This window comes from Pseudomonas sp. NPDC089407 (assembly GCF_044900445.1).
In the GTDB taxonomy this organism is placed as follows: domain Bacteria; phylum Pseudomonadota; class Gammaproteobacteria; order Pseudomonadales; family Pseudomonadaceae; genus Aquipseudomonas.
This window is the reverse complement of record NZ_JBJDNB010000018.1, coordinates 1-54,441: the sequence shown is the minus strand read 5'-3', so window position 1 is coordinate 54,441 and position 54,441 is coordinate 1. Positions and strand designations below refer to the sequence as shown.

Sequence of the window (54,441 nt, the reverse complement as noted above, 5' to 3'; positions counted from 1 at the left end):
GTCAGATTCTTAAACCACATGGTCATGCCTTGTTAGGTGATGTCGGTGATGACAGCGCCCCTATGAGCGCAGTCTTGAGTAATTGAGGTTGAAGCAGCTGAGCGATATCTGCCGGGAAGGTGGGCTGTCGATCAGCCGGCAGCCGCGTAGCGGAGGCAATCGATCTCTTGAGCTGGGTTAGGCCGGTCGAGCCCTGCCCACCATCCTCCCCACTCCTCACAACTGATCGGTCGCGATGTACCAGGTGCCCCTTCTACGCAGAACTTGCCTAAGTCCGACGACCAGGTGACCACCAACAAGGAGGCATCGATGCCCTCCTTCCCGCTCCAGTTCCAAAAATGGCCGGCACTTTCGGGTACCGCCTGTGACCAGATGCGCGGCGTACTGCCCTCAGTAGCCCGCTGGCGCTCAGTAGGCGCATTTTCAAAACGGTTGGATGGTGAGCTGCCGAAAGTCGCGAGAGAGCCTTCAATGGCCGCCTGCTGCAGCCAGGGCATCGGAGAGTTCATGTACGCGATGTAGTTGGCAAAGAGATTCGCGGTGTCACGCACCCCTACCGCGGTCGCGTACTTCAAGAGTTGGGCCGCCTGCGCTGGTTGTGGCGCTGCGAGGAGCTTTCGCAAAAACACCGCTTCTGCCGCTGAGAACTGATGGCTGCCGGCATGGCCGCTGGCTCCTGGTGGAACACTGAGCCCCGCGGCATGCGCCTCGATCATGGCCCGGTCGACCTCAGCATCGAGCGATTCGCCGCTCAGCAGCGCGTCTATGCCGATACGTACCATTGGGGTATTGGCTTTCCCGGTTCGGAGGGCAGGGCCACGCAAGTAGAAATAGCGCTGGGCGGCCTTCAAGAGCAACGCCGCAATGTCGGCAGTGCCGGCGCCAGTTGCGCCAGGAGCTACATCAAGCAGGTTCCCCATGGCGGTCGTCCTTCACTGCGCGCTGGCGATCGACAGTCGCGGCAGCTGCTGCAGACCTGCCTTCGGTGTTTCGTTGCCCTGAGCTGCCTTGATCTGCGCCAGCTCTTGCTCCAGCTCCTCGCAACGCCGAGTTACCTGCGCCAGCGTGCGCACCGTCAGGTCGCCATGCTCATCCTGCTCGATGCTCAAGTCCAGGCGGGCAATGATTTCCGAGTTCATGCTGCGGTGATTGTCTCTCGCGATTTCAGCGATCTTCTCTCGCATGCCGTCAGGCAGGCGCACCACGAACTTATCTGCTGTGCGGGATGTATTGCGGGGCTGGGACTTTGGCATGGGGAATAACCTCAATATGGCGAGCTGGCGATGTCTCAGGTGAAAAGTGATTACGCTGCGCGAAGGTGCCGGGATTTGTTTTCGCGGCTCTCCTTGGCCTCGACAGTCAAGAGAGAGCGCGGTGAGGAGAGTAAGCGACGGAGGCCGATCGGCTCGCCGGTGTCTTCGCACCAGCCGTAGCTACCGTCTGCAATGGCAGACATCGCCTGTTTGATATCGCGCAGACTTTGGTTCTCGCGTTCGATGCTGCCCAGGATGGACTGGCGCTCTTGCTCGATCAGTGCTGCGTCGACTTCATCAGGAGCTTTTTCCAAGCCCGTCAGGTCGATGCGCAGCTGCTCGATCCGCCCCGTGGCGGTAGCGCTTTCGCTCACCAGCAGGTTTTTGAAGAACGCTACTTGCTCAGGGTTCATGTACTGGTCGTCGGGCTGTTGCAACAGTTCCTGAGGGGTCATCGATTGGGCCTCGTGATTGGTTGGGTCAATGTGCCTGGCGCCAGCGTCTCGACGATCGATACGGCAGGTTGATGGCACCATGCTGTCATTTTCACACGCACCGATATTAAGGCCAGTATCCGAAACGCACAACAGTAAAATTACACATACGTGTTATGCATGCAGAAAAATATTTTCTGGCCGAACGTCCGGGTATTCTGCAGGCGTAAAAAAACCCCAGCGCTAGGCGGTGGGGTTTGGGTGAATCGTTATGCCGCTTCCGGCTGAAGGCTTCGTTTGTCCACAAAGATCTCCTGCACGAGCTGAACTCGGTCAGGATTCTGCTGCGCGAATTGAGCAAGAGCGGCGCCCGGGCTACCACCACCACAGCGGAACGTCTGGAGCCCATCTTCGTTTGGCATCGAGTAGACCAGCAAGAACGCGGTGTCCTCGTGATAGCGGTTGGCTGCGTAGTCGACAGCTTTCCCTGTCAGACCGGCCATTTCAACAACCCACTGCAGGGTTTGAGCTCGAACCTCAAGCTCGATCATCGCCTCCTCGCCAGTGCGGGGGAACTGAGCCTGCGACAAATCGCGGCCCATGTAGGCTGTCTTCGCTTTTTCGAACTGACTGAGCACAAGATGTGCGAAATCACCGAACTGGAACGCCAGCTTGGCCCGCAGAAGGTCCAATGGCTGATAGAAGTCAGGAGCTTTCCAATCAGCTGGTACACGGCCTTCAGTGGAGACTGCTACTGCTTGGTTTGGGTTAGTCATGGTGCGGCACCTCATGTGCGTTAAGTTTGTAGGTGGAGATGGCCCACACGGACATGTATGACGTGAGGCCTCTCCCCTGCCGCTGGGTGCATGGTGCCGGCATGCAAAAGGCTCACGCCGCTTGCACGTCCAGGATATGTAGATCTGCAGGGACGCTCACGACATCCCCAAGCCACCGCCGTACGGCGTCCCTCTGAGTGGCGACTGGGCAGCCAGGCTCAGCGCTCATCATGAAACCAAATGCCTTGAAGCTCGCTTCACGCATGGCCCATTCCAAGCATCGTCCGCTCAGATCTTCGACGAACACGGTCTGGTAGGAATGGTCTGTTCTGCAACGACCAAGCAAGCCCGGTGCGGTAGCCCGGGCGAGTAGCGCCGAAGCGCCGGCGGCGAGCTCAACGCCATTCTCATCGGTTACCACCCAATCCCAGTGGTTCGCCGCGACGACGTCACGCAGGCTGAGCTGGGGCTGTGAGAGGTGCGATTTGGCCATGTCGAGCGCATGCTGCGCATTGGCTGCAGCGAACAGTTCGCCGGTGACGACTCGGAATGCTTTCAGGCGGAAAGTGTCCGCGGCATCGGGGTATTGCTGGGTAGGTTCGGTATGACGCATGGTGGGCTCTACGCAAATTGCTTCAGTGGTAATGGGCGCTTTCATAACCGCCACCTCAGCCAACACCTGCTCGCACCATCCGTACCTTCACCCCTCGCTGCTCGAAAGCCTTGGCTACGCGCCCTTGGCGATCGTCTTGGCCATCGCCGAAGACGATGGCGTGAGTCACCCCGCCTGGCAGGGTGTCGGGGGTCGGATGCCTAGTCACCGAGGCCAACGGGACATTCAATTTCTTGCTTATCAGCTGGCGGTAGCGCTCACCCGTGATTGAGCAGTCAATGACGACCTGGTTCACCTGGTGATCAATGATGAGCTTGGCGATCCGGTCAGCTTGAGCAGTGTCGATCGCGGGGCCCGGGGTGCTAATGAACAGCTTTGAGATGACCTGGGCCGCAGCCTTATCAGCCTCTCGGATGAAAGCCAGGAGCTGACCGCAAGCATTGCAGCTGTATAGGGCCGTCCGCCTGACCATGCTGTTGTGCCTTTTGGTCGATAACCGGAATGTTCTACCTTCACACCCGCACTGGTACAGGAACTCCCTCTTCACCGATCTCGATGTGTCAAGCTGGTGACATCTGTCGGCCTGGACCTTGAACACCTCAACCATAATCTGAGTCCATTCGGCCCCGTGCGGATCGACCTCTGCCCCCCATACCAGGTGAGTGACATAGTGGGCGACCTCATGCGGACAGATTTGATCGAGGTACTCTGAGAGATTCTCTCGCGCCAAAATGCGGTTGAACCGGAACTGCAGGTCGTAGCACCGGCCAGTTCCCTTGTCTTTGCGGTACCTGAACATGCCACCGGATTTACCAGTGAGGTTAAACAGGACCGGTATCTCTGGAATGTCACGGGAAAGATGAGACGCCGCCAGCCCCAGGCACTCTGTGACACGGGCCCTGACAGCCTTCAGTTCGTCGACGGGGAGCATCAGGCTTCAGCCTCTGGCAGCACCTGGATACTCAGCTGGGTTTTACGAGCAGAGGAAGGTGTATGCATGGCTGAGGGGGGTGGATTTAGAGAATTAAAACTGTCGCAAAGAGGCCCAGTTTCCGTGGCCTTCAGCCCGATTCGGAGTAAACGCAAAACTGTCGCGAGCCCCCAAAACCGTTGACTCGGACAAATGCGCCAGAGAATAAAAACTGTCTAGCCCAGTAATGACGGGCCTTACAGCCACCTCTGAGATTTCAGGAGTGGATGTCCTGCCCGCTATTCGGGTTGAACCCAGCAGCCCGGGCTCTCACTGTCGAAGAAATCGACGTCAACTGGCCCCAGGTCATCCTGAATGATTTGGTAAGCCATGTTGCAATAAGGCTGATATCCCCGAAAGACTGAGACGGCTACGCGCTCAATGCCCGTCCCCTTCATTCGCTTGAGCAAATGCCTGTCGTGCTCCCCCAAGCCCCAACCGAACAGTGTCAGTGTCTTCCGGGGCGCCGTAAGCACCTCTCGATAGACAGTCGACAGGTAGTAGCTATTTTGAATCGAAGCTACCTTCTGACGCATGGTTCCTTCACTGACAAACAGCGGTACCACACGCTCGTTTTTCCACTCCTGAAGAATGGCTTCCAGCAAGCCGCCGCCCAATGCGCGGATCTTGAACTCTTCCTCTATGTTGTTGCGGCATAAAGCTAAGCTGCCATGGGGGTAGAACACCAACGTATTCACTCGCTCCTTGTACAGCTTCCGGAATCGACGCCAGTCGTCATCGAATACCCCGCCATCGACGAAGCAGTCTTTGAACATATGGCCGTCCGGGATGTTGAGACCATAGGCCACCGTCCAGTAAACCAGCAGGTCATAGTTTAGCGACAAGACCGTGTCGAACTCCTTCAGATACCGGTACATGTTCGGCAGATGATCGGTGATCTGGTGATATTCAGGGTGAACATCCCGCACTGCCTGGATCAGGCAATCCCGGACGCGCACGTAGGCTTCGTGGGTACGCTGATCTGGGATCTCCAACGATTTGTTGACGTTGGATGCTTGCCAGACGACCCGCAGAATTAGCTCAAAATCTTCTGTCTCAAAAAACTCGAACAGACGCGCCACGTCGTTCTGGAGCAGCTCATTTTCCCTGACATGTTCTAGCAGTGAGCGGTACGCAAAACTCTGCGACACAGCGATACTCGCGCCGTTGCCCAACAAGATGGTACCGCGCTGATAATGCTGAGCTATTTCTGCCCATGGCTTTACGGGGTATGGCATAGAGGCCACCTTCGAGTTGTGATCGCAGGATCATATCTCTGATGGTTCCATCGAGTCTTCTAGGCCGCCGACGTGTCTTCGCAACACGCTAGCTCAGATTCAAGCCCTGGTGACGAAACGCTCAGCGGCCGCTCAAATGGACCCTTCAAAATGGACCTCATGTTCTAACGCGGCATCGGGATTTGGGATAAGAAGCTTGTAGGAGCCTCAGGCCGACAACCCTCGCCACCGAAATCAAACCGCCAATATCCCACGTCATGCCACGCACCGAGTTTGAACCCGACCTGCGAAAACGTACCGATGTGCTGAAAGCCGAGTCGCTCATGGAGACCCACGCTTCCTTCGTTCGGTAAAGAAATACCCGCGTATGCAGAACGATATCCTAGCTGCTTCAGAACCGGCAGGAGAACGTCATAAAGCTGCCGGCCAATCCCACTCCGACGCTGCCCCTCTGCAACGTAGACGGTCACATCTACCGCCCACCGATATGCCGCTCGCGCTCGATGCTGGCTAGCATAGGCATAACCGACCACCCGACCTTGCTGCACAGCCACAAAATATGGATAGGTATGAAGCGTCGTCTCGATACGCTGGCGCATTTCTTCCGCGCTCGGCGCTACCTCTTCAAACGAGATGGCAGTGTGGAGCACAATCGGAGCGTAGATAGCCTGTATGGCTGCAGCGTCTTCTGGACCAGCAATACGAATCTCGATTCCGCTATGCATCCGGCTGCTCCAAGCTGTTCAGGTATTCCACTACTTCGTTTACGGTGCTGCGCGCGGTACGGGTGACGCCGATCAGCGTCGCCGAGGCCAGGGCGGTCCAGTCGCCATATCCGACCAGCCAGAGGCGCGGCTCGCGAATAGAGCGCGACCCGTCAACCTCGACCTTACCGCTGTCATCCAGCACGTCCAAGTCCCGCAAGTGATCCAGAGCCGGCCGGAAACCGGTACACCAGATCACCGCATCGACCTGGGTTTTCTCACCATTGGGCCAGACGACCCCGTCAGGCGTGAATGAGACAAAAGGCCTTACAGACCGTAGGGCTCCTCGCTCGCGGGCCCGGACCACCGGGGGCACCATGACTATATCGCCAAGCCCGCCGACCGGTACGTTGATAACACGGCCCTCCTGTTGAGCCTTGAGGCGCTCGGTAGCCCGCTCGAACAGCACCCGGCCATCGACATCATCAGGCAGAAACGCCGGCTCCTCCGTGGTTACCCACGTTGCGTCGGCGACCTCGGACAGCTCCGCATAGATTTGCGCCCCCGAGTTGCCACCACCAACGACCAGCACGCGCTTTCCTTGGAAAGCCTCTGGTGACTGATAATGGGCGGAGTGAATTTGCTGCCCCCCGTACAGCTCTATCCCCGGATAAACCGGAACATAGGGTTTGCTCCAAGTCCCCGTTGCGCTGATGACGGCACGGGCTTCCCAGTCGCGGTCCTTCGAGCGAACACGAAGGCCACGCCCGGTTCGCTCCACCGCCGTAACGCTGACGGGGCGAACGATAGGAAACCCGTAGCGCGCCTCGTACTGCTCCAGATAGCTGACCACGTGATCCCTATCGGGATTACCTTCGGTGACTAGCGGCATCGGCCAGCCCGCGATCGAGCTCCATGCTGAGGGTGAGAATAGCGTCAGCGAGTCCCAGCCATGGCGCCACGCCCCGCCCGCAGCCTCTTCGGCGTCGAGCAGCAGAAACGACAACTTGGCCCGCTTGAGAAAATAGGCCACCGTAAGCGCGGACTGCCCGCCGCCAATCACGATGACATCGAGTAGTTCGCCGTCGGTGGCCATGGTCTCTCCTGTCTGGCTGGAGCGCTCAGTCTTCGCCGAATTGGTTGATGTAGTTGATGTGCGCAGGCTTCTGAATCGCCCGTGGGCGAAGCTCCTGCACCCAAGCGATCGCCTCGCGACGCGGCATTCCGGATTCGATCAGCAGACGGGCAGCGAACAGCCCGGTGCGACCGGAGCCGCCCTTGCAGTGGATGGCCAGGGCCTTGTTGGAAGCGAGCAAATCGTCTAACTGGTGGCGAATCTCCCCCAACCGAGCCTCGAAGGTTTGATCAGGAGCCTGATCATCCTCGATCGGCAACTGGTACCACTCCAACCCATACTGCCTGGCCGCGACGCCAAGCTCACCAACGCCGTTTTCCTGAAGCTCTGTATCCGACATCAGGGTAACCAGCGCCACGGCGCCAGCCTGCTTCAGCGTCTTCAGGCTTTCAGCAAGATCGCTGGCCTGGGTGCCCGGGCAGGGTGTGAAAATTAGCGCTCCTGGGGCATGGGGCAGCGATTTCATCGAGTAGGGATGTGACATGCTCATGACCTCAAATGGACCGCAGATTGACTCGCTTGGACAGCTCTTCCGCCGACTCCTTGCGCTCGGAGTAGCGATCCACCAGGTAATCCTGGCGGTCGCGCAATAGCAGCGTGAACTTGGTCAGTTCTTCCATCACATCAACCAGCCGGTCATAGAAGGAAGAAGGTTTCATGCGCCCGGCATCATCGAACTCCAGGAAGGCTTTTGGAACCGACGACTGGTTAGGGATAGTGAACATGCGCATCCAACGGCCCAGCACGCGCAATTGGTTCACCACGTTGAACGACTGCGAGCCACCACAAACCTGCATCACCGCTAATGTCTTGCCCTGGGTCGGACGTACGGCGCCCATGGCCAAAGGTACCCAGTCGATCTGCGCCTTAAAGACTGCGCTCATAGAACCGTGACGCTCGGGCGAGCACCACACCTGGCCCTCGGACCATTGCATCAGCTCGCGGAGTTCCAGCACCTTCTCGTGGGAGTCCGGAGCGTCATCCGGGAGCGGCAGGCCGGAAGGGTCGAAGATACGGGTTTCGGCGCCGAACTCTTCCAGCAGGCGCGCAGCTTCCTGGACCATCAAGCGGCTGAATGAGCGTTCGCGGGTCGATCCGTACAGCAGCAGGATGCGTGGTTTATGCGTGGAGGGATCCTTCGGCTCCAGACGCTCCAGCGACGGCAGATCGATCAGTTCTGGCTGGATATTTGGCAGGTGGTCGTTCATTTCAGTCTCCATTGATCCAGGGCCTACAGCGCGCCGATGCGAGCAAGTTCGGCTTTCAGTTCGTCCTGGCTCAGTTGCGAGAAGGGCAGCGCAATGAAAGCGCGCACGCGCTCATCGATCTTCGCAAGTGTGGTCTGGAAGGCTTGTTCGATTTCCGCCTCACTGCCGGTAACCGCCGAAGGGTCGGCCAGGCCCCAGTGGGCTTTGAGCGATGGACCGAAGAAGATCGGGCAGGCTTCGCCGGCAGCTCGATCGCACACGGTGACGACTATGTCGGGAGGAGAGCTCTCGAAGACATCCGAGGCCTTGCTTGAAAGACCAGCGGTGGGGATACCGGCGGCTTCCAAGGTCTTCAGCGCCCGCTCATTGACCTTGCCGCTTGGGAAGCTACCCGAGCTCACAGCTTCCATACCCTCGGGGGCCAGATGATTGAACAGCGCCTCGGACAGGATGCTGCGGCAGCTGTTGTGGGTGCACATGAACAAGACTTTCATCAGATATCTCCGGTTCAAAAGCTCAGGCGTATGGCCAATGCGGCCAAGGTGGCAAGCAGGATCGGCAGCGTCAGGACGATACCGGTGCGGAAGTAGTAACCCCAGGTGATAACGATGTTTTTGCGGGCCAGCACGTGCAGCCACAGCAAGGTGGCCAGGCTGCCGATTGGGGTGATTTTCGGACCGAGGTCACAGCCGATGACGTTGGCGTAGATCATGGCCTCACGCACGATGCCAGTGGCCTCGGCGGAATGGATCGACAAAGCTCCTACCAGTACAGTGGGCATGTTGTTCATGACCGACGACAGGCCAGCGGCGAGCAGCCCCGTCCCGAGGGATGCGCCCCAGACCCCGTAGCCGGTGAAGACATTGAGGATCTGCGTCAGGTAGTCGGTGAGGCCGGCATTACGCAGGCCATAGACCACCAGGTACATGCCAAGCGAGAACACCACGACCTGCCAAGGCGCGTCCTTGAGCACCTTGCGGGTTGAGATCACGTGCCCATGCGCAGCGATCAGGTAGAGGATCAGCGCACAGGCAGCAGCGATGGCGCTGATCGGAACGCCCAGCGGCTCGATGGCGAAGAAGCCGACCAGCAACAGCGCAAGCACCCACCAGCCGGCAACGAACGTCGCCTTGTCGCGGATAGCGGCTTCGGGAGCCTTCAGTTGGTCGAGTTCATAGGTTCGCGGCAGGTCCTTGCGGAAGAACCACAGCAGCATTCCCAGCGTGGCGGCGATACTGACCAGGTTCACCGGCACCATGATCGAGGCGTACTCGCTGAAACCGATGCCAAAGTAGTCGGCGGAAACGATGTTCACCAGGTTGGACACCACCAGCGGCAGGCTCGCGGTATCGGCGATAAAACCTGCTGCCATGACAAATGCCAACGTCGCCGCCGGGGAAAAACGCAGGGCAAGCAGCATGGCGATAACGATCGGCGTCAGGATCAGCGCTGCGCCATCATTGGCGAATAACGCCGACACTGCTGCTCCCAGGAGAATGATGAAAGCGAACAGCTTGCGGGTACTGCCGTTGCCCCAGCGGGCCACATGCAACGCTGCCCATTCGAAGAAACCCGCCTCATCCAGCAAAAGGCTGATGATGATGACAGCGATAAACGTTGCGGTGGCGTTCCATACTATCTGCCACACCACTGGGATATCAGACAGATTCACTACGCCCGCCAGTAGCGCCACGACCGCCCCTAGACCAGCGCTCCAGCCCACCCCCAGACCCTTTGGCTGCCAGATCACCAGAACGATCGTTGCGAGAAAAATCAAAAATGCGATGAACATGGCTCAACTCAGTCAGCGAAGTGAAAATCAAGCACAAGCAGCAGGGCTTTGTGGACGCTCGCCCATTTCAGCAAGGCGCACAGCATCGGCGCTTAGCCACTGGGCGTTTGCATCGACAACACTCTTGAGCATCATCTGCACCCATTCTGGCAAGGACGGATTGAGGCGGTAATACACCCATTGTCCCTGCCGCCGGTCCATGAGGATTCCGGCTTCTCGCAATTGAGCAAGATGCCGAGAAATCTTCGGCTGGCTGAGGTCGAGTGCGCAGGTCAACTCACATACGCATAGCTCGCCTTCACTGGCGATCAGCAAGGTCATCCGGGCTCGTGTTTCGTCAGCGAGACATTTAAAAACGATGGGGGGGGTTAGGGTTTCCCGCATTTGACCTCCTGGGGAACGCAGCACGGGCGGCTCATATCTGGAGGCTCGAATATATGACCATTCAGATATACGGTAAAGCAGATATTAATTCACTGACCAGATGACCGAGTCACAGTAGGAGGCAAAATCCAGGGTTCGCGCCCTTATCCGGATATTGATTCCCTTCCCATCGAGTCCACGATGAACCACCCTGAGATGTCTCTCCGATTGCTTGGTGCCGATCAGATCCAGGGGTTGGATGAGTATCTTTCCGCAGCCGGCTTGCCTACCCCGGACCTTCTGCAGCACGACCGCATGTTCTATTCCTTTCACCGTGGAGAAACGGAACTGGGATATGGGGCATCGAAGGATGGCCAGGCTCGTCTAATTCGTTCGCTGGTTGTGGATCCTGGGAAAGAGGATCCGGGGTCGGTACCTTGCTGCTTAGAGCACTTGAACGCATAGCCGAAGCCGACGGGGCTTAAAGCCTCTGCGGACCACAATTGCGCCCGATTTATTCGAGGCTCGGGGATATGAGCGCAGAGAGCGATCCCTAGCCCCTAGGGTGATTTCCAACTCCGCAGAGTTTGAAAAGCTCTGTCCCGTGTCGGCTTTACCTTAGGCACCCGCAAACTGTCTATGAGGGAATAGCGCTGTCAACCCAGCACAGCCTTACAAAGATGTAATGCCTGGATCACATGGATGACAGCTACCGGGCCTTAGGCTGCAGTCATGTTTTCATGGAGTAATTGAAATGATCAAAGCCAAATGCATCGCCGGCCTACTTCTCTTAATCGCCTCCTCATCCGCTTTTTCCGAAGGAGGTTCTGATCGTTTGCACGGAAAAATGATTCAGGCGAATGAGCAGGCTATGCGTGCATACGCAGCGGCCAATGGAAAAAAGCCACCTGAGGTGATCCATTATCGCTATGGAATGAAGCTGGACGTGGCGAGAGTCATCAGCAGGACTTCGACCAACGGCAGCTGCGACGTGATGCCGGCACAGATGAATTACGAGGACTCAACAGGAGAGCTGAAAATCCTTGAATATCGCACTGCCGGAATTAACTGCAGGGGTCAAAACTGACCGAAGCACAGGTTAATTCTTGAAGTCAGCTGATCACCAGTAGCGCCAGCTGATCGGCCGCCAGGGGGCTTGTGATCGACCGACCGAGGTCTTCCCTAAGTACTTTGCAAAAGAACGACGGTCGGTCGAAATTAATTAGGCAGCCATTGCTTCGCAGGATTGTGCGCAGGCCAAACAGGCTTGTGCGCAATGCTGACAGTGGTCTGCCGTGTGCTTACTGCACTCCTCCCCGCAGGCGCGGCAAATCCTGGCGCACAACGCACAAAATTCCTTGGCGAGCATGCTTTCTCGTGCCATCAAGGTAGCCGCCAGCCTGCACATATCTGCGCAATCCCTGTCCAACTTGATGCAGTCAGCCATCATTTTTACGTCCTGCTCTTGCAGGCAGGCTGACGCGCAGCCTTCACAGGCCAGCGCACAGCGCAGGCATTCCGAGATGCATTCATCAAAGCTACTGTTCATGATCATATCTCCGGTATCGGGTCGATGTGATGCCAGTGCACCGTCTCATGACGGTATGTAGCGTTCGACCTGAGGGGTTCCTGAAGATTGATTACATTTCTGTAAGCTTGTCCGAATCATCTCAGTATGAAGGCGTGCCCGATCATTCAAGGCTTTTCAATCACTGCTTCTGGATGCTCACGATTTTCGCGGAGCTTCCCTCCATGCGGAACCCAAATTTCACCTTGTCGCCTACGTTCAAGCCCTTCAGCTGTGCAGGCTCAGATTGGAAGCCCATGGTCATCGCCGGCCATTTGAGCTCTGCTACCGGGCCGTGCGCTAAGGTGATTTTCCCGCTTTGAAGATCCAGCGCCTTTATTGTCCCCTCAGCATGCGCAGTGGGAGCCGCCTGGCTCCCTTGGCCCCCCTCGGCGGAGGCTGGCATTTTCTTCATGTCCATACCATCCATGTCCTGGGCATGCACACTGGTGGCAAAAGCGGTGACCAGGCCTGCGATGACAATTAGCTTTTTCATTGGATTTCTCCTGAGAGGTTGGGGGTAGTTACAGCAAGTTCGCGGCGACGGATCAGCCAGTACGCCGCAGGGATTACAAAAAGGGAAAGCAAGGGGGCGGTGAGCATGCCGCCCACCATGGGAACCGCGATGCGGCTCATGACCTCGCTGCCGGTACCGCTGCTCCAGAGGATGGGCAGCAAGCCTGCAACGATGACCGCCACAGTCATTGCCTTGGGCCTGATGCGTTGCACCGCGCCCTCACGGATCGCGTCGAGCAGCGCTGTTCGTGTGGTTTCGCCTTTGGCTTGACGCTCAGCCCAAGCGTTATTCAGGTAGATGAGCATGATCACTCCGAACTCCGCCGCTACGCCGGCCAGGGCAATGAAACCAACGCCTGTGGCCACCGACAGGTTGTAGCCCAGCAGGTACAGCAGCCAAACGCCTCCGGTCAGCGCGAACGGTAGTGTGCCCATGATGAGCAACGCCTCACCGAGGCGCCCAAAGGTCAGGTAGAGCAGCACGAAGATGATGGCCAGCGTCGCCGGCACCACCCAGGCCAGACGGGCATTCGCCCGCTCCAGGTATTCGAACTGGCCGGAGTAGCTCAAGCTCATGCCTGGATCGAGCTTCACCTCGCTGTTGATCGCCTGACGAAGGTCTGCCACAACAGACGATAGATCCCGGCCGCGCACATCGATGTACACCCAACCCGAGGGGCGAGCATTCTCGCTCTTAAGCATGGGCGGGCCATCAGCGATACGTATGCGGGCCACGCTGCCGAGCGTCAGCTGACCGCCCTGCGAGGTGTAGATCGGCAGCTGACGCAACGCCTCCACGGAATCACGCCATTCGCGTGGATAGCGCACGCTGATGGGATAGCGGGCCAAGCCTTCAACCGTTTCTCCAATGGTTTCGCCACCAATGGCGCCAGCCACGAGGGCCTGTACGTCGGTGATGTTCAGACCGTAACGGGCAGCGGCATGGCGATCGATATCCAGATCAATGTAGCGGCCACCAGTCAAACGCTCCGCCAGCGCCGAAGTCACTCCAGGAACCTTTTTCGCTGCCCGCTCCACAGCGAGGGTAGCCCGGTCTATCTGGTCTAGGTCGCTGCCGGCCACCTTGACGCCTATTGGGCTCTTGATACCGGTGGCCAGCATATCGATGCGGTTGCGGATGGGCGGGATCCAGATGTTGGTCAGCCCAGGCACACGCACAGTGCGATCAAGCTCCTCGATGAGCTTCTCCGTGGTCATTCCTGGACGCCACTCACTCTTGGGCTTGAGCCGAACGATGGTCTCGAACATCTCCAGCGGTGCCGGGTCGGTAGCGGACTCGGCGCGGCCGGCTTTACCAAAGACACTGGCCACCTCGGGAACAGTTCGAATCAGACGATCCGTTCGCTGCAACAGCTCTGAAGCTTTCTGCGCCGAGAGTCCAGGCAAGGCTGAAGGCATGTAAAGCAGATCACCTTCATCGAGCGGAGGAAGGAACTCGCCCCCAAGATGATTCAAGGGCCACAGACTGCTGAGCAGGATGAGCAATGCTCCAGCGAGGGTAACCAGAGGCCGGCGCAGGACGACCTCTAATGCCGGACGGTACAGCCGGATGAGGCCCCGGTTGAGCGGGTTGCGCTGTTCCGCAGGCAGTGGCCCTCTGATCCAGTACCCCATCAGCACCGGAATCAGGGTCACCGATAGCGCAGCCGCCGCTGCCATTGCGTAGGTCTTGGTAAAGGCCAGGGGTGCGAAGAGACGCCCTTCCTGGGCTTGCAGCGTGAACACCGGGATGAACGATAGCGTGATGATCATCAGGCTGAAGAATAGTGCCGGTCCTACCTCGACGGCCGCCTCTGTCATTACCCTCCAATGCGCTTCGCCTCGCAAGGGTTGACCAGGATGCCGGGCATGCCAAGCCTCAACACGTTTGTGGGCGTTCTCGATCATGACCACGGCAGCGTCCACCATTGCACCGATGGCAATAGCGATTCCGCCAAGGGACATGATGTTGGCATTGATACCCTGATGACGCATGACAATCAGCGCAATCAAGATTCCCACGGGAAGCGACACGATAGCCACCAACGACGAGCGCAGGTGCCAGAGAAACGCTGCGCATACCAACGCCACTACTACGAATTCCTCGATCAGCTTGTGACTGAGGTTCTCCACGGCACGGTCGATCAACTGGCTGCGGTCGTAGACGGTGACAAGCTCCACCCCGGCTGGCAGGCCTTTCTTCAGGGTTTCTAGCTTGGCCTTGACGTGCCCGATGGCCTCACGAGCATTCTTCCCGCTGCGCAGGATCACCACCCCTCCTACGGCTTCGCCGAGGCCGTCCAGTTCGCCTATGCCTCTGCGGGCTTCCGGACCTATCTGCACCGTAGCGACGTCGCCTAATGTCACCGGCACGCCCTTGGTAGCCAGTCGCAGCGGTATCGCTCTGAAATCATCCAGCGATCGCAGGTAGCCGGCCGCACGTACCATGAACTCCGCTTCGCCCTGCTCCAGTACACCGCCACCGGTCTCCTGGTTGGCCTTGCCTATAGCCTCAACCACCTCAGCCTGGGTGATACCGAGGCTGGCCATGCGCAGCGGATCGAGGACGACTTGGTACTGCTTGACCATACCGCCGATGGTGGCTACCTCAGCGACATCCGGCAGGGTCTTGAGCTCATAGCGCAGGAACCAGTCCTGCAGGCTGCGCAGTTGCGACAGGTCATGGCCGCCGTTGCGATCGACCAACGCATACTGATAAATCCAGCCCACTCCGGTGGCATCCGGGCCCAGTACCGGCTTGGCTGCCTCAGGTAATCGCGATTGCGCCTGGCTCAGGTACTCAAGCACCCGTGAGCGCGCCCAATACAGATCGGTGCCGTCCTCGAACAGCACGTAGACGAAGCTGTCACCGAAGGCGGAGAAACCGCGTACCGTTTTGGCCCCCGGAACCGAGAGCATGGTTGTGGTCAGCGGATAGGTCACCTGATTCTCAACGATTTGGGGAGCCTGGCCTGGGTAGGACGTGCGGATGATCACCTGCACGTCCGACAGGTCGGGCAAGGCGTCGATTGGCAGGCTACGCACCGAGACGAAGCCCCATGCCACCAGAAACAGCGTGGCGAGGAGCACCAGCACACGGTTGCCTACCGACCAGCGGATCAGTTTGGCAATCATGGTTGGCCCTCCACCACGTTGATCTGCTCAACTACCATGCCCTCGTCGCGTTCGCGTATGCCAAAGCGAATCTGCGCACCGACCTTGAGGCCATCAAGGAGAGACTGATCAACCACAGGAAAGGTCATGGTCATCCCTGGCATGCCCAGGGTGATGAAAGGACCGTGGGCAACGGTGAGCTGGGTGCCGTCTATCTGCACGACACGGCCATCCGCTTCATGCAGGGCTGGCCCCGCATTAGGCTGACTATCCTGCGCCGTCGCCGCCTCGATGCCTTTCAAATTAGCGTCGGAGTCCAACAGGAATTGCCCGGACGCGACGATGCGCTGTCCTGGCTGAAGGCCCTGCAACACCGCAACTTTCCCTCTGCTCTCCTGGCCCAACACGACTTCCACCGGCCGGAAGCGACCACCGTCTTCAGCCAGCATCAACAGGTCTCGCTTGCCGGTGCGGATGACCGCCTCGGCAGGCACCAAGAGGCTTTGCTCGGAAGACTCGCCGGGATGGAGAGCCACTTGAGCGGTCATCCCAGGACGAAGCCGTCCATCCGGGTTGGGCAACTCGATACGCAGGCGCAACGTGCGGCTCTGCAAATCGGCATCGGCGAGCAACGCGGTCAACTTGCCCGGTATGGGATCGCCTGGGAACGCTGGCAATTGCGCCCGCACAGGCTGGCCTTCGCGAAGACCTTGAGCCTGGGCTTCCGGCACAGCCGCTTCCAGCCAGACGTTGGCCACTCCATTGATCCTCGCCAAGGTAGCCCCCGGCGTCAACGTCATTCCGGGTCGCAAATCGAGAACCTGGATGACTCCGGCCGTGGGTGCGGAGAGTGTGACCGAGAGCTGCACCTTCCCAGTGCTCGCGACCCGGTTGATCAGGTCGGCCGGCATGCCGGCGAGCACAAGCCGCTGTCGTGCCGCCGCCGTCAGCTGCGTGTCGCCGGAATGCCGCAGCGCCAGGTATTCCTCCTGCAAACCAGCCCACTCCGGGGTTAGCACATCGGCTAGAGGAGCCCCTTTGGCAACGATGTCGCCCGTCGCTCGACCATAGACGCGCTCGACGTAGCCGCCAGTCCGGGCCTGCAATACGCTGAAGTCGCGTTCGTCGAACGTTAGAACGCCGCTCACACTCAGGGTCCGTTCTAGCCGGCCAGCCGTCACCGTCGCCAATCGAATCCCAAGGTTTTGCTGGAGCCCAGCCGAGACCTGAACCGCAGGCTGCTCCTCGCCAGCCGTGTCATCCGAATACTTGGGCACGAGCGGCATGTCCATGAACGGCGATTTTCCGGGCGCCGGGAAGTGCTGCTGGGGATACATCGGGTCATACCAGTACAGCGCTTTTTTTTCCTCACCTACTGGCTGGGATGAGGAATACGCACCTCTTCCACCTAGCCAGAAGCCCGCGCCTATCCCAATAGCAAGGGCAGCAGCCACGAGCAAACCAATCGACCTATTCCTCATGCCCGCACCTCTCCATAAACGAAATGCAGACGCGCTGCTGTTGCCGCCAACTGTCCTTGCAGGTCCACATCCTGTAGCAGCGCTTCCACACGCTGCCGGCGTGCCGACAGCACTTCACTCAACGGCGAATTACCGGCGCGGTAGTCCGCCAGAGCGAGGCGTACCCGGTCCTCGGCCAGGGGCAAAAGTGTTTCGCGACTGCGCCGTACAGCCCGTTGCAAGCGTTGGTACTCGGCAAGGTCTGTTTCAAGCTGAGCTTGATGCTCGCGCAGGGCAGCGTCCTGCTCATTTTCCAATTGGCGAACTTGTGCGCGTCGTGCCGCAATCATTGGGTCTTGCCGGGAGCTGGTGAACAACGGCAACTGGAAGCTGACTTGCAGGCTGACCATGTTGCTGAAGTCCGGACCACGGCGCTGATAATCCACCCCCCAGGACCAATCCGATTTCTTTTCCGCCTGAGCCTGGTGTACCTGGGCTTGAGCCTCGCGTGTCATGGCGTTGTAGGTATTGAGCTCCGGATGGGCATGGACGGAGTGCAAGTATTCAGCTGCATCTACAGGCCAGACAGGGAACGTCGGCGCGCCCACTTCGGCGTCCTGCCCAATCCAGCGCTTCAGCGCGGCTCGCGCCTGAGCTGACTGACTCAACAGAACGTCTTTCTGCTCGTCCAACTGTGCCAATTCCTGTTTGGGAGCCAACGTATCGGCCGTTGAGCCTGCGCCTCCGGCCAGGCTGGCCCGCACCGTGGAAGCCAGCAGCTGGTTTTCTTTGTAGAAGGCGTCGAACTGTTCAAGCTTTCGCTGCACGGTGTATGCAGCCACCCAAGCCTGTGCGGTTGCCGCCCGAACTTTCAGCCGTTCGAACAGCGCCTCGGCATCGGCTCGCTCGACCGTGGCCTGCGCTGTCTCTATGCGAGCTTTGCGTTTGTCCCGGTTCGGTACTTCTTGGGACAGGCCAACCACCTGCATGGTCATGAAGTCTCTGTTCATGCTCCAGCGGTCGGTGCCTTCAATCGGCAGGTTCTGTACCCCGAGATTCAGGCGCGGATCGGGTAGTTCGCCCGCTGGAATGACTGCGCTGCGCGCAGCTGATGCCTGCTCCTGGCGGGCCTGTAGAGAGGGAGCGTTGCGTTCAGCCAGTTGCAGCGCCTCATCCAGCGACAGCGTTGCAGCCTGTGCCGAGACAGCCGGCAGCAGTATGAACAGGACGGCCGTGGTTATCCGTCCCTGAAAACGTTGGGGAGTCATGAAAATGATTCCTCGAAAGATCAGCGCCCAGGCGCGTGCCATCGCCCCGCTGCTAGGCGGAACGACGGTGTGAAATTAAGAGGGAATCAGACGCGGGGAGGCCGCCATGGATCGGGGGGAGAGCCTGTCGCTATGCCTACCGCGTAGGTATCGGCAGGTCGTGGCTTGGCAAAGGTCAGCCCAGGCGTCAGGAAGCTGAGCTGCACTGTGCTAGCAGTCCTGCACTCCTGGCCGACCTTGCAGGATTTGGCGTGATCGCCGGCCTTGCCCAGGTCTTGGTCCTGGCAGCAGTCATGATCCATACCCGCCATCATTTCCATGCCCATGGTCTGCATTGGGCAAGGTTCAGTCGCCGAATCGATGCCCGCCATCCCGTTAAGCGGAAGCGCCACGATAAGCATCAGGATGGTGAGCAGTCGAATGAACCGATTCATGATGGGCGAGTATAGATTACCGGGATGAGTTCAGCATTAAGGGGTTGGGGCTGCACTAACCCACCGCTTAGAGGCTGGGAGACTGATGAAGAAGGTTGTGACACCCTCCGCTGAAGTACACCAGATTCGTCCGCTATGAGCCTCGATGATAGAGCGGGTTATCGACAGACCCAGGCCTGCATTGCTTGGGCCGCCTTCGCGCCTGGCTGGATCGGCTCGATAGAATCGGTCGAAGATCTTGCCAATGTGCTGGGAATCGATGATTACCCCGCTGTTACGCACGGAAAGCGTCACGCTTTCAGGCGTCTGCTCGATTCGCACTGATATCTCGTTACCTTCCGGGGTGTAGCGCAACGCGTTGGATAGAAGGTTGGAAAGCGCTCGGTCAATCATCAGGCGATCGCCACGAACCTTACCCTGCCCGTGTAGGGTCAGCTGGATGCCTTGATCCTCAGCCAGGAACTGGTAGTACTCGAACAGCTTGGAAACGAGGTCGGAGAGCTCCACATCAATCTGCTCAGGGACGATCAGACCGTTATCCGCCTTGGCGAGGAACAGCATGTCGTCGATCATGCGCGACATACGCTTGAGGTCTTCCAGGTTCGAATAGAGGTTCTCCTCATAGGCATCCAGGTCACGCTTCTTGGTGAGCACCACTTCAGTATGGGTCAGAAGGTTGCTGACTGGCGTTCTCAACTCGTGAGCGATATCGGCAGAGAAGTTGGACAACCGAACGAATGCATCCTCCAACCGTCCCAGCATCCCGTTGAAAGACAGGATGAGCTCCTGAAGCTCTAGCGGCACGGGCTCCAGGGGAATGCGCTCGCGGAGCGATCTTGCCGACATCCCGGTGGCCACTTTGGTGATTTGCCCAACAGGCCGAAGCCCACTCTTGGCCACGACCCAACCCAAGCCTGCGCTTACAATCGCGCTGATCACCAGGCCAATTCCGAACCACCATTGCAGGGTGACAAAGAAATGGGCGTGAGTGGTGACATCGAGCATCAGCACGGCCGTCACCGGTTCCGGCTCGCCTGCAATGGTCAGCTGGGCGGTAATGCCGCGAAAGTTCTGCGATTCATCCTGCCATTCCCAGACCGCACCCCGGTGCGCCTGCTCGAACCGCTGGGGAATTTGGGAGGCTTTGGGGTCTGAAAACAGGACCGTACCGTCAGCCTTGGTGATTTTCGCCGACAAATCCTGATGTGCGCCGAGCAATGCCCGCAGCTGCTGCTCCTGATCGTGGAGCCCGCCTCGCGCTGCTGAGATGGACAGGATATGACGCGTTGACTCCAGCTTTTCGGAAAGCGCCTGCTCATCCAGCATCCGGAAATGGTGCTGGCTGAGCCCGTAGAAAGCCACCCCGGCAACCACCAGGACAGCAGTCACTGCGAACATGAACATCAGGGTCAGTCGCTTGACGAGCGATGATTGCGGGCGCATCACTCGGGCACATCCATCATGTAGCCCATGCCTCGGGCGGTATGGATGAGCTTTGGCGCGAAGTCGTCATCTATTTTGGCCCGCAGTCGGCGAATCGCTACCTCAATCACGTTGGTGTCACTGTCGAAGTTCATGTCCCAGACCTGAGAAGCGATCAGCGACTTGGGGAGCACCTCGCCGCGTCGGCGCATGAGCAGCTCCAGCAGGGAAAACTCCTTTGCGGTAAGGTCGATCCGCTTGCCGTTTCGCGTAGCTCGACGCTTGAGCAGGTCTACCTCAAGGTCTGCCATCTTCATGGTGGTTTGAGCAGCACCACCGTTGCCTCTGCGCAACAACGTGCGAACCCGAGCCAGCAGCTCCGAGAACGCAAAGGGCTTCACCAGGTAGTCATCAGCGCCCAGTTCCAAACCTTTCACGCGGTCGTCTACGCCGTCTCGGGCCGTCAAGAAAAGAACCGGCACATCCTGACCCGCCGCACGGATCTTGCGCAGGACATCCCAGCCATCGAGCCCCGGCATCATCACGTCGAGTATCAGCAAGTCATACGCTTCGCTCTGTGCCTGTTGCAGGGCGTCAGTGCCTGTCATCACCCGGTCAACGGTGAAGCCAGCTTCTGTCAGACCTTGCTGGAGGTAGACACCGGTTTTTGGCTCATCTTCGGCTACGAGTAATTTCATCTGCTCTCATCCACGCGGGGTGCATCTCCAGTTTGCAGGAAAAAAGACGCCCAACCAGAAGCTGACGGAAAAGTAATGTCGAGATCAGTTTTCTGACAGCACCGCGAAGCTAACTTGACCCTGTACCTGACGCCATGAGGCGCAGAACCCACTGAGGATCTCCAGATGAACATGGTCAAAGCAATTGTGATGGTCGTTACCTTCGGCATGGCAGGCATCGCCCTGGCAGAGGGCGGCGCGGACCGGACCTTTGCGCGGATGGAAGCGGCTCGCCAAAGCTCCATGCAGGCATTCCAAGTTGCGCAGGAGAAGAAAGAGCAGGCGCCAGTTGCCGCCCAGTCCAGCAAGCATGCCGGCCACGAAAGCTGCTGATCCCAGCTTACAGAAATGTAATCACCCCGGAATCTGAACTATGGCAGTTTCAGACTACGGCCTCTCATCAGCCTCGCGCAGTGACGAAAGTCTACGAGACTGGTGAGAGCTCCAATGAACCCAAGGGCTGCCCCATCGAGCAGCCTGGATATCAGCGATCTACCTGACTGGACGCAACGGCATGCAAAGCAAAACCACGAGACGATCTTTCGTCAAAGGCCTGGCCGCTACCGGACTTCTGGGTGGGCTCGGCATGTGGCGCGCGCCGGTCTGGGCCGTGACCAGCCCTGGCCAACCGAACGTGCTGAGCGGCACGGACTTCGATCTGTATATCGGCGAACTCCCCGTCAATATCACGGGTGCAGCTCGCACGGCCATGGCCATCAACGGTTCGGTGCCAGGGCCGATCCTGCGATGGCGCGAAGGCGACACCGTGACACTGCGCGTACGCAACCGGCTGAAACAAGACACCTCCATTCACTGGCACGGCATCATCCTGCCCGCCAACATGGACGGTGTGCCGGGCTTGAGCTTCCACGGCATCGCTCCCGATGGCATGTACGAATACAAGTTCAAGGTCCACCAGAACGGCACCTACTGGTATCACAGCCACTCAGGCTTCCAGGAACAGTCCGGGGTCTATGGGGCGTTGGTGATCGATGCCAAGGATCCGGAGCCGTTTGTGTACGACCGTGATTACGTCGTCATGCTCAGCGATTGGACGGATGAAGACCCGGCGCGGGTGCTCTCCAAACTCAAGAAGCAATCTGACTACTACAACTTCCACAAGCGCACTGTTAGCGACTTCGTTGACGATGTGAGCGAGAAAGGCTGGTCGGCCGCTGTAGCGGATCGGAAGATGTGGGCTGAAATGAAGATGAGCCCCACCGACCTCGCTGACGTGAGCGGGTATACCTACACCTACCTCATGAACGGCCAGGCTCCGAACGGCAACTGGACGGGTATCTTCAAGCCCGGCGAGAAGATCCGCCTGCGCTTTATCAACGGCTCGGCCATGACCTATTTCGATGTCCGGATTCCTGGGCTCAAGATGACGGTTGTGGCTGCCGACGGCCAGTACGTCAAACCCGTATCGGTCGATGAGTTCCGGATCGCCGTTGCCGAAACCTACGATGTCATCGTCGAACCTGAAAACGAGCAGGCCTATACAATCTTCGCGCAATCCATGGACCGTACCGGGTACTCCCGAGGCACCCTGGCAGTTCGTGAAGGCTTGCAAGCGCCCGTGCCGGAGGTAGATCCACGCCCGATCATCGCCATGAGCGATATGGGCATGGACCACGGCAGCATGGGCGGAATGGATCACGGCGGCATGGCTGGCATGGACCAGGGGAACATGGCCGGGATGGATCACAGCAAGATGGCTGGGATGGACCATGGCAGCATGGCCGGCATGGACCACAGCAAGATGGCTGGAATGGACCATAGCAGCATGGCCGGCATGGACCACAGCAAGATGGCTGGAATGGACCATAGCAACATGGCCGGCATGGATCACAGCACGATGGCTGGGATGAGTCATGAGGGCATGGCCGGCATGAGCGGTGCAATGCAGAGCCATCCGGCTTCCGAGACAAACAACCCGTTGGTCGATATGCAGACCATGTCGCCGACCCCGAAGCTGAACGATCCGGGAATTGGCCTGCGCAACAACGGGCGCCGAGTGCTGACCTACGCCGATTTGCGGAGCACCTTCATCGATCCCGATGGTCGAGAGCCTGGACGCACAATCGAACTGCACCTTACCGGCCACATGGAGAAGTTCGCGTGGTCGTTCGACGGTATCAAATTCTCTGATGCTGAACCGCTGCGGTTGAAATATGGCGAGCGTCTTCGCATCACCTTGGTCAACGACACCATGATGACTCACCCCATCCATCTCCACGGTATGTGGAGTGATCTGGAGGACGAGAACGGCAACTTCATGGTTCGCAAGCACACCATCGACATGCCACCTGGCTCAAAACGAAGCTATCGCGTCACCGCAGATGCCTTGGGACGTTGGGCCTATCACTGTCACCTACTGTTCCACATGGAAATGGGCATGTTCCGAGAAGTCCGTGTGGACGAATGAGCTGGAGATTTGAGATGAGCAAACCAATGAAACGAAGCGCCTTTTTCCTCTCTGCTGCGATGGTCGGCATGTTGGCTGTTTATGCCCCGTCGTCGTGGTCCAGCGACAACCATGATCAGCATTCCCAGAAATCTACCGAGGCCGGTAAAGCCAAAGGTTCGCAGGACAAGCAGGGTCAGGGGATGAACCATGAAGGCATGGACCATGGGTCCATGGAAAGTATGGACCACGGCTCGATGAAGGGGATGGACCATGGCTCGATGGAAGGCATGGACCACGACAAAATGATGGAATCGCATGGCAGCGACAAAGCTAAGGCAGGGAAAGATGGTCAATAGCCTTGGGCGGCCTTCGCTGCTGGCCCTGACTGTTTCAATCGGCATGCTGGGCGTAACGCCCAGCTTCGCCGCTGAAGAAATGGATCACTCGGGCATGGATCATTCGAAAATGGGGCACGGTTCCATGCAAATGGATGCTGTTCCGTCCGAATCGATGCCGGCGATGGATCACAGCAAGATGGGGGTGAGCAAACAGCAGAAACAGCCTGCCCCTGTTGATCACAGCCAGATGGAGCATGCTCAAAGCCAGAGCAAATCCAGCCCGGTGGACCATAGCAAGATGGACCACAGCAAAATGGGCCATGGAAACATGAAGGGCATGGATCACGGTTCGATGAAGGGCATGGACCATTCCCAGATGAATCATGGTTCAGCGATTTCTCCGACCACAACGAGTCGCACGCCGATTCCAGTGCTCACTGATGCCGACCGCGAGGCAGCCTTTCCGCCTTTGGGTGGCCACCAGGTGCACGACAGCGGAATCAACAGCTTCTTCCTGTTGGACCAGCTCGAATACCAAGACGCCGATGAGGGCAGCACCCTGGCCTGGGACGCATCAGGCTGGGTAGGCGGCGACATCAATCGACTCTGGGTTCGCTCGGAAGGCGAGCGCACCAATGGGGTAACCGAAGACGCTGAGCTGCAACTGCTATACGGGCGCTCGGTCAGTCCTTGGTGGGACGTGGTCGCCGGAGTCCGTCAGGATTTCAAACCGGAATCACCGCAGACCTGGGCAGCCTTTGGTATTCAGGGCATGGCCTTGTATGACTTCGAGGCCGAAGCTACGGCGTTCATCGGCGAGAACGGCCAGACTGCTGCGCGTCTTGAAGGCGAATACGACATCCTGCTGACCAATCGCTTGATTTTGCAGCCCACGGCCGAGGCGAACTTCTATGGCAAGAACGATCCTGAGCGCGGTGTTGGATCGGGTCTGGCCAATACCGAAGTCGGGCTGCGTCTACGGTATGAAATCGTCCGCCAGTTTGCCCCGTACATAGGCGTTACCTGGAGCCGCTCCTACGGCAACACCGCTGACTTCATCCGAGACGAGGGTGGAGATGTTGATGAGGCACGCTTCGTTGCCGGTATCAGGATGTGGTTCTGAGAATTCCAACATGAAAAGAACAATTACAACGCTGCTTGTGGCCGGTGCTGTCGGAAGTGCTGCGGTATTGGGCACCGCGTATTTCGGCTTGGTGAATGTCGGCGCCGATGATCCTCACTTCCCGGCTGTCCATTCGTTTCTCGCCATGGCTCGCGACCGGTCGATTGAGGTTCGAGCGCGAGACATTGAAGTGCCTGACCTGAAGAACGCTGCGTTGATCAAGGCAGGCGCAGGCAACTACAACGCCATGTGCATTGGGTGCCACCTCGCCCCTGGCGTTGGAAAGACAGAACTTAGCCAAGCGCTATACCCGTCGCCACCTGACCTCACCAAGGTGGGTGTCGGAGGCGAACCGGCTGCCGCATTCTGGACGATCAAGCACGGCATCAAAGCCACCGGCATGCCCGCTTGGGGCAAGAGCATGGGTGATGAGTACATCTGGGGAATAGTCGCGTTCCTGGATCAACTTCCCGAAATGAATCCCGAGCAGTACAAGGCTTTGGTGGCCACGAGCGGTGGCCATCAGCACGGCGGCGGCGAAAGCGATATGCATAACCATGAGGGCCAGCACGGCGGGAGCGGGCATGCCGAGCATGGCGATCACGACGAAGCGGCAGACAACGATCATGCCCAGGCAGCTCACGACCATGGAGCTCCACCCGCAGGCGCCACCCAAGCGGCAGATCATCACGGTGACCACAATGCGGCCGAAGCCCATTCGGACGCCCACCCGAAATCGTCGACAAAGACGCATGTTCACAAAGACGGTAAGGAGCACACTCATGCCAACTAACCGGATACTCGTTCGTCTAGCCGCTATCGCTGGGCTGCTGGTGACCTCAGCGGCCTACGCTGCCGAGCCTTTGTCCATCGACGTTCACCGAGACGCGAACTGCGGTTGCTGCAAGAAATGGATCGCGCACTTGGAAGCCAATAGTTTCAAAGTGACCGACCATATTGAGACGGACATGAGCGCAGTGAAACAGAAGCTGGGCGTAGCGCCACGGTTAGCGTCCTGCCACACAGCCGTGATTGATGGAAAGTTTGTTGAAGGTCACGTGCCAGCTGAGCAGATTCGAGAACTCAAGGAGCGGAACGATCTGGTCGGGATCGCCGTGCCAGGAATGCCAGCTGGATCCCCAGGCATGGAGGTTGATGGCGTAAGCCATGCCTACCAAGTCATTGGGTTAACCAAAAGCGGCGCGGACCTAGTAGTCGCCAACTATCCAGCCAAATAACGCACCGACCAGAAGGACGGCAGTAGGCTGACTGCCGTCCCATGTATCCCCGCTAGAAAGCTTCATCAGCTCAACACGACGACACAGAGGGCCTGCAACGCGTAGCTAATCAGATTCGCGGCGCTCGCGGACTGGCTTGAGTACGATATCGCCGTTGATGAGCTCTATGGAGAGTCTGTCGCCCGTCGTGACCCCGAGCTCGCGCAGAATGTCGTCAGGTAATTCCACAATCACATCGCCGGAGCCGTCGCCGGGATCCAGGCACTTTACCGTGGTGCGCGCTGATTCAGTCATTGGGCTCTCCTGCCAGAGCTACCAGTCCCCATCATACTCCAGCAGCCATGCAAGCGGTGATTTGCTCAAGCAGCTTTGCAAATGCCATTTTGTTGGAGTGTTCAGTACGCCGGAAGCCCCTTGCGACTGAGCTAGATCCCATCGACGAACATCGAAAGGGGCCGCAACCCCAAACGGTGCGTAGCTCGTCCGCTTCAATCGGACGGCAAGTTCGTGCCGAAGCTGCGTTCAATCTTTCTGCGGTGCAGCCCGGTTAGGCAATCCCTAGCAGCAGCTATGCCTGAATTGCTCGCTCTTGGTGATGACGCTCAGTGGCAGCCGCACATGGATGAGGTTTGTCGGGACAGGGCGATATCATATGGCCAGTTTACGCTCTGGTCGCTACAGTATCAGCAGTACAATAAGGACGTGCCTGTATGAGAAGGAAAGCTCGCATACTAATCCTATGCAAAACATACCCGTCACCCAGCGCTGCCTATACAGAGACTTCGTGCGTTGCGGGGATGGACGAGGCAGGCAATCTGATCCGTCTTTACCCTGTACCGTTCCGCCTGGTCACTGATGATCAACGATTTTCAAAGTGGCAGTGGATCGAAGCCTCCATCGAAAAAAGCTCCAACGATCACCGACCTGAAAGCCATAAGATTGGCGTGGATACGATTCAGCCCCAAGACATTATTCCAACCTCGAAAGCGTGGATTCGAAGGAGGGAAATGCTTAGCAAGCTGCCCATCTACGACAGTTTTGAGGCTCTGGAGCAGGCTCGACAGAATTCCAATGTCACGCTCGGCTTGATCAAGCCTGAGCGAATTATTGGATTAGAGATCCGTAAAGCCGCGTCAGAAAGCTGGACTGATGAGGAGCTTGAAAAACTGGAGAGACTGCAGCGCCAGCCCGGTTTATTCGATCAGGACGATGTCAAAGCCAGCATCAAGCGCCTAGAGAAGGTGCCCTTCGATTTCTACTACAGCTATGAGTCAGTACTTGATGGTGAGGTAAAGATTTATAAGCACAAGATCGTAGACTGGGAGGCAAGCCAGCTGTACAGAAACATGCGCCGAGCTCATGGGCCTAACGGCTGGGAAGCGCCGTTTCGACAGAAGCTGGAGGTCGAGTTACCAGGAAAAGATCTTATGCTTCTAATGGGAACGATTCATCGATTTCCGCAACAGTGGCTTATCATCAGTCTCATCTATCCACCTAAGCAACCGCCCGAAGCAAATCAGCAAATTTCTCTATTTTGAGAGGCAGATGCCGCGTATCCAGGGATGAATCCAATTCACTCGCAGCCTCGGCGATAAGGCTGCGGTGACAAAAATTCGCGTCAGCTTCGTAGCAAACCATACAAATGCGCTGGCTTGAGGCATCAGCTGTCAGGTTCTCCAGAAGGTCCATCCGGGTACGGATGTAAGCCCTGAAGTCGCGCGCATAGACCCCCCAATCGCCATCGACCTTATAGCGGTTTCGAATCGGTTTTGGGCAACCCAAGGGAGGGGAATGCTCGTAGGCAATTCCTGCATCCGCCAAGCACTGGGCGAAAGCCTTCTTGGAGAAACCAGGCTTTCTGGACAGAGGGTACTCGCGAACGTCCAGAACCTTGTCGATCTGAGCTTGCTTAAGACGAGCGATGAAGGCGTCGATAGACAACCCTTCATAGCCTGCGGTGTAGATCGCCATGTGAAATCTCCCAGCGGCTTCCTGCGGCTGTTCTGCAAATAAATGAGAGACTATACCATTCTAGCCATGCTGTACCCCATGGGCATTGGATGGATGGCCATCTCCAAGAGGTAGCGACGAGCGGATGGTAGGGGCCAGAAATCATCTCGGTCCGCGTTAGGTGGAAGCGCCTTCGCCGAGAGGCTATTGAGGTTTAGGACTTCGAATAGAGCATCGCAGCAGCCAAACCAGTGCATTCCTCAAGAAGCGCCGCTATCACGGATCGGAGCTTACTCGCGTCATACACACCTGATTCAACATCCTCCTGAGTGGTTTCATAAAACGCCTTTGCGTAGCTATCTTTGAAATCGAGGGCGCCCTGATAAATACCTAACGACTCCTTGTAATTCGTCCAGGTCACCTGCGCTGGGGGTCGCCCCTTAAGATTGAGATCGAGATAGCACTCGATAGCGGCCGCGCAGCCGTTGATGTCAGCGTTGGCAACACCACACGGGCCTTTCGCCGGAAACTCGCGCAGCTCGTCCAAGTCAGGAAGAACCATAGCTTTCATGTTCACTGGGAATTGAAAGCGTTTGAGTAGATTTTTATAGGTATCCACTCCTTCGGCGTCGTTATCGAACAGGAAGACCACGCGATTGTGAACATCAATTTTGACCAGTCCCTCGGCGAACTTGGACAGATTACCTGTACCGGAAAATGGGTGACGCTCCTCGATGTCAATGAATCGAAAAAAATCCTCGATGTCCGGGCGGAGCAGCGCCAGACCCCGCTTCAGAATGTGGGTATCAGAAGTGCCTTCAGTCGCTATCAAATAGGTCTGGGTCCGACGTGCGTTCCCAATGAAATCCTCATTTTTAGCCCATCCTGCATCCACAAAATTGCCGTAATCCCAGACGACATCTTCACCTAGATTAGCGGGGTTTTCGGCAAGGATTCGCAGAGTTGCATATGGGCTCAGAAATCCTAACATTGAGCCGAAATGGCTGCGCTCGGAGTAGCCTCCGATGTCTCGATCAAACACTCCCGTCGGGAGTAGAGATGCCGCTGGATCAGCCGCAAAGCGGCCCCGGCCCTGTGCATGATCGGAATCGTAGCTGGCGACATAGTCGCTTTTTAGGTCTCGCAATGCGTACGCTTTGATGAAGTCGATAAATTGATCGAAAGTCAAACGGTCGGATCGACGCTCACCTGGCAGGTATTCCTCGAACTGGTCTCTGTCGAGCACGACCTGATTTTCGTATTCCGACCTCACCGCCGCCAATGTGTATCCGAGCAGCTCCAACCGTGACACCATCGAACCAAGTGTCCGGCAAAAACACAGCTCCATTTGCTCCAGACTTTCAGGGCTATGAGCGTAGTCGTAGTCGATGCCCTCGTGCCGACGGTACTGGCGGTCGGACTCTTGATAGAGCATCCCGTGATCCATGCCCATATAGCCAGTGTTGTATGTGAGATCGAGGCTACCCACAGACAGCGTAATTGGTGTGCTCATAAGATCTTTGTACCTGGAGTTAACTGTCTAACGCCAATGCATGACGCGAATCTGGACATGCTTGTACTGGCACGTGATAGCACATTTCAGCGGCGTCGGAGATGCATCCGAGCTCAGGTGCTCTATCCTGGTGTACCTGCCCCTCGCTAACTCAGGCGTGTAAACCTGTTTTTTTCACTGTAAACCACTCTGGTTAACAGTGAAAAAAATAGGTTTACACGCCAGCAATCATAGGGCCCGCGAACGGAATTCTTCGCCACACCATCACTTGGGTTTGGGGTCCTTGTCGTCCTCCATCAAGGCAAAGAAAGCTTTGGCCTGCTCTTCCTCGGAGAGCTCCTCAACCGGAGTCCGCCGCGGGCGCGCAGTCGGCTTCTGCAGAGCATTCGCTGAGGCATCAAGTTGCTTTTTTACAGATCGTTCCGACGCAGTGAGCGATGAGTCGAAAACCTTCTGGGTGACTCGGTCCTGCCGTTCAGCTCGCGCAAATTTCACTACGTTGGACGTGAACGCGGCTGGCAGGTCAAACGGACACCGCAGGTCTGGATGCTGTTTGGACACCCGACCACCCAGAGCCAATTTTTGAAGGTGTTCGACCTGTTTGGCACTGGACGTGTAAGCCGCTGAGCGGTAAGCATGGCCGATGTCTTGAAGGGAGGCCGCATGACGGCCTGCACTGCGGCACTCAATGTACGCCTGCTTCAACAACTCCACCGCCAGGCGCTTGATACCGAAGGTGCAACGGTAAATTTCCCTTGCCAATTCACCCTGATTACCGCGAATCGCGCCATTGCCCACGCGAACACATTCATCAATGAAAGCTTTCCAGTCGGAACTGCCAGGCTCATCGGGAAGCATGATTCTTGGGTCCGTCAGCAAGCGCTGCTGATCCTCATTGTTTCTCTCAAACAACTTGTGACCCAAGCTGTAATTGCACACGTAGACCATTGGCGGACCGATACCAGCCATGTTCAAGAGGATATCGGTAACCTTCGCTGCACCAAGCCCCTTTTGGATGTACTGCATTTCATCCAGGATGACTAACGATACCCCATCACGATTCGCCCTACGCCGGCATTCACTCAGCAGCTCAGCAACGGTCAGTCGCGACAGAGGCAACTCAACGAACTCTCGAAGAAGGGCCTTAGCATTGGTGGTACCTCGGGCGCTTGCATACCAATGCGACCGCAACGGTAGCTCACCCTGGAAGTGATCGCAGGACAGATCAACGGGGCCAGGCAGAACCTTGCGCAGCGCAGCAATGGTCTGGCTCTTCCCAACCCCTGCAAGCCCTGTAAAACACACCGGCACAGCATCGACTGCAGGTGCTTCATAGAGCCCTCGGGCGTACTCGCGCTCAGAAGAGAACAATGCTCGCGCATGCAGCGCTGCGCGCCCCACCATCTCCTGGATGAACTCAATCGTAAATGCGTTGGGAATGAACGATTCACGCAATGCTTGAGACAGCACCTCTGCCGCCAACCGAGGTTCAATTTCGTACAGACTTTCCAATGGCTCAGGTCGACGCGTGATGATCTGGCGGACCTGATCAGCCGTTTGGCAGCCGTCGAACCAACTCGCAATGGCCTCATTCATTTGGCTTTACCTCGGAATCGATCATAGTCATCTGTATCTCGCTGCGCAGATGCCGATTTAGGTGGTCGACCAATTCTTCTCACGCCACCTTTACACTCTTCACCGGTATCTTCTTTGAATCTATCATCGTGAAATTGATGAATTGCCGGCATCTCATTACGAAGCAAAGTTTGAGATTTTCGCCTTAAGGCATCTAGTGACTGAAGATCACGTAATGATATGTCCCGATCACCGTCAACGGTCCTTTGCGTCGTTACAAAGTCCAGTTCGAACAGTGTGCCTCCTACCTCAATCCATATATGCCGAACGCACATAGTCAGTACATATACATCAACTTCAATAACGCTGCTCCTAGCAACTCGATCAAATATCCCGGTATTGATCAAATCAACAGACCTATACTTGCGCCCGTACAGATAGACTGCGTCTTGACGTACAACGGCCGGGTGCACAGACAGGAAGCTCTTTATGGCAACCTCTTGCTGCATCCCGATTGCAGAATTACGGAAGCGGCTGTCCCAGTAATTCCAGATACCCAGCGGGGTGGGCTTTATTCCGCACCAATACATTTCGGTTTCCATGCGGCCACTTGCGTCAGACGACCGGTTGTCTTTCAGGACTTGGTGAATCTCCCTGCGGGCCATTTGGACAAAATTCAGTGTGCTATGAACATAGGTGGGTTGATCGAGGTCGGATTTTGCTCGCGGGTGCGATGACTCAACCGTAGCTTTAGACTGGCCAGAAAAAACTGGCGTATTTTCAAGTGTGCCTAGCCAGTGGATCTCAGGCTCCGTGTCCAGGGCTGCTGCAGGACCTCGATCAAACACCAGCCCACCTGCCAAGCCTTCGCAGGGCCACCAGTCCGGTTTGATGGTTACTCCGAAAAGCCCACAAAACCATACTTTGTCGACAGCCATGGAAAACAGACACATCCGATAAGCTTCTTTGGTTTCTTTACCTTCGGCAAATCCAATGCCAACCACCATTCCGGACAATCCACACACGGCACGAACGACGCAAAATCCGTCAACGGGGCTACCCTCTGTCAGGCCCGAAAGTTTTTCAACTATGTAGTAACCATCAAACTCGACCTGCTGATTTAGATTCGTCAAGCGTTCTGAGAAACTGCCCAAACTGCCGCTCTGGTCGCGGGTCTTTTGTTTACCTCTTACGCCAATAGATTTCTCTTTAGCGCTAACTTGTTGTTCGATGCAGTAACGCACTTGGTCAATAGTTGGAAATGGGTGCCCTTTACGATTGATGAAAAATGCTACTCCATTTCGTTCAACGGAAACGCAACCAAATTCCTCTGTAAGGATTTTTCGGTAAACTTGACTATATGTTTTGTCAGCGGAACGGAACCTAAGATACGCAGAAAGGATTCTTTCCCTCATGGCGCTATCGGCCCGGTAACCCCACTCTTTGCCATTGGGTGATGGCCGGCCCAGCCTGCGTAATTTCCCCGGCCCCTCCCTGTCCCACCTCCCGATGCGGTGCAGGGGAGGCATGAGAGCCCACTTGTTTTGTCCAAAAGTAATGTAAGTGTAGAACCACAACCTCAAGCGAGCTGCATTTTGCTGAGGCGACTGGCTTTTGGCATGAGCGTTAATTACAGCGTCCGGATCGTCACTGGCTAGAACCTCCTGGAGACGAACCATCAGGCCTGAGATAGCCAGAAAACGGCGGTTGACCTTTTGGTCGTAGGTTTCCTTAGCAGAAACCCGCTTCGTTTCACGATCTGAAATTGCGATCCCCTTAATCGGTTCCAGCCATGGCGGAAATTTGTCCGTCTCCCCTGACGCCAGCAGCGCACCCGCTTCGAGCGCTTCTTCGAACTCGAACCTTGTGAGGGTGATCAAGGTGGTGCGCACGTCTTTCGCTAGATCACTGAACTCCACCAAGCGCACCCGGTTGTGGACCGCATCACTGTTCAGGAAATGGTAATAGTGGCCTTTGACAAGGCTCCGATAACCTTCAGGCGCAAATAACCTAGCGCCCGTGATCACGGCTCAATCTCCAAGAAAAATTTGCCGTAGGCTGCCAGCAGATCACCACCGTCGGTATCGAGAGGATGGTCGATCAGAATCGGCTTGAAGAAATTTACTGGCAGCTTTCGGTCCCAGATGTCTTGGTAGACCTTCGCAATAAACTGGTCACGCTTACCCCATCGGGCTGCATACCGGTAAATGATGGGGTGGATCAAGGCCCCAGCATGCACAGCGCCCTCAATCTCAGCGCTAAACTCCCTGAGCAGCTCGGGGTCGTGGGTCAGCGGCAAGCCATGCATCGGAAATAGCAGATCGAGATTGCCCATGACGATCGGGTCCAGACGATCCAAAGACATTTGCACGGTCCTGATACCGCCGCTTGCGTAATGCAGTTGCTCTAGGGCTGTGCGTAGCTCAGCATGATCACGGTCCTTTTTTTGCTGATTAGGGGTCTTGGCTGCTGAGTAGCGCCTCTCGCTGAAGGCATGAGCTTGATCCTTCACCGTCCAATTGACCGCGTAGGGTTTCCCATCTGAACCCATCAAATACAGTAAAAGGTCCCCCTGATAGGGAAAGGGCATTCTCTGTCGGCTACCAGCTTTAGTGGTAATCACCACCTGGTGATGCTTGAAGCCAATTTGCTTGGCAATTTCCATCGTCCCAGTGACAGGATGAGAAAAATGTCCTTTGGTGAGTGGATGCCCGTGCAATGGATGCGGGGCGTGATATGGCCACAGCATCTTCTGCTCGTGAATATCGAGCAGCTGAGGATGGAAGAGCGCGAGCTGTGCGAACACCGCTTCTGGGGTGGACAGCGAGTGAATCGCACGGCCGAGCTTCCGGCTATTCATTCTGCTGATACGAGAGCCCTTAGGGGCTTCTCGTGGAACCGCTAAAATCGAAGGCGTGTAGATATCGCCCCACGCGAAGTGAGCTTGTCGGCTCCTGATGAGGGCAAATCTCTCCTGCAAAGTCATCAATACAGTCCAATGTCTACGGACCTAGGATCGTCATCCAGCCTGGGGATAATTTGCTGGATGCCCCTATAGCCCTTGCCTCCCGGGCGTACCCAAGAGTGCGGGTTGTGGATAACGCTCACCTTCTTGTGGATGAACGAAGCCCTGCAGGACTTGACGTCCCGCATGTTCGGAATAGACAATGGAAAGGTCAGGTCGCTAAATTCTGACTTATCCACAGAGGCCCAAGGTCGCACTTGGGCCTTTGTCTATCTGAATTCTAGCGCTAATTAACTAGTCAGATTTCATTCAATACTTCCTTATTATTCATACGTGTTAAGAATCTAGGACATAGTTAGCAGCTATCTGCAATGGATTCGCTGGGTGTACACGTATCTGTGTGCACATTTTAAAGCGCTTCGCTTAGCAGGGTATGTTACCGCCGTGGTTAACAGGGTGACAACTGAAAAGTCATCCCTCTCTGGGTCGCGACTGGATTCAAAATTGTCCAGCTTGGGTCATTATCTAGATCAACCGTGCGCCTCACACCCATCGGATATATATCTTCACCCCCTTATCTCAACTGATAATTTAAGGGTTTAGCCCCAATCAAATAAAATGTTGAAAACGACAAGCGTTTGGTGAGGGAAATGGCTGATTCTGCAAATGCATCTGTCCCTGTCGTTCGATGGCTACCGGATGAGACCTTTTTCAGTATTTGTTGTCGTCAGCATCGTTTTATGTGCCACGTTACTAAGGCTAGCACCACTGCATGGCTATTTGGTGAGGGATCAAGTAGTGTGCAGCATGACTTTCCTAGCAGACTAAACTCTTTGCCCCAAAAAGCCAAAGAAGTATGGGGAAGCCCATTCAACATCATTACAGAACATACGATATTGCCGTTGTTTTTTCCTTTTCAATCCAAGGAAAGAATTGACGACGTCTTTCATACAGTTTCAAACAATTCTTTGGGCACCTTAAAATATCGCCTGGGTCTGGTGACCGGTCGCTTTGGCGCAGAGCACCCATTGAAAGCATGCCTCGAATGTTTAAGGGAAGACCGTATCAATCATGGGGTCGCCTACTGGCACCTGTCCCATCAGTATCCAGGCGTCACGTTATGCCCTAAGCACGGAACTCTCATCAGGATTTGCTCGGCCAACCGGCAGTGGTCGGACTCTGCGCACTGGGTATTACCTGCCGAGCACCTAATAGCGAGCGTTGCAGAGCAGCCCGTATGCCCGACAGTGGTACAAACCCTCAAGCGTTTAGGACACTCAGTGATTGAGTTAGCCAAGCTAGGCATTTCTGAGCAATTTCGTCCAGAAAATGTCACGGCTGCTTATAACGAAGCTATTCGTCGCCTCTCAGTCAATACAGAAGCATGCTTTGATGCCCAAGCAGACCTAGCTTCGTTCGCTTCACAACTGCAACCGTATCTTCCACTGGCCTCGCTTCCGACCACTCCAAAGAGAGCTGAAACTTTTATACAGAGTCTGACCCGTACACCGCGCGTTTACTCCCATCCGCTCAAACATCTGATTTTGATCACCTGTATATTCGGCGAGTTTGCGCCGTTTTTATGTGCGTTAAAAAGATTTCAGTCTCCAGGGGATCAGGAAACCCCAGTACAGTCTCCAGACCACGGAAGACGAGCAGTAGGCGATAAAGCAGCACACCGATTTAAAGGTCAGGAAATCAGGGATAGAGTCTTCAAAAAACTGAAGCCTAAAAAGCTGAAACCCGAGCTTCGGGAACAAATCTTGGGTTGCTTGGGCAAAGGAGTGGAGAAACATTCCATAGCGGAACGATATGACGTTTCGGTTTCTACAATAAACAGGATCCTAAGTGCTGATCCTCTACTGATGGCTGCTTGGACAACTCAGCGCAGGGAGCTACTGCTACACAATCACCGTGCGGAGTGGGTTAGCGCCATCGGCATGAATCCAGACGCCAGTCCGAAAAGCCTGAGATCAATGCTCCCCAAGGTCTATCAATGGCTATACCGGAACGATAATGACTGGTTGATGGCTCAAACTAAGCGGATGCCAAGTGGTCGCGTAGGCAACAATCAAAAAATCGATTGGAGTGCTCGCGACAGGCAACTATGCGAATCAATTGAATTGAGCATTCAAAGACTGAAATACTCGGCCACGAATTTCCCTGTTCGAGCTAGTCATATTTTCGCGTTGGTGCCCACACTGCATCGGTGCCTAGAAAAAAGGAATCGCTACCCAGAAGCACGAAACCTACTAGAAATTGTTACCCAATCGACCAAGACTTAACATGCAAGTGCAGCAACGCTCAGTCAGCTATTCCCGACAAGTGGTCGCATACCTACCATTACCATAATTTCGCCATAGAGACTCAATAGGAATCAAATCTTTATCATACTCGTACAAATCAACAACAAATTCATCGAAAGTCTCATAGGCATAAACCACGATTTTCAAAATTTCTTCGGGGAAAAATTCCGTCTTTACAACAGGACTCTCAAATCTTTTTTCTTCCAAATTATTTGAAATCCGATCGAGATACTCAATCATGGCTGTCCGCTCAGATTTCATCCGCTTCGTCAGTTTCTTGAGGCTGCGCAACTTATCGGAGAGAATGGCCACTGCAGAATGGATTGAAATGGAGAATTCATAAGCGCATAGCGCTTCTACGAAGCGAGCATGTTTGAGAGCATCTTCATCCAAGTTCATTACGCTCTCTGCGTTACCGAGGTGTCGCCCAGAACACTTTCTCCACATCACATCGAGATTGTGGCCTTTTGATGAGAAAGGTTGATCGCAATATGGGCAAGTGGACAGCAGCACCACATTGTGTGTGGCACACACGCTCACATGATCAGGGAAATTTCGTCGCCAGTAGGAAAAGCCCAAATCCTGCACGTCCTGCCTGACGCATTCCGGGCAGTAGGCGTGCAAGTCGGAATTAGTAATCGCCATTCGGGGTTTGAGATACGCCGTTCGAGAATAACTGGCATCTCGGGTATCCCTGATAACAAACTGCAGGGGCAATTGAGTGTGTTCGTGCAGCAAGCGGTTGAAGCCATAGCATCCTTGCCAACCCATCGTTGAGGCGATCACCTTAACTGCTTGGTGAGTAATCTCCCCTTCAGAAAGCCATCGTAACCTGTCTACCCTCCAGTCCATAAAATTCACGAGCAAATTGCGGTCAACATATGAGCGCAAAGATTCATCAGGTTGGATACGCAACAGCATGGATGGGTTGGCCCCTCAGCGACTGATCCCGCGTCATCGTTCAAAGGTTGCGGTTGAGCAAACATTGCCAGAAATAAGGTGTAAAAAAGGCACCCAAAGGTGCCTTTTCGGAAGGTTCGAGGAGTAGTCGCAGCGATCCTTTAACTCCCAGCCTTGCGACCTTGGGTTCAGAATCCGACCGGCTATGCCCGTCGTCACTACTTCAGAGAAACCAGCATTCTCTGCTGCCGAAATTGCGGGGGGGCCTTGCTGGTACCCAGTCCCAACGGATGCGCAGTTGCAGTCCTCGACTACAAGCCTATACAGCGTGACACACCTGTCAATTAGATTCTGAGGCGTAATTCCAAGTCGGGACAACGGCGTGCATCACTGCACCCCGCCAACCCGGATTGGTCACGAACAGGGTTACCCGCGACAGCTTTATTTCCCTTGCGACAGGTTTAATTCCCTAAATCTAGGGGCTCCTGGATATGAGTCGCTGATATTACACGTACGCGTTATGTATCGTAAACGCACAGATGAGATGAATAAGCCAGCTCGCCGGCTCCCTGCAGCTGCGCCGATCGCCTTTCAGCGGGCAAAAAAAAACCTCAGCATGGCTGAGGCTTTTTGATGGTCGTGATTCTTCCTTGCTACCGAGGCACGAGCTTTACGGCGGCGAGAAGTATCCGGTCATAGCGCATGACCAATTGTTTGAGACGGCGGCTAGATACGTTGCCGTTGATCGCCTTGGCTACCATTCTCTCGTGACGTGCCTGGGCGCGACGCAGCCGCTGGCCTTGTTCTCCTCCCCACAATTTGAGAGGCATCTCCGGACCAGTAGGGGTCGAGTTGAGTGTTCCCATGTGCAATCTCCTGAGGCTTGCGTTGCATGACTCAGGGAGATGCGGAACGCAATTACATACGCCTCATTCGACTTTCATTCTGCCAGGAGTATAACGAGCCAGACGGCCAAGACCTGCGCGGATCCTCGGTGCCGATCGCGCCTACTTCGCCTTTGACTTCTTGGTGATCACAATTTTTGGCAAGCCGCGGACCGCGTCATCCCAGTGCGGATCACGGTCTGGATCGTTGACCACCTTGCTGATCCATACAGCTGTTTTCTTCCAGCGAATGGCAAGCATACGGCCGTTCCAGCCCCGCTTCTTGTAATGGTTTCTGAACTCGTCTGGCGTCAATGGACGATCTTGGAGTTGAACTTCGTTTTCCAAATTCTTGCACCCGAAATTGTGAAGGCCCGGCGGCATGCCGCCTGATTCAATCGATTATTGAAGCTGCTACATCATCCCAGTCACTAGGCGTTGCGGCTCCCGTAGCAAAAGCAAACCGCATGGCGACCGTGGGACTTCTATTCTTCATCAGGTAAGCCGCAGCACCAGCACACATGGCTTCATGGCCCGAGGCCTTGTAATTGCCGTCTTCATCCCATTCACCACCTTTTCGTGAGTGGACCGTCTTGTGGCACTGGAATGTACTCTGATCATCCTCCATCAGCCCTTCAATAATCCCGTCCAATCGCCCAGGCGCAAGCTCGATCGCTCCCTCCTTGAGAAATGGACAGTTCGCACATGGGCGCTTAAGCCGCAGGTGATGTGCGAATGGATCAGGCATGCAGAGTCCTCGAAAATTATGTATGGCAACAGTTGGTCATCCAGACCCCTTCCACCTTCGGCCCATCCACGCAGGGCTGAGGGAAGCTTCTTTTTTAAACTATAGGACAACTATAATCAACAATGAACTACCTGCCCACCATCTGCAAGGCACAAAAAACCCGGCCTCGTGGGCCGGGTGGATGAAACGTTATTGGTTCAGCAACCGAGTGCTTGGCAGTCGTCGCAAAGGCCAACCTGGAATACTTCAAGATCGGTGAAGCACCGGGGGCATTGCTCGACATCATGATCTGCCGCAGGCTTGCTGATTGCGTCGCCGAACTCGGCAACCAGTGCTGCATAGTGATCGCTGGTTGAGGCGTCACCGCGCAGCTCAAAATAGCGGTCCACGGTCTTCGAGTAGGCTTTGAACACTGGCTTTCCGTTGAACTGGCTGGCGCCCACTGAAACGGGTGCAATGTTGCGCAGCATGGCGATGGTCACGGGCATGGTTTGCATTGGGTTCTTCCTCAAGGAGTGGGTTGGCCGTATAGCTAGGAATGGCCAACAACACCTGATAAGCCACCCCAGACGGCAGCTCCCGCGGCCGAAGCTGCGGGTATCAGCAGCCGATCGCCGCAGGCTCTTTGAGTTGCCCCTCACTGACATTGCCCTCCTGAGCAGGAAGCGCAGGTGTAAAAAACCCCGAACTGCGTGAGCAGAACGGGGTGGTGCAGCGTTAGGGGATCAGGCCTGTCGGAAGGTACTACCAGTTCGAAGGCCACTGTATAGAATCGTCATCGTCGTAGGGGACAGGCTTCACCTTGAACCCAACAAGCAGAATCTCCAGCAGTTGCTCATCGTCCTGGGGCAAATCAAACCAACCTGCCTTGTAGAAGCGTCTCGCGAAGCTGTAGTCATCCCACAGACGCTCGATATCGTTCTCGCTGGCCATGTAGCCTGCATTCGCCAATGCCGCACGCATGCGGCGAACATCAGCACTGCGTGCCGACGGCGCCGGCGTGTATTGAAGGTATTCCATACTGCTCATCCGCCAATAATCACTTTTTTGCTCGCATTGAAAACGTCACGCAGCGCGTTTGTAGGCCTCGATTCGCTCGTCGGCTGCGGCCAGGTAGCCCTCGACCCTCGCACGCGCTTTGGCCATGTTTTCGACATCATCAGGTTTCGCACGCGAGCACGAAATGTTCGAGACCTCAGCCAAAACACGTTGGGTCATCTCTTTCCAATGGGAAACTTCACCGGCACTGCAGCAGGCATGGTAGTCATTGACCTTGCGGTGGAGACGGTCATAGGCACGACGGTACTCGGCGACAGGAACGGTTTTGTTGCTGCTCATGGGTGGCACTCCTCAGAAGGGTAATCTGGTTGAACTTGCCCATGGAGATGGCTCACGCACGCGTGTAACGGATGTGCCGGCGAGCGCCAGCGTCCTTGTTCTGCCATGTAACTCATCCCTGAGCACGATGTTCAATTCCTCAGGAGAGAAACCATGACAACACTCGTGAAAATAGCGACCTGCCTGACCCCGGAGCTTGCACGGACCATCGTCGAGATGGCGTGCATCGTGCGTATCTCCCAGACCGGAGAGGGAGTGGAGATTCGCGACACCAGACCCCTGCTCGATCGCTTGGAGTCCCCAATCGAAGGGCGTGGAGTCGTCCGAACCATTGGCTCCACGCACTTCATTGTGACCGAGGACCTGGCTCACCGGATCGACGCAAAACACCTAACAGGTGAGGCGACTGCAACTTCACCTGCAACCACTGCAGATGATGCCGATGCGCTGAAAACGCTCATTGCTGATCGGTTGGGGTCTCAAGGTTGGCTGATCGTCGACGACCTGAGTTTCAACTGCACCTCTGGTGTGGCCAAAAAGCAGTACCAAACAGCGGTCGGCATCAAAGAGGCAATCGCTTACCTACAAGGCGGGGATGACGGTGCCAGGCGCCTGATCGCTCAATACTACAGCGAGGGCAACAATGTGCTGAGCACAACGACTGCGCGCTTCACCCCAGACTGCTCGACAGAGGCAATTGAAGCGGGCACCAGCCGTTTTTCAGCCCAAGTTGACCACGTAGTAAGCGGCACCTATGCAGTGCGGCTGCTTCGCCCTCGCGACCAGGCCGCGGATGGTGAATAACGCCTTCAGGCTCACTTAGGCGAACGCTCCACCACACCCCGGGCTTGCCTGGGGTTTTTATTGCCCGAAGTTTCTTTTTGCATGTGCGCCATCACCGAGTACTTAGCCAACAACGCTTCGGGCGGACACACACCATGAACCATTATCTGCAACTGATCAAAGACGACGTCCTGTCTATACAAGGACAGAAAGACTACTGCTTGCAGGTCCTAAACGCCGGCGGCCTAGAAAGCTGGCAGTCGAAGGAATACAGCGATCTGGTTGAGCACTACGACCAGAAGCTCAAAGAGCTGAATGGACGATTGCTCGCCGCCGGCTGATCACCAGCCGTCCACCTCAGTCCTCCAAACCCAACCAGGAACATCATGATCAACGCAATCGAAGCACAAGCACAGAAGGTCCGAGACGCCTACGCAGCAATGGGCAGCGTCAACCCTGAATACGAGCGCGAGTTCGACATCCTCTCCGATATGCGTCGTGCGCAGATGGCACAAGAATTCCGCGCAGAGCGTGGCCTGCCTTCTACGGCCGCAACCCCGTATGACTGAACCTCAGAAATTTGAGGCTTGAGCATGCACACCGCCCCCGGCTTTGCTGGGGGCTTTTTTCATTCCATGGCAAGTGGCGGGATCTACCCAGAAGTAGAGCCACATCTTCCTGAACCGCTTTACGCGAGAGAGCTCGTCCTCCATCATGCCAGCGAGACAGTTCAACTATCTGGTACCAATCTTGAAATACGCTCAACTACTCGAATGCTGGCGCATGGAGGTTTCCAATAAGAAACAGCCATGTCGAAAAACAAGTCTGTTTTTCAATGTGGTCAAGCGTGCCCGTAAGTACAATGTACTGCGTTTTCTCTTCCTGTTCCGACTGGCTCAATATCTCCACTCCAAGGGTGGCTTCCCCAGGGCCTATGCCCGGGCGATGGGCCAGCGCCTTAATCGAAAATATTCAGTAGATATAGGTTTGGACGCGCAGATTGGTCCTGGTTTTAAGATTGCCCATCTCCCAGGCGTGGTAATCAGCGGGTATGCCCAGATCGGAAAAAACTTCTTGATCCGCCAGAACACTACTATCGGAATCAAAACACTTGGTAGAGAAAGCTATTCTCTTATAATTGGCGACGACGTTTGCTTGGGGGCTAACAGCTGCATTATTTCTGACAGCTTGAAGATTGGGAACAATGTAACGATTGGCGCTATGAGCTTAGTAACCAAAGACATTCCAGACGGCACCACGTTCTACAACAAACGCGTTTCGACATTCTAATTTAAACCCAGATTGAGTCGTGAGATGAAAATTGGCTTGCAGATTAAGCAGGGGCGGACATGACCGATCAAATTGACCATGAGCTATTTTACGAGCTTCAGATTGCAGCAAACCGACAGACCCTGTGGATTCACTATAGCGGTGACGGGTCCACGGTTGCTCGGTTTAGTCCACGCGGAGTCGACCTGCACAACACTGTTTCGGAGCAAATGGCCGGAGCCCAGGAATGCCGTCTCTGCACGCATGGAAGCCCTTCAAAATTCGAATGGCAGATGTTCCGTGAGAAGGCGAAGGAGTGGTGGGGCGTCGATGTCCCTGATGACGCAATCGACACGAGCTTCCTGCTGCCTGGCTAAGGAGCACTAGTGGCGCCCCGATCGCCAGGCAGCGCCATCAGCTCGCTTTGCGCGTCTCGTCCAGCGGTGAGCCTTCAATCTCGTCATCGCGCTTGTCAGCTTCTTCCACACAGGCGCGTAGCAGCTCGATTTCAAGCAGATCATGTTCTGTTTTGGTGATCACATGGAAATCGCGCAGCAGCATTAGACGCCCCATGTGATAGGCCCGGGTTCGCTCCAAATCCGGGTGCTCACGATAGCTGCCAAGGTTCGCCTTATCATGCTCTAAGGCATCCAGCACGAACTGTTTCAGGGCTTGAGGATCGATCATGTTCATGGGATGTGTACCTCTCGAAATCGCAACAGGGAGAGCGTATTTCGTGGGCGCCTTGTCTGCCCCTTTCGGCGCCAGCTTGACGCGACTGCCGGCACTCGAAGATGGTGCAGGCCTGCCCAGTTCCGGGCAGCGGATTTTAAAGCCGTTCAACTGCCACGCGGTAAGTACCGGCAGCTCCTCGGCCCGTCCCGCCTGCAGATCACTGCAGCGGGGTCTCGTAGTATAGCGCGTAGCTCTAACATGGGCGCAGAGGAACAAGCGGGGCTCTACGGTCTCAGCCCACCAGCAGGCCGGGCTTAATGGGTTTGTTCGAGCTGAGCCATACCGAAAGTAGGCACATGTGCCTACCATCAAGGCAATAGGCACATGTGCCTACTTAGGTGTGTCTTCAGCTGTCAGCTTCGCGGCTTGCTGCTGCTTTCGACGCTCCATCAACTGCTGCATGTACACGATCCCATCCTCCAAGGCTTTAACCGCCCAGGACGGGCAAGGCCGGGATGATTTCTTAGTCGGATCGTTGAGCCACGATCGAACAGTACGAATTGAGCAGGGCCGTTTGGTGACGGCGTTGATGAGAATCGCACTCTCACCTTGCTTCACATTGAAAGTTTTCAGCAGCCCCAGATACGCTTGCCGGTTTGCTTCCCGCTGTTCTTCGTCCATCACCCCTCCAAACATCTGAAAATAGGCACATGTGCCTACCCGCATTCTAGGCACATGTGCCTATTCAGGACACCAAAAAATAGCGCACTGAGCTCATGCCTGGACAGTGCTGCCGAGACGTTCTAGCTCAGGGGCCGCCTCCATCACCTCAACTTCCAGCGAGGTGAACTCTGCAGCAAGGGCCCTGGTAACGACCTCAAGCTCGATTTCAGTGATCCCCAAGGGACCTGGCCAGATCTGAACCGTAGCCGGTTCGCGCCAGGCCATGAAGCGGCCATTGTTACGTGAGTCACGCCACGCAACGGCGTGGAGGACATCTTGGAACTCTTCCAAATCAGCCAAGAACCGGGTATCCGAGGAGAACGCCCCGGTGAAACACTCTCCTCCGCCTGTGACGATACTGTTCAGTTTCATCTCAAGCGTGAGTCGCTCCTGGGAGGATGACTTCTTGAGCACCCAAGCAACCAGCAGAGTCATCAACAGGCTGCAGACAATTAACCAGACAGTCGACTTCAGGCTTTCCTGTGGAATCCACCCGAGGTATTGCAGCTGCAACTGCAAGCCGCCCCAAAGCATCGGAATAACAGGGAAAAAGAGGAGCAGTTTCAGTGGGTCTCGCACCGGGTTGTTCCTCAAGAGGCAAGCGCATGAACGACCAGGTACACGATCAACATCGCCCAAAGCGCATTCGCCAACACTCGAATGATCAAAGCGGAAACCGTCTCCGTCTTGATCGCGTAGAAACCGGCGAAACCGAAGCCGACTGCCCCACCTAAGGTCGACGCCCAGGTCGGCAGCCAAGCCGGGGTGGAATTCACGACCTGCAACAGCACAGGTCCCAACAACATCAGAATCGCCCCAATGAAAGGGCGAATCCAAGGCCCGTTGCGATCCATGTAAGTATCGCGAGGCATTGCTTGCTGTTTGTTCATCTGGATCTCTCGCTTGGGATATGAGGGCTTGAAAATGCGTTGTCAGGCGACGACTACCTGTATCTGATCGGTTATGTCGCGATGACACTGCACACAGAAGCGGCGATCGCCGCCTCGAACTCGCACCATGTTGCTGGCGTCGAAGGCGTCCCCGTTGGCCTCGAAGATCTGCGTGTACTTGCAAATCCTCTTCTCGTACCAGCCGCTGAGGCTGTTGCACTTTCGACAAGGGGTAACTTGTTGAAGGGTTCCGTCCATGCTCGTGAGCACCCTTGGGGGTCTTGGGAATCGAATCGGAAATATAATACATAACACGTACGCATAACACTACAACTGACCCATTATTCAAGGTGCTTCTGGGCTTAGGCGGCCGGCGGGACGGTCTGATCAGCGGGGCTGTTTTGTAGACGGTTCGTATCCCAGTCGTCGCGTAAGTTGGACCAGGCCTACAATCTGCTGCCGCATGGATTCCCCATGGGACTCCAGTTCTTCTACCTTGCGTTCCAGTTCCCAGGCTCTGCGGTATAGCCGCTGGTTGATAGCGATCACCCGCTGCAAAGCCGAACGCTCGCGGTCGCCGATATCCCCCGAGTCGGCCCCTTTCGCGGCCTGGGCGAGAATGTCGGCGGGCACCTCTGGCAACGGCTCGTCATCCCAAAACATATTGCCACCTATACTGTATATGCGAACAGTATGCGATGGCTTTGAGCTCAAGCCAATCCCCCGATCTGGAGCGATAGCGTGCGGAATGGGGAGTTGAGCGTTGGAGGGGTGGTAGAGCTGATCGTCGCCCCCTGGCCGGCGCGATCATTGAGGTGCGGGGTGAGATGCTTGGTTAGAGTTAGAAACAGACCAGCGGTAGCAGCGGATCCACGGAGTATTCACTCCTCACTCATCTGCCGCCCGGGCAGCCAGGATCGCATCCTGGACCGCATCGTCATCGTCAAAGAACCCTTCATCAGCTAATCCCAGGTGCTCATCGAGCAAGACGCATATGCTCAATGCTGCATCCGCCGGATCCCCTTTGCTGCGAACAAGCGCCTCGATCTGCTTCCGCAGAAGGCGTACTTCTTCAACTTGGCCAAGGCCAGGTTCGGCGACAGGGTCAGGCAATGCAAAGGCTAGTTGACCGTCAGTACCTGGATCAATCATCACGGTGTTTCCCGCCAGGGTTCGAAACTCCATCGACATGCTAATTCTCCATAGGTGTGTTAGCGGCCGGGTTCTGCCCATCAGACGCTTGATTTGAGGTCGTTGAGCCAAGAATGGTCTTTGCAGAAGAAGTGCTCATCGAGAGGATCAGTATCAGGCCAGCGCCTGGAGCAACCTGGCCGCCGGCAACGCACCGCAACATGGATACGATCGGCGGGTTCTGCATTCACCAGATCCAAAGCCATTCCACAGGTAGGTTTCCCATTTTCACCGAGGACGTGCGCCATGATAGCGAAGCGGCCTTGTGAGAGCTGCGCAGGCCGCAAAGCGCGGAATGCCGCTTGCGGTTGCCGCGATGACACTGGTGGAGTGGTCATGATGGTGTAGCCCTCGATATTCCGTCGACATTACAGGGGGAATGTACTGATTGAAGACCCAACACGAAGCCCAGGAAGTCCTCGGGGGTCAACCACTCCAACTCGGCGAGTTCCTGCTCGATGTGAATGTGATGCCAAGCAATCCAGTGATCAATATCTTCCAGGTATTGGTACTCGCCAAGATTTCCGGTGTCCCCGTGCCAATGGCCACAGTCACACACCAGATTTTTGTATGCCTTCAGCTTTCCTGAGAACAGCTCTTGCCATTCGTTAACCACGGCTGTCCCAGCGCAGGCCGGGCACTGACCAGAGGAGGTCTCCGGGTTCAGGGGCGTGAAAAGATCAGCATCGCGCATCACACACTCGGAAACGAGGTGGAACTCCTTAGCGATAGGGCTCAGTTGCACATCCAAGGCTTCCAAGACCCTCCATTCAACGCAATTTGGGTCGTCACAGACGCCCACCACAAATCCGGTGCAGACATTGCAATCAGCAGGCCCGGAGACGATACGGGCAAGGCAGACCCCACTCTCTGCATTACTCAGATCGACTACGTCGCCGAAAGCTCTGCGCATGCTCATGGGTTGGTGATCATTCCGATGACAAAACGAACCGGTAAGGAGCCTCTTCAACAGGCCGTATCAGATTCTGCTTCGCCAGCTCTTCCAGTTTTCTGGCAGCTTGGTTGTAGCCCCAACCGGTCAAACGTTGAACCTTGCTGACACCGAACTCCCCCTCAAAGACCAGGGCATCTATCAGCTGCTTGTCAGTCTCGATAATCGGGCGCATCCCATTGTCTCCTCAATGTTGGGTTTCACTGAACAGGTAGTGAGGCACAGTGCGGGCAGAGGTGAATGACACGACCAGGCAGACCGCGCATGACCCACCCATTGGCCTTCGCCACCTCCCAGGAATGGATTCATAACACGTATAGATAATACTGGCCACCGGGTGGCAGATCAATATCATGAGGGAGGTTTGTGGGAGCCCGGTGTTTTGCATCAATTAAGACTGTCACAAAACAATTGAGATCATCACAGGACAATTAAGATTGTCACAATACCGAAAAGGCGTACGATAGAAGGCCGCGCTCAGCGTTCAGCGTGCACCTCGTTCTCAGGTTAAGAAATGATCAAACCGTCCCGCCGAGTCTCGTCACGGATCAGGCGGCGAACTTTAAGCAGCGCCAGGCCTGCAGCCAGTGGCAGTCGCACTGGCGCTGGCGCGAGAAGACCGGTGCGAGACCGCGAAATATATTCGACGGAAGAACCAGTAGTGCGTGGAATTATTGCCTTGTAGCTGTGACGATGTAAGTGTACTCATCACCATTTTTTTCGGTGGTTCTATATTCGCGCTTACCACCATTAGGGAGAATTTCAGTCGATTTATACACGTAGCCATCAGTGACAGGGTAATCAACGGTAAGACTACCAAATTTGTCAGTCTTCATTTCCTTCAAGCGTACGTAGTTGACGTCCATGGTCAGACGGATGTCTCCATCACTAGTGACAACTGGCGTAAAATAAGCAGTTGTGCCAAGCTCTAGACGGCCGAGTCGCGCTTTATTCGAACCAACTAATTCTCTGTAGTTCATGTACTGAACTTCTTTGAACGGACGCCGGGAACCGTTGTCAGTAATCGCGTAAGGCTTAGCTACAAGCTCACCATTGCGATAGAGCTCAGTGCGTATATTTACTGACTCTGCACATGCATTGAACGAGAAAGCAGCCAAAGCTGCGAAGATAATTACTTTCATGAGAACGATTGCACACCAAAATTAATCTAGTTTCCAGCTACCCTAGCTTGCGACCAAGGTAGATGGGAAAAACCGCCCGCTGTTTTACCCAAGGTGAGGAAGGTCACCAAGCAGATCTTTGAGCTCATGCCACGGATGCTGTGCCCTTTCTGTTTCGTTAGAGCACCCTTGCGCATGAGCGAAGGATTCGGCCGCCTGATCAACAGCTTGGCTGGAATTGCAATCCTGGCACCAGATGATCGAGTTCTCGATAGACCATTTATCGCCAAAAGCTTCGAGATCCTGGTCTAGCTGGCTGTATTTTTCGTTATCGCTCATATATACCTCACGTTGTGGGTGCGAAGCTCACGCCTTTCATCAGACCTGGCCTAGCTGTGGCCTAGCATGAAGTGTAACTGGCCTAGACGGATTTCTCACGACCAATCAAGGTGATAGCGACATGCCGGCGACGACATTCTCCTTTTCCGTGTCGATCCCGGCTACAGCCCAGGTGCCCCGTCAATGCAAATTTGCTCAATCACGGTGCTTCCTCAAAAAACCGCTTAAGCAGGCCGGAAGTATCTTCCAGCCGATTAGGGAAGACGGCGTCCATCGCGGCGCACCCATTTTGCAGATCGCACCGCCGCTTGGTACCGCCGAATCGAGCGTACGAGCAGGATAAGCGCAGCTGCAGCCACAAAAGCAGGCCAGAGCGAAGGCCACTCGTATCCGCGGAACGAACCAATTGTGGCGGCTTGCAAGTGGAACAAGTAGCCCTGCCAACCGAGCATGACTAATGCAATGACCAGCATAAACGAATGTTGCGTCGTACGACGGCATGGCGGTTTAGGATGATTATGATCCATGTTGTTCGTCACCCGTGCGGCTGGTCGAAGAGGCCGGCCAGCGGGCCCTTCTCTTGCATCTCCCGAAGTGCAACAAGCAACGGGGACAATGCTTCGTACTGTTCTGGAGTGATGCCCAGGCTCGCAGCCTCTTGAGCCTTGATAGCCTCGAACAGATCCAGCATGGTTGCCCCCTCGGGCAGAGCGGCGACAATGGCTAGGAGGTCTGCTCTCTTCTCAGTGCTAAACTTCTCATCCAGCATCCGCTCAAGCATCTGAACCAGGAACTCAGGTTCGCTGCGAGCGGCATCAACCGGATTGAAAGCATAGGGTTGCTGGCCGTCAAGTTTGATAGTCATGAACATTTGATCCACCAAAATCTATTTGGATTCGCCTTACTTAGCCAGCGTCACCAAGCAGAGAATAAAAATACCGCTAAAAGCAAAGGCCTTTGCAAGCCAAAGTGCTGCGCTGCCTTTACCCTCTTTACCGCTAACAAGGGCAAAAAAAGCACAGACGTAAATCACACCCATGACTAACCAAGCAGCTGGTTTGAATTCAAATACAGCAACACTTACGGCTGCAGCAATGAGGCCAACTACGAGAACGAAGAGTACAGGGAACGGCAATTTAAGCCTCCGCCTTCCCGGGTGAAATCCGTAATCCATGTCAAACTCCTTGTGAAGATTGGTTCGGCGATGAGGTGCGAGCTTTACGTGACACCTTCAACGTTGCAATAACGGCCGGCAGGGAAGCGAGGATGAAGGTTAGGACTGCCAGCACGTAACCAGCAAGTGAACCACCCCGAAAACTGTATGACTCTACTTGATACAGCAGACCGACCGATTTGGGCAGGACAACCCCTTCTGCTGGAGTGCTTGCCGTGTGCAGATGCCATTTGTCATCGAGACCACCCACAATCCGCCCTTCGGCCCGGCAGTGCCCATTGACTACTGGAGATCCTGCGAGGTGACAGATGGATGGATCAGTGATGAACGCGACTGCAGGGTCGATTGTTTGCAGAGCGAAGCCGATTCGGATCGCACACCAGAGCACCAGCATTACCCAAGCGATCGAGATCGCGAAGCTTTTCAAAAGTAATTCTCCTTTGCCAGGCTAATAAACACAGCTTGGTCTTTTCCTATTTGCAATTACCCGCCCGGGGCGATTCTGGTGGTGCAGGTCATCGGTGCAAATAACGGCATCGCGAATCAGTACCCGAACCACTTCATAATCTCACGTGACTTGTAAACAACGTGGTCCCCCAAGGCTGCGATCAACTCTGCCAAGTCAAGGCCGCGGATCTCGCACTCTCGGGCAACCTCGGCGCGGTACACCTCTGTTTCCTCGTCCATCGCCTCTTCGTACGTCAAAGTCATACTGATCATTCCTGGATCAGGCCCCAGAACGAGCCGCCTTGGCGGCCTCTACCGCTCTGCAGTGTTACCGATCAACCTGGTCATCAACTCGTCGCCTCTTCGATAACGTAGCAAGCTACGCCAGCTGTATCAGCAACGAAAGGCTAAGCTATAGCCGAATGGTGCCCGAGACGGAAAAAGGTTATCCTATAGGACAACCTTTAACAATGATAATTTGCCTATACGACAATGTGAGTGAGAAGGTAATTTCACTGCCCCCATACACTTCAGCTGGAGCAAATAGCTGCTGATGCCGGCGCCCTTCGTGCACCGCCTGGAGCAAGCGGTGGCGGCTGGCAACCTGATTTCACGCTTACGGAGACCGCTCCTGGTGTTCCAGTAGTTGCCTTGCATACCCGCATTCTTACCGCTCCACTGCTTGCAGTGCCTCGCTACGCTTGCCAATGTACTCTTCATCGGTCAGCAACCCTAGGTCAGCCATGAGCCTGGCATACCCGATGGCCACGCTCGACTCGCGCTTCGCCTCTTCAATGCTCGCCGCTGTGCGAGCCGCGTCCAGCACGCTGGCCAGGTAGGTGTGAGCAATGGCGATGGAGGCCTGGCTGATCAGCTGTTCGCCCCTTTCAACAGCTGGCCCCGGCACGGGCTCCGCGGTCATCAGGTGCATCGGCTCGCCCAAGGCGGAACGAACCAGGTGGCCAACTACGTTCCCGAGAAGGCGCTGGGCCTGCTCGTATTTCGCCTGCAAACCCTTCAGCTCATCCTGATAAGTGCTATCGACGGCTTGGGCGGCGTAGAACGCATGCTGCGCCTTTCGGTAGAAGTTCAACTCGTCCAGGACAATAGAGTCAAGCACTACGGTCAAAGGCGTGGTCAGCAGCGCCGGAGGCTCGGTACCGAGCAGAGTCGCATTTTTCATGAGGCAGGCTCCTTCCAGGGGGGATGCAGAAGTAAGATCGATGGGCTGTGCTTGAAAACAGAGGTTGCTTGCGGCTTACCGGACTCAGGCCCGTTCTTCCACTGCATGATTCAATCCTCTCGTAGCTCATCGCGCAAGCTTGGTCCTGATGTCATCGATCCCACGGTAAACTCACGCATATGCGCGCATGCGCCATCCGCTGCCTCGCAGCGATCAATTCACAAAACAGGGAGTGAGGCATGCTGACCTTCGAAGACCGGTACGACGCAGCTCGGAACAAGTTCTTTGCTGACAACCCCAATGCGATGAAAGAGATTGAGGCGGTTAACCCCCGGGTGATTGAGGCCGGTGGTATGACTGTGGAGGAGTATCGTAAAGCTCAGCGGATTCGGGTGTTCGCTGAAGCCGCGGAGAAGCGGGGAATCGACCTGGATGAGTTTGTGATAGGGCTGGTTGCCGAATCCCCTCAACAAGCTCAGGAATGGCGGCTTAAGCGCCACCGGCAAATGGCTGATGCGCTGGGTATCGACTGGCCAGAGTACAAAGCCCTTAATAAAATCCTCGAATAACCAATTCGAGTTGAAACCGTCCTGCCGGTGCTGTAAGTTTGCCCTCGATGCGCGGTGACCTCACGCTGCTGCTCGTAACAGCCGCTTCGTGATCTCGCCCTGCTGCTCCTTTCATAGCGTTACGGCTAAGGAAGTCAAAAGCCTCGGAACGCCCGGGGCTTTTTTGTGGGCGCCCCGAAAGCGTCTCCTCCCCTCTCACGATATGGTTTCGCAGTATGGTGATTGACCTACACAAAATCGCGCATGACTTCCGTGCATCGCTCGACAAACAGAAAGCCCTGGGCATTCTTCCGCAGCACATGATGGATTTCCCGAGCGCCTGCTGCGCAGTGACCTCGGAACTCCTTGGCGATTATCTCAACAGCATTCCAGGCGGCCCTGAGGCCGACACTGTAAACGCCAACCGGAATGGCAAGCCACACATGTGGCTCGTTGTGGATTCGCTGATTGTTGACCTGACGGCAGACCAGTTTCCAGATGGCCGCCAGGCGGTGTATGTCGGCCCAGAAGACTCCTGGTACGCCAGCTGGGAAGTAGATCTACGCGGTAAAGCCAGCCATGGGGGAACGGCCACATCATCGGTCGAGCGAGCGGTGCTTGAACGGTTCATCGAGCACGCGGGGCTGCCCACCTTCGATTAACCTGGTCTGCACACACTCGGCTTCCATGCTGCCCTGCACTACAGGCGCACGCAGGGGCTGAGGAGCGGTCGAGGATCCACCCTTACGCTCCTATGCCGAGACATCACTCGCTGGCTGCGTAATTCGCCTTTCGAAGCCACTCGCCTACTGCGGCCGATCGAGATCCTCCCCGGGCGTTGATGTGCCGTCCCCTAAAGGTGCCCCACGCTCGATAACCTCGCCCGTCGACTGCGACCCAGAACGTGACCTGGTCCTCGTCCACCTGCCGATAAATTGCTTCTGGTGCTGCGTTCATGATCGGACCTGCTTTGTTTAGGAGGTCCTAGAATGGCGTCACGACGATCGGCGATGGGAAGTCACGATCGGAATTCAAGGGCGTACTCCAGAAGCTGCGTATTCAGTTCATCTCGGTTTTCACCGTAGTGAGCTTCTCGGTGGCAATTCGGACAGAGTGCTACGCAATTGTAGACGCGGTCAGACACCTCGGCACCTAGCACGTGATGCACGTCTAGGAAGCCGCGGAAGGTTCGACTCTCGTCGCATCTCTCACATCGGTACCGAGCCCGTTCTAGCACCGCTAGTCGCACCCGAGGGTCTCGCTTCACGTGTGACCGAAGCGTGCTCACCCTCTCCCCAAGGTCGCGGCCTAGATCCGAATAATCGGGGGCAGGACAATCGTCGAACGTGTCGTCAAGGCTCGGCGATAATCCACCGGTAGGGACCAGCTTCGCGAGATCGACAACCCCTGGCCATTGCCACAAGACATCAGCTACCTGGTGGGTATCTGGCAACCGGTCATCCTGTAGCCATAGCGTTGGACTTGTTCCGTTCTGTGCATGGTTTTTCTTGATGCGGCCCTTCAGCCCCAGACGCAAGAGCTCATCGCTTACTTCCCACTGACGATTCCAGATCGGATGCAAAGCACCTAGCGGGATAAGAGCCGCATAGGCCACCGCCTCGCCGTCGCGCTGAAATAGCATGGCGTGGCTGATGCCTTGGGCGAGGTCTCTCCCCACCACGTGCTCCAGGGTAGCGTCCCAGCCGCCAGGCCGTAGGTGGGCGGTCAACTGAGCAGCTGAGTACTTTTGCTCGTTCGGATTACGACCATCACGGCGCCAGCAAAGGCGCACCCGGGCTTTGACATGCTGTCCTTCGTGGGTGTTGAAAGCGACTATCTGCTGGGATGCTGAGCCAGTTGGAATTCGACGGTCCTCGACAACGTTGAAGCCGCAGGCCTCCAAGAATGGCCTCACAGCGTCGCGAGTGCGCTGTTCTGCCGCGAGACTTTCCGAGCCCCGAAATTGACGGGGTGGTGAATTGGACAATTCAACTCTCCCTCATAGCACGCGGCTGCAGTCCAGCTTATCCCTCTGCGCCGGCGGCCAGTGCTGCGTTTAAAATGGATCAGCCCCGGATTTCCCGGGGCTGTGTGTAGTCGACTTGGAACAACGAATGGTCAGCCCTTGAGCGGCACCCTGCTGACCTGCACGCCGGGGCCTACTGCCGACTCAACCGGTTTGGCACGCCCCAAGTGATACTCGGCATACTGGCTGCTGCCATCCTGGATCACGCACACTGCCAAAATACGCCACCCTTCATCCAGCAGGCGCTGCGCCTGAGTCTGACCATTCACTTGCTTCAACTCGGTTACATCTTCAATTGCCATCGGAGCTGCTCCTTGCGTGGATGATGGCTCAGTGTAATCACTGATCCGGCTTACTGTCCTCCTCCGCTTCAGACTTTTTTGCGCGCCCATGGCCGGGTAGCCCAATGAGGTATTGGGGACAATCGTCCTGCATGATCCATATCTGCTTAGTGAAGGGCTGCTGCTTGAAACCCCGAGGCAGCCTGTTTCCAGGCCCCAGCCTCGTCAGACGCCATTCCCACGCTTGTTTTCTCGACATGGTTCGTTGAACCTCTGCGTGGAGGTGCTCAGTAGCGGTGCGGATGCTTACGATGAGCTGGCGGCCGATGTCCGCTTGTGATTCTGACTTAACCGCTGGCGCTGCAGCTGCTACGCGATGCGATTCGGTTGATCGGCATGTCTTGCAGGTAACTCCATTGGGGTTCCTCGTCGACACCAGGTTGTGGTTGTTTCGTAAGCGTCCGGCGAACTCACCTTGCGTAAGTCAGGCCGGCACCCACTGATGCGGCAGCAACTGTCCGATCTCACTGGCCCGTTGGGTCGGCAG

At 56.0% G+C, this 54,441-nt stretch carries 65 protein-coding genes and 1 pseudogene (1 of these 66 only partly in view); 16 read left to right on the top strand and 50 right to left on the bottom strand.

Annotated elements, in window-relative coordinates:
• From rdgC to ACI2KG_RS15535, 15 genes and pseudogenes are all read right to left on the bottom strand, one after another.
• Positions 1–20 carry the beginning of a recombination-associated protein RdgC gene (gene rdgC / locus ACI2KG_RS15605; protein ID WP_023383708.1) on the bottom strand. 901 nt of this gene lie to the left of the window's left edge, so only the first 20 of its 921 coding nucleotides appear in the window; it begins with the start codon at positions 18–20; the stop codon falls past the left edge of the window.
• A gap of 111 nt (positions 21–131) precedes the next feature.
• On the bottom strand, positions 132–920 hold the full coding sequence (locus ACI2KG_RS15600) for a hypothetical protein (RefSeq protein WP_110765415.1): 789 nt from the start codon (positions 918–920) through the stop codon (positions 132–134).
• A 183-nt stretch (positions 921–1,103) separates the two neighbouring features.
• Positions 1,104–1,253, bottom strand: a pseudogene (locus tag ACI2KG_RS15595) (Arc family DNA-binding protein); the annotation flags it as partial.
• A 50-nt stretch (positions 1,254–1,303) separates the two neighbouring features.
• Positions 1,304–1,708, bottom strand: coding sequence for a TraR/DksA family transcriptional regulator (locus ACI2KG_RS15590; RefSeq protein WP_023383705.1), 405 nt, complete (start codon positions 1,706–1,708; stop codon positions 1,304–1,306).
• Between the two features lie 248 nt (positions 1,709–1,956).
• Complete coding sequence (locus tag ACI2KG_RS15585; protein WP_023383704.1) at positions 1,957–2,463, bottom strand: hypothetical protein; 507 nt, start codon at positions 2,461–2,463, stop codon at positions 1,957–1,959.
• A gap of 112 nt (positions 2,464–2,575) precedes the next feature.
• A complete protein-coding gene (locus tag ACI2KG_RS15580; RefSeq protein ID WP_176483548.1) occupies positions 2,576–3,121 on the bottom strand; it encodes a hypothetical protein in 546 nt (181 codons plus the stop codon).
• A gap of 10 nt (positions 3,122–3,131) precedes the next feature.
• Complete coding sequence (locus ACI2KG_RS15575) at positions 3,132–4,007, bottom strand: SprT-like domain-containing protein (RefSeq protein ID WP_023383702.1); 876 nt, start codon at positions 4,005–4,007, stop codon at positions 3,132–3,134.
• Positions 4,008–4,285: 278 nt separating this feature from the next.
• On the bottom strand, positions 4,286–5,284 hold the full coding sequence (locus ACI2KG_RS15570; RefSeq protein ID WP_060519736.1) for a DUF4917 family protein: 999 nt from the start codon (positions 5,282–5,284) through the stop codon (positions 4,286–4,288).
• A gap of 164 nt (positions 5,285–5,448) precedes the next feature.
• A complete protein-coding gene (locus tag ACI2KG_RS15565; protein ID WP_060519738.1) occupies positions 5,449–6,009 on the bottom strand; it encodes an arsinothricin resistance N-acetyltransferase ArsN1 family B in 561 nt (186 codons plus the stop codon).
• Complete coding sequence (locus ACI2KG_RS15560) at positions 6,002–7,084, bottom strand: ArsO family NAD(P)H-dependent flavin-containing monooxygenase (RefSeq protein ID WP_101195987.1); 1,083 nt, start codon at positions 7,082–7,084, stop codon at positions 6,002–6,004. Before ACI2KG_RS15560 ends, ACI2KG_RS15565 begins: the two co-directional genes overlap by 8 nt.
• A gap of 25 nt (positions 7,085–7,109) precedes the next feature.
• Positions 7,110–7,613, bottom strand: coding sequence for a cyclin-dependent kinase inhibitor 3 family protein (locus ACI2KG_RS15555; RefSeq protein WP_082422063.1), 504 nt, complete (start codon positions 7,611–7,613; stop codon positions 7,110–7,112).
• A gap of 4 nt (positions 7,614–7,617) precedes the next feature.
• The gene (gene arsH, locus ACI2KG_RS15550) at positions 7,618–8,331 is read right to left on the bottom strand and encodes an arsenical resistance protein ArsH (protein WP_060519744.1); all 714 of its coding nucleotides are present in this window, start codon (positions 8,329–8,331) and stop codon (positions 7,618–7,620) included.
• Between the two features lie 23 nt (positions 8,332–8,354).
• Positions 8,355–8,825 carry an arsenate reductase ArsC gene (locus tag ACI2KG_RS15545; protein ID WP_031314387.1) on the bottom strand — a complete coding sequence of 157 codons (471 nt, stop codon included), beginning with the start codon at positions 8,823–8,825 and terminating at the stop codon, positions 8,355–8,357.
• Positions 8,826–8,839: 14 nt separating this feature from the next.
• Complete coding sequence (locus ACI2KG_RS15540) at positions 8,840–10,123, bottom strand: arsenic transporter (protein WP_060519746.1); 1,284 nt, start codon at positions 10,121–10,123, stop codon at positions 8,840–8,842.
• Positions 10,124–10,150: 27 nt separating this feature from the next.
• Positions 10,151–10,507, bottom strand: a complete 357-nt coding sequence (locus tag ACI2KG_RS15535; RefSeq protein ID WP_060519748.1) for a metalloregulator ArsR/SmtB family transcription factor — start codon at positions 10,505–10,507, stop codon at positions 10,151–10,153.
• 733 nt (positions 10,508–11,240) lie between these two features.
• Between ACI2KG_RS15535 and ACI2KG_RS15530 the strand changes: the two genes are divergently transcribed.
• The gene (locus ACI2KG_RS15530) at positions 11,241–11,573 is read left to right on the top strand and encodes a DUF2790 domain-containing protein (RefSeq protein ID WP_039614978.1); all 333 of its coding nucleotides are present in this window, start codon (positions 11,241–11,243) and stop codon (positions 11,571–11,573) included.
• A gap of 135 nt (positions 11,574–11,708) precedes the next feature.
• On the opposite strand, the gene ACI2KG_RS15525 is transcribed toward ACI2KG_RS15530, so the two are convergent.
• The 7 genes from ACI2KG_RS15525 to ACI2KG_RS15495 all read right to left on the bottom strand — a co-directional run bounded on the left by ACI2KG_RS15525 (position 11,709) and on the right by ACI2KG_RS15495 (position 20,965).
• Positions 11,709–12,035, bottom strand: coding sequence for a four-helix bundle copper-binding protein (locus ACI2KG_RS15525; RefSeq protein ID WP_101195988.1), 327 nt, complete (start codon positions 12,033–12,035; stop codon positions 11,709–11,711).
• A 160-nt stretch (positions 12,036–12,195) separates the two neighbouring features.
• Positions 12,196–12,549 (bottom strand): copper-binding protein, encoded by a 354-nt coding sequence (locus ACI2KG_RS15520; protein WP_060519755.1) that lies wholly within the window; start codon positions 12,547–12,549, stop codon positions 12,196–12,198.
• A complete protein-coding gene (locus ACI2KG_RS15515) occupies positions 12,546–15,704 on the bottom strand; it encodes an efflux RND transporter permease subunit (protein WP_060519757.1) in 3,159 nt (1,052 codons plus the stop codon). Before ACI2KG_RS15515 ends, ACI2KG_RS15520 begins: the two co-directional genes overlap by 4 nt.
• Positions 15,701–17,164 (bottom strand): efflux RND transporter periplasmic adaptor subunit, encoded by a 1,464-nt coding sequence (locus ACI2KG_RS15510; RefSeq protein WP_101195989.1) that lies wholly within the window; start codon positions 17,162–17,164, stop codon positions 15,701–15,703. The genes ACI2KG_RS15515 and ACI2KG_RS15510 overlap by 4 nt, the downstream gene beginning before the upstream one ends.
• Entirely contained in the window at positions 17,161–18,411 is a 1,251-nt protein-coding gene (locus ACI2KG_RS15505; protein ID WP_060519761.1) for a TolC family protein, read from the bottom strand. The genes ACI2KG_RS15510 and ACI2KG_RS15505 overlap by 4 nt, the downstream gene beginning before the upstream one ends.
• A 470-nt stretch (positions 18,412–18,881) precedes the next feature.
• Positions 18,882–20,288 (bottom strand): heavy metal sensor histidine kinase, encoded by a 1,407-nt coding sequence (locus ACI2KG_RS15500; protein ID WP_060519764.1) that lies wholly within the window; start codon positions 20,286–20,288, stop codon positions 18,882–18,884.
• A complete protein-coding gene (locus ACI2KG_RS15495; RefSeq protein WP_060519766.1) occupies positions 20,288–20,965 on the bottom strand; it encodes a heavy metal response regulator transcription factor in 678 nt (225 codons plus the stop codon). Before ACI2KG_RS15495 ends, ACI2KG_RS15500 begins: the two co-directional genes overlap by 1 nt.
• A 165-nt stretch (positions 20,966–21,130) precedes the next feature.
• Here ACI2KG_RS15495 and ACI2KG_RS15490 point away from each other — a divergent pair, with 165 nt between their 5' ends.
• From ACI2KG_RS15490 to ACI2KG_RS15465, 6 genes are all read left to right on the top strand, one after another.
• Positions 21,131–21,337 (top strand): co-regulatory protein PtrA N-terminal domain-containing protein, encoded by a 207-nt coding sequence (locus ACI2KG_RS15490; RefSeq protein WP_060519770.1) that lies wholly within the window; start codon positions 21,131–21,133, stop codon positions 21,335–21,337.
• Positions 21,338–21,518: 181 nt separating this feature from the next.
• Positions 21,519–23,432, top strand: a complete 1,914-nt coding sequence (locus tag ACI2KG_RS15485; protein WP_060519772.1) for a copper resistance system multicopper oxidase — start codon at positions 21,519–21,521, stop codon at positions 23,430–23,432.
• Positions 23,433–23,446: 14 nt separating this feature from the next.
• Positions 23,447–23,770: a hypothetical protein gene (locus tag ACI2KG_RS15480; protein ID WP_019470286.1), complete on the top strand. Its 324-nt coding sequence runs from the start codon at positions 23,447–23,449 to the stop codon at positions 23,768–23,770.
• Positions 23,760–24,875 (top strand): copper resistance protein B, encoded by a 1,116-nt coding sequence (locus ACI2KG_RS15475; protein ID WP_060519774.1) that lies wholly within the window; start codon positions 23,760–23,762, stop codon positions 24,873–24,875. Before ACI2KG_RS15480 ends, ACI2KG_RS15475 begins: the two co-directional genes overlap by 11 nt.
• A 10-nt stretch (positions 24,876–24,885) precedes the next feature.
• Positions 24,886–25,668 (top strand): cytochrome c, encoded by a 783-nt coding sequence (locus tag ACI2KG_RS15470; RefSeq protein WP_060519775.1) that lies wholly within the window; start codon positions 24,886–24,888, stop codon positions 25,666–25,668.
• Entirely contained in the window at positions 25,658–26,113 is a 456-nt protein-coding gene (locus tag ACI2KG_RS15465) for a DUF411 domain-containing protein (RefSeq protein WP_060519778.1), read from the top strand. Before ACI2KG_RS15470 ends, ACI2KG_RS15465 begins: the two co-directional genes overlap by 11 nt.
• 105 nt (positions 26,114–26,218) lie before the next feature.
• Here the strand turns inward: ACI2KG_RS15465 and ACI2KG_RS15460 are convergent, their stop codons facing one another.
• Positions 26,219–26,407: an AbrB/MazE/SpoVT family DNA-binding domain-containing protein gene (locus tag ACI2KG_RS15460; RefSeq protein ID WP_060519780.1), complete on the bottom strand. Its 189-nt coding sequence runs from the start codon at positions 26,405–26,407 to the stop codon at positions 26,219–26,221.
• A gap of 503 nt (positions 26,408–26,910) precedes the next feature.
• Here ACI2KG_RS15460 and ACI2KG_RS15455 point away from each other — a divergent pair.
• Positions 26,911–27,651, top strand: coding sequence for a hypothetical protein (locus ACI2KG_RS15455; RefSeq protein ID WP_197864294.1), 741 nt, complete (start codon positions 26,911–26,913; stop codon positions 27,649–27,651).
• Here ACI2KG_RS15455 and ACI2KG_RS15450 read toward each other — a convergent pair.
• From ACI2KG_RS15450 to ACI2KG_RS15430, 5 genes are all read right to left on the bottom strand, one after another.
• Positions 27,608–28,084, bottom strand: coding sequence for a DUF488 family protein (locus ACI2KG_RS15450; protein WP_060519784.1), 477 nt, complete (start codon positions 28,082–28,084; stop codon positions 27,608–27,610). The genes ACI2KG_RS15455 and ACI2KG_RS15450 overlap by 44 nt on opposite strands.
• Before the next feature lie 193 nt (positions 28,085–28,277).
• Complete coding sequence (locus tag ACI2KG_RS15445) at positions 28,278–29,576, bottom strand: HEPN/Toprim-associated domain-containing protein (RefSeq protein WP_060519785.1); 1,299 nt, start codon at positions 29,574–29,576, stop codon at positions 28,278–28,280.
• A gap of 264 nt (positions 29,577–29,840) precedes the next feature.
• Positions 29,841–31,172 carry a hypothetical protein gene (locus ACI2KG_RS15440; RefSeq protein ID WP_060519786.1) on the bottom strand — a complete coding sequence of 444 codons (1,332 nt, stop codon included), beginning with the start codon at positions 31,170–31,172 and terminating at the stop codon, positions 29,841–29,843.
• Positions 31,169–33,178, bottom strand: coding sequence for a transposase (locus tag ACI2KG_RS15435; protein ID WP_165961575.1), 2,010 nt, complete (start codon positions 33,176–33,178; stop codon positions 31,169–31,171). The genes ACI2KG_RS15440 and ACI2KG_RS15435 overlap by 4 nt, the downstream gene beginning before the upstream one ends.
• A complete protein-coding gene (locus tag ACI2KG_RS15430) occupies positions 33,175–34,137 on the bottom strand; it encodes a hypothetical protein (RefSeq protein WP_060519787.1) in 963 nt (320 codons plus the stop codon). Before ACI2KG_RS15430 ends, ACI2KG_RS15435 begins: the two co-directional genes overlap by 4 nt.
• Before the next feature lie 629 nt (positions 34,138–34,766).
• Between ACI2KG_RS15430 and ACI2KG_RS15425 the strand changes: the two genes are divergently transcribed.
• Positions 34,767–36,401 carry a TnsD family Tn7-like transposition protein gene (locus ACI2KG_RS15425; protein WP_082422064.1) on the top strand — a complete coding sequence of 545 codons (1,635 nt, stop codon included), beginning with the start codon at positions 34,767–34,769 and terminating at the stop codon, positions 36,399–36,401.
• 27 nt (positions 36,402–36,428) lie between these two features.
• Here the strand turns inward: ACI2KG_RS15425 and ACI2KG_RS15420 are convergent, their stop codons facing one another.
• From ACI2KG_RS15420 to ACI2KG_RS15395, 6 genes are all read right to left on the bottom strand, one after another.
• Positions 36,429–37,343 carry a TniQ family protein gene (locus ACI2KG_RS15420; RefSeq protein ID WP_110765414.1) on the bottom strand — a complete coding sequence of 305 codons (915 nt, stop codon included), beginning with the start codon at positions 37,341–37,343 and terminating at the stop codon, positions 36,429–36,431.
• A 986-nt stretch (positions 37,344–38,329) separates the two neighbouring features.
• A complete protein-coding gene (locus ACI2KG_RS15415) occupies positions 38,330–38,554 on the bottom strand; it encodes a hypothetical protein (RefSeq protein ID WP_041925831.1) in 225 nt (74 codons plus the stop codon).
• A gap of 46 nt (positions 38,555–38,600) precedes the next feature.
• Positions 38,601–38,954, bottom strand: coding sequence for a hypothetical protein (locus tag ACI2KG_RS15410; protein ID WP_023383699.1), 354 nt, complete (start codon positions 38,952–38,954; stop codon positions 38,601–38,603).
• 197 nt (positions 38,955–39,151) lie between these two features.
• Positions 39,152–39,451: a hypothetical protein gene (locus tag ACI2KG_RS15405; protein ID WP_023383698.1), complete on the bottom strand. Its 300-nt coding sequence runs from the start codon at positions 39,449–39,451 to the stop codon at positions 39,152–39,154.
• A 247-nt stretch (positions 39,452–39,698) separates the two neighbouring features.
• Positions 39,699–39,974, bottom strand: a complete 276-nt coding sequence (locus tag ACI2KG_RS15400; protein ID WP_023383697.1) for a hypothetical protein — start codon at positions 39,972–39,974, stop codon at positions 39,699–39,701.
• A 45-nt stretch (positions 39,975–40,019) separates the two neighbouring features.
• Entirely contained in the window at positions 40,020–40,292 is a 273-nt protein-coding gene (locus ACI2KG_RS15395) for a hypothetical protein (protein ID WP_110765413.1), read from the bottom strand.
• Between the two features lie 153 nt (positions 40,293–40,445).
• On the opposite strand from ACI2KG_RS15395, the gene ACI2KG_RS15390 reads away from it, so the two are divergent.
• From ACI2KG_RS15390 to ACI2KG_RS15370, 5 genes are all read left to right on the top strand, one after another.
• Positions 40,446–41,096, top strand: a complete 651-nt coding sequence (locus tag ACI2KG_RS15390) for a hypothetical protein (RefSeq protein ID WP_110765412.1) — start codon at positions 40,446–40,448, stop codon at positions 41,094–41,096.
• A gap of 134 nt (positions 41,097–41,230) precedes the next feature.
• Positions 41,231–41,416, top strand: a complete 186-nt coding sequence (locus ACI2KG_RS15385) for a hypothetical protein (protein ID WP_110765411.1) — start codon at positions 41,231–41,233, stop codon at positions 41,414–41,416.
• Positions 41,417–41,461: 45 nt separating this feature from the next.
• Entirely contained in the window at positions 41,462–41,644 is a 183-nt protein-coding gene (locus ACI2KG_RS15380) for a hypothetical protein (RefSeq protein WP_110765410.1), read from the top strand.
• Positions 41,645–41,858: 214 nt separating this feature from the next.
• Positions 41,859–42,365: a serine acetyltransferase gene (locus tag ACI2KG_RS15375; protein WP_232858965.1), complete on the top strand. Its 507-nt coding sequence runs from the start codon at positions 41,859–41,861 to the stop codon at positions 42,363–42,365.
• 59 nt (positions 42,366–42,424) lie between these two features.
• The gene (locus ACI2KG_RS15370) at positions 42,425–42,721 is read left to right on the top strand and encodes a hypothetical protein (protein ID WP_110765408.1); all 297 of its coding nucleotides are present in this window, start codon (positions 42,425–42,427) and stop codon (positions 42,719–42,721) included.
• A 37-nt stretch (positions 42,722–42,758) separates the two neighbouring features.
• On the opposite strand, the gene ACI2KG_RS15365 is transcribed toward ACI2KG_RS15370, so the two are convergent.
• The 15 genes from ACI2KG_RS15365 to ACI2KG_RS15295 all read right to left on the bottom strand — a co-directional run bounded on the left by ACI2KG_RS15365 (position 42,759) and on the right by ACI2KG_RS15295 (position 51,039).
• Complete coding sequence (locus ACI2KG_RS15365; RefSeq protein ID WP_110765407.1) at positions 42,759–43,037, bottom strand: hypothetical protein; 279 nt, start codon at positions 43,035–43,037, stop codon at positions 42,759–42,761.
• A gap of 372 nt (positions 43,038–43,409) precedes the next feature.
• Positions 43,410–43,700 (bottom strand): hypothetical protein, encoded by a 291-nt coding sequence (locus ACI2KG_RS15360; protein WP_110765445.1) that lies wholly within the window; start codon positions 43,698–43,700, stop codon positions 43,410–43,412.
• Positions 43,701–43,793: 93 nt separating this feature from the next.
• A complete protein-coding gene (locus tag ACI2KG_RS15355; RefSeq protein ID WP_110765406.1) occupies positions 43,794–44,321 on the bottom strand; it encodes a hypothetical protein in 528 nt (175 codons plus the stop codon).
• A gap of 11 nt (positions 44,322–44,332) precedes the next feature.
• On the bottom strand, positions 44,333–44,632 hold the full coding sequence (locus tag ACI2KG_RS15350; protein ID WP_110765405.1) for a hypothetical protein: 300 nt from the start codon (positions 44,630–44,632) through the stop codon (positions 44,333–44,335).
• Between the two features lie 387 nt (positions 44,633–45,019).
• The gene (locus tag ACI2KG_RS15345) at positions 45,020–45,295 is read right to left on the bottom strand and encodes a hypothetical protein (protein ID WP_110765403.1); all 276 of its coding nucleotides are present in this window, start codon (positions 45,293–45,295) and stop codon (positions 45,020–45,022) included.
• Positions 45,296–45,520: 225 nt separating this feature from the next.
• The gene (locus ACI2KG_RS15340) at positions 45,521–45,823 is read right to left on the bottom strand and encodes a hypothetical protein (RefSeq protein WP_232858955.1); all 303 of its coding nucleotides are present in this window, start codon (positions 45,821–45,823) and stop codon (positions 45,521–45,523) included.
• A gap of 334 nt (positions 45,824–46,157) precedes the next feature.
• Positions 46,158–46,742: a hypothetical protein gene (locus tag ACI2KG_RS15335; RefSeq protein WP_110765401.1), complete on the bottom strand. Its 585-nt coding sequence runs from the start codon at positions 46,740–46,742 to the stop codon at positions 46,158–46,160.
• A gap of 10 nt (positions 46,743–46,752) precedes the next feature.
• Positions 46,753–46,950: a hypothetical protein gene (locus ACI2KG_RS15330; RefSeq protein ID WP_110765400.1), complete on the bottom strand. Its 198-nt coding sequence runs from the start codon at positions 46,948–46,950 to the stop codon at positions 46,753–46,755.
• 496 nt (positions 46,951–47,446) lie between these two features.
• Positions 47,447–47,917, bottom strand: coding sequence for a hypothetical protein (locus tag ACI2KG_RS15325; protein WP_181426711.1), 471 nt, complete (start codon positions 47,915–47,917; stop codon positions 47,447–47,449).
• An 84-nt stretch (positions 47,918–48,001) separates the two neighbouring features.
• The gene (locus tag ACI2KG_RS15320) at positions 48,002–48,235 is read right to left on the bottom strand and encodes a hypothetical protein (RefSeq protein ID WP_110765399.1); all 234 of its coding nucleotides are present in this window, start codon (positions 48,233–48,235) and stop codon (positions 48,002–48,004) included.
• 535 nt (positions 48,236–48,770) lie between these two features.
• Entirely contained in the window at positions 48,771–49,100 is a 330-nt protein-coding gene (locus ACI2KG_RS15315) for a hypothetical protein (RefSeq protein ID WP_146226905.1), read from the bottom strand.
• Positions 49,101–49,136: 36 nt separating this feature from the next.
• Positions 49,137–49,409: a hypothetical protein gene (locus ACI2KG_RS15310; RefSeq protein ID WP_110765397.1), complete on the bottom strand. Its 273-nt coding sequence runs from the start codon at positions 49,407–49,409 to the stop codon at positions 49,137–49,139.
• 1 nt (position 49,410) lies between these two features.
• Entirely contained in the window at positions 49,411–49,836 is a 426-nt protein-coding gene (locus tag ACI2KG_RS15305) for a hypothetical protein (RefSeq protein WP_110765396.1), read from the bottom strand.
• A 116-nt stretch (positions 49,837–49,952) separates the two neighbouring features.
• Positions 49,953–50,120 carry a hypothetical protein gene (locus ACI2KG_RS15300; RefSeq protein ID WP_181426710.1) on the bottom strand — a complete coding sequence of 56 codons (168 nt, stop codon included), beginning with the start codon at positions 50,118–50,120 and terminating at the stop codon, positions 49,953–49,955.
• 403 nt (positions 50,121–50,523) lie between these two features.
• Entirely contained in the window at positions 50,524–51,039 is a 516-nt protein-coding gene (locus ACI2KG_RS15295) for a hypothetical protein (protein ID WP_110765395.1), read from the bottom strand.
• Between the two features lie 239 nt (positions 51,040–51,278).
• Here ACI2KG_RS15295 and ACI2KG_RS15290 point away from each other — a divergent pair, with 239 nt between their 5' ends.
• Together ACI2KG_RS15290 and ACI2KG_RS15285 are read left to right on the top strand one after the other, a co-directional pair.
• Positions 51,279–51,608, top strand: a complete 330-nt coding sequence (locus ACI2KG_RS15290; RefSeq protein WP_110765394.1) for a DUF6388 family protein — start codon at positions 51,279–51,281, stop codon at positions 51,606–51,608.
• Between the two features lie 215 nt (positions 51,609–51,823).
• Entirely contained in the window at positions 51,824–52,249 is a 426-nt protein-coding gene (locus tag ACI2KG_RS15285) for a hypothetical protein (protein WP_110765393.1), read from the top strand.
• Between the two features lie 1,456 nt (positions 52,250–53,705).
• Here the strand turns inward: ACI2KG_RS15285 and ACI2KG_RS15280 are convergent.
• Positions 53,706–53,915: a hypothetical protein gene (locus tag ACI2KG_RS15280; protein WP_064492258.1), complete on the bottom strand. Its 210-nt coding sequence runs from the start codon at positions 53,913–53,915 to the stop codon at positions 53,706–53,708.
• Positions 53,916–54,441 lie beyond the last annotated feature (526 nt).

Bases quoted from the DNA above. Each gene is read 5' to 3' on its own strand.
- ACI2KG_RS15560 (WP_101195987.1), bottom strand. From the start codon at position 7,084: ATGGCCACCGACGGCGAACTACTCGATGTCATCGTGATTGGCGGCGGG.
- ACI2KG_RS15565 (WP_060519738.1), bottom strand. From the start codon at position 6,009: ATGCATAGCGGAATCGAGATTCGTATTGCTGGTCCAGAAGACGCTGCA.
- ACI2KG_RS15425 (WP_082422064.1), top strand. From the start codon at position 34,767: ATGGCTGATTCTGCAAATGCATCTGTCCCTGTCGTTCGATGGCTACCG.
- ACI2KG_RS15455 (WP_197864294.1), top strand. From the start codon at position 26,911: ATGGACGAGGCAGGCAATCTGATCCGTCTTTACCCTGTACCGTTCCGC.
- ACI2KG_RS15295 (WP_110765395.1), bottom strand. From the start codon at position 51,039: ATGAAAAATGCGACTCTGCTCGGTACCGAGCCTCCGGCGCTGCTGACC.
- ACI2KG_RS15405 (WP_023383698.1), bottom strand. From the start codon at position 39,451: ATGCAAACCATGCCCGTGACCATCGCCATGCTGCGCAACATTGCACCC.
- ACI2KG_RS15600 (WP_110765415.1), bottom strand. From the start codon at position 920: ATGGGGAACCTGCTTGATGTAGCTCCTGGCGCAACTGGCGCCGGCACT.
- ACI2KG_RS15445 (WP_060519785.1), bottom strand. From the start codon at position 29,576: ATGAGCACACCAATTACGCTGTCTGTGGGTAGCCTCGATCTCACATAC.
- ACI2KG_RS15450 (WP_060519784.1), bottom strand. From the start codon at position 28,084: ATGGCGATCTACACCGCAGGCTATGAAGGGTTGTCTATCGACGCCTTC.
- ACI2KG_RS15480 (WP_019470286.1), top strand. From the start codon at position 23,447: ATGAGCAAACCAATGAAACGAAGCGCCTTTTTCCTCTCTGCTGCGATG.
- ACI2KG_RS15360 (WP_110765445.1), bottom strand. From the start codon at position 43,700: ATGGACGAAGAACAGCGGGAAGCAAACCGGCAAGCGTATCTGGGGCTG.
- ACI2KG_RS15520 (WP_060519755.1), bottom strand. From the start codon at position 12,549: ATGAAAAAGCTAATTGTCATCGCAGGCCTGGTCACCGCTTTTGCCACC.
- ACI2KG_RS15580 (WP_176483548.1), bottom strand. From the start codon at position 3,121: ATGAAAGCGCCCATTACCACTGAAGCAATTTGCGTAGAGCCCACCATG.
- ACI2KG_RS15420 (WP_110765414.1), bottom strand. From the start codon at position 37,343: ATGCTGTTGCGTATCCAACCTGATGAATCTTTGCGCTCATATGTTGAC.
- ACI2KG_RS15385 (WP_110765411.1), top strand. From the start codon at position 41,231: ATGAACCATTATCTGCAACTGATCAAAGACGACGTCCTGTCTATACAA.
- ACI2KG_RS15345 (WP_110765403.1), bottom strand. From the start codon at position 45,295: ATGTTTTGGGATGACGAGCCGTTGCCAGAGGTGCCCGCCGACATTCTC.
- ACI2KG_RS15375 (WP_232858965.1), top strand. From the start codon at position 41,859: ATGGAGGTTTCCAATAAGAAACAGCCATGTCGAAAAACAAGTCTGTTT.
- ACI2KG_RS15460 (WP_060519780.1), bottom strand. From the start codon at position 26,407: ATGACTGAATCAGCGCGCACCACGGTAAAGTGCCTGGATCCCGGCGAC.
- ACI2KG_RS15280 (WP_064492258.1), bottom strand. From the start codon at position 53,915: ATGGCAATTGAAGATGTAACCGAGTTGAAGCAAGTGAATGGTCAGACT.
- ACI2KG_RS15300 (WP_181426710.1), bottom strand. From the start codon at position 50,120: ATGACTTTGACGTACGAAGAGGCGATGGACGAGGAAACAGAGGTGTAC.
- ACI2KG_RS15555 (WP_082422063.1), bottom strand. From the start codon at position 7,613: ATGAGCATGTCACATCCCTACTCGATGAAATCGCTGCCCCATGCCCCA.
- ACI2KG_RS15500 (WP_060519764.1), bottom strand. From the start codon at position 20,288: ATGCGCCCGCAATCATCGCTCGTCAAGCGACTGACCCTGATGTTCATG.
- ACI2KG_RS15440 (WP_060519786.1), bottom strand. From the start codon at position 31,172: ATGAATGAGGCCATTGCGAGTTGGTTCGACGGCTGCCAAACGGCTGAT.
- ACI2KG_RS15430 (WP_060519787.1), bottom strand. From the start codon at position 34,137: ATGACTTTGCAGGAGAGATTTGCCCTCATCAGGAGCCGACAAGCTCAC.
- ACI2KG_RS15530 (WP_039614978.1), top strand. From the start codon at position 11,241: ATGATCAAAGCCAAATGCATCGCCGGCCTACTTCTCTTAATCGCCTCC.
- ACI2KG_RS15380 (WP_110765410.1), top strand. From the start codon at position 41,462: ATGATCAACGCAATCGAAGCACAAGCACAGAAGGTCCGAGACGCCTAC.
- ACI2KG_RS15350 (WP_110765405.1), bottom strand. From the start codon at position 44,632: ATGAACAAACAGCAAGCAATGCCTCGCGATACTTACATGGATCGCAAC.
- ACI2KG_RS15585 (WP_023383704.1), bottom strand. From the start codon at position 2,463: ATGACTAACCCAAACCAAGCAGTAGCAGTCTCCACTGAAGGCCGTGTA.
- ACI2KG_RS15400 (WP_023383697.1), bottom strand. From the start codon at position 39,974: ATGGAATACCTTCAATACACGCCGGCGCCGTCGGCACGCAGTGCTGAT.
- ACI2KG_RS15540 (WP_060519746.1), bottom strand. From the start codon at position 10,123: ATGTTCATCGCATTTTTGATTTTTCTCGCAACGATCGTTCTGGTGATC.
- ACI2KG_RS15575 (WP_023383702.1), bottom strand. From the start codon at position 4,007: ATGCTCCCCGTCGACGAACTGAAGGCTGTCAGGGCCCGTGTCACAGAG.
- ACI2KG_RS15535 (WP_060519748.1), bottom strand. From the start codon at position 10,507: ATGCGGGAAACCCTAACCCCCCCCATCGTTTTTAAATGTCTCGCTGAC.
- ACI2KG_RS15590 (WP_023383705.1), bottom strand. From the start codon at position 1,708: ATGACCCCTCAGGAACTGTTGCAACAGCCCGACGACCAGTACATGAAC.
- ACI2KG_RS15335 (WP_110765401.1), bottom strand. From the start codon at position 46,742: ATGAGCATGCGCAGAGCTTTCGGCGACGTAGTCGATCTGAGTAATGCA.
- ACI2KG_RS15330 (WP_110765400.1), bottom strand. From the start codon at position 46,950: ATGCGCCCGATTATCGAGACTGACAAGCAGCTGATAGATGCCCTGGTC.
- ACI2KG_RS15570 (WP_060519736.1), bottom strand. From the start codon at position 5,284: ATGCCATACCCCGTAAAGCCATGGGCAGAAATAGCTCAGCATTATCAG.
- arsH (WP_060519744.1), bottom strand. From the start codon at position 8,331: ATGAACGACCACCTGCCAAATATCCAGCCAGAACTGATCGATCTGCCG.
- ACI2KG_RS15495 (WP_060519766.1), bottom strand. From the start codon at position 20,965: ATGAAATTACTCGTAGCCGAAGATGAGCCAAAAACCGGTGTCTACCTC.
- ACI2KG_RS15390 (WP_110765412.1), top strand. From the start codon at position 40,446: ATGACAACACTCGTGAAAATAGCGACCTGCCTGACCCCGGAGCTTGCA.
- ACI2KG_RS15515 (WP_060519757.1), bottom strand. From the start codon at position 15,704: ATGATTGCCAAACTGATCCGCTGGTCGGTAGGCAACCGTGTGCTGGTG.
- ACI2KG_RS15465 (WP_060519778.1), top strand. From the start codon at position 25,658: ATGCCAACTAACCGGATACTCGTTCGTCTAGCCGCTATCGCTGGGCTG.
- ACI2KG_RS15315 (WP_146226905.1), bottom strand. From the start codon at position 49,100: ATGACTATCAAACTTGACGGCCAGCAACCCTATGCTTTCAATCCGGTT.
- ACI2KG_RS15310 (WP_110765397.1), bottom strand. From the start codon at position 49,409: ATGGATTACGGATTTCACCCGGGAAGGCGGAGGCTTAAATTGCCGTTC.
- ACI2KG_RS15395 (WP_110765413.1), bottom strand. From the start codon at position 40,292: ATGAGCAGCAACAAAACCGTTCCTGTCGCCGAGTACCGTCGTGCCTAT.
- ACI2KG_RS15325 (WP_181426711.1), bottom strand. From the start codon at position 47,917: ATGAAAGTAATTATCTTCGCAGCTTTGGCTGCTTTCTCGTTCAATGCA.
- ACI2KG_RS15410 (WP_023383699.1), bottom strand. From the start codon at position 38,954: ATGCCTGATCCATTCGCACATCACCTGCGGCTTAAGCGCCCATGTGCG.
- ACI2KG_RS15505 (WP_060519761.1), bottom strand. From the start codon at position 18,411: ATGACTCCCCAACGTTTTCAGGGACGGATAACCACGGCCGTCCTGTTC.
- ACI2KG_RS15545 (WP_031314387.1), bottom strand. From the start codon at position 8,825: ATGAAAGTCTTGTTCATGTGCACCCACAACAGCTGCCGCAGCATCCTG.
- ACI2KG_RS15320 (WP_110765399.1), bottom strand. From the start codon at position 48,235: ATGAGCGATAACGAAAAATACAGCCAGCTAGACCAGGATCTCGAAGCT.
- ACI2KG_RS15285 (WP_110765393.1), top strand. From the start codon at position 51,824: ATGGTGATTGACCTACACAAAATCGCGCATGACTTCCGTGCATCGCTC.
- ACI2KG_RS15470 (WP_060519775.1), top strand. From the start codon at position 24,886: ATGAAAAGAACAATTACAACGCTGCTTGTGGCCGGTGCTGTCGGAAGT.
- ACI2KG_RS15290 (WP_110765394.1), top strand. From the start codon at position 51,279: ATGCTGACCTTCGAAGACCGGTACGACGCAGCTCGGAACAAGTTCTTT.
- ACI2KG_RS15475 (WP_060519774.1), top strand. From the start codon at position 23,760: ATGGTCAATAGCCTTGGGCGGCCTTCGCTGCTGGCCCTGACTGTTTCA.
- ACI2KG_RS15485 (WP_060519772.1), top strand. From the start codon at position 21,519: ATGCAAAGCAAAACCACGAGACGATCTTTCGTCAAAGGCCTGGCCGCT.
- ACI2KG_RS15340 (WP_232858955.1), bottom strand. From the start codon at position 45,823: ATGTCGATGGAGTTTCGAACCCTGGCGGGAAACACCGTGATGATTGAT.
- ACI2KG_RS15510 (WP_101195989.1), bottom strand. From the start codon at position 17,164: ATGAGGAATAGGTCGATTGGTTTGCTCGTGGCTGCTGCCCTTGCTATT.
- ACI2KG_RS15370 (WP_110765408.1), top strand. From the start codon at position 42,425: ATGACCGATCAAATTGACCATGAGCTATTTTACGAGCTTCAGATTGCA.
- ACI2KG_RS15490 (WP_060519770.1), top strand. From the start codon at position 21,131: ATGAACATGGTCAAAGCAATTGTGATGGTCGTTACCTTCGGCATGGCA.
- ACI2KG_RS15365 (WP_110765407.1), bottom strand. From the start codon at position 43,037: ATGAACATGATCGATCCTCAAGCCCTGAAACAGTTCGTGCTGGATGCC.
- ACI2KG_RS15525 (WP_101195988.1), bottom strand. From the start codon at position 12,035: ATGAACAGTAGCTTTGATGAATGCATCTCGGAATGCCTGCGCTGTGCG.